The sequence below is a fragment of the Pseudoalteromonas sp. RB2-MNA-CIBAN-0110 genome, assembly GCF_040309305.1.
GTDB classification, from domain to species: domain Bacteria; phylum Pseudomonadota; class Gammaproteobacteria; order Enterobacterales; family Alteromonadaceae; genus Pseudoalteromonas; species Pseudoalteromonas arctica.
This window is the reverse complement of the sequence record NZ_JBEOOQ010000035.1, coordinates 1-54,498: the sequence shown is the minus strand read 5'-3', so window position 1 is coordinate 54,498 and position 54,498 is coordinate 1. Positions and strand designations below refer to the sequence as shown.

Genomic DNA, 54,498 nt, shown 5'->3' with positions numbered 1-54,498 from the left:
AGGGTATTTATCCTCATCAACATGACTTATATAGGGTACAAACCCCATTACACCCGGGCGTGTTGCAACCATATCTAGATGGCATACAATATCAGCCCATTTAAAACAGTAATTACCCAGCTCATCACGCTCCTCACAGCCTGGTATCTCATAGGTAAAGCCTACTAGCTGCTTTTTTCTGTCAAAGTATATTTGTTTTTTGGGGATATAACTGTCTGTTAGTGGCAGTAAATTAAGAAAAAACAAATTCCAAGAAAAAGTAAGTGCAGGTATCCACCATTGATAAGGTTCCTCGGAGTAAGTCATCACAATACAAGAGAATAAAAATAACAAACTTAAAACAAAACCGATTATGATTGGGCCAAATAATATAACTCTAATTGGGCTATTCCCGCACATTTCTATTTTATATCGCTCTGGATGTTTTTGTATTGCTTTTTGCTTTCTTGCAGGTAAATCATATAAATAGCATAAACCTTTGAATTTTTTCTTGAGGCTATTTAATCGCTCAGGGTAAAAAAAACGATTAAATCTTGTCTTTTTACCCATTGTATTAACAGCTAGGTAGTCATTACTTTGCATTAGAGCCCTTTACTTTGCTTACCTAGGGAATTTAGAACACCTAGATTTGAAATCCTTTTCTATCTGTTAACTTACCATAAATGGTGAAGGGTTAGTAACCTCAAGGAAAGCCGATAAAAAGCTGAAGCGCAAGATGCTTTGCTTTATATTTCCACGTTAATTGCTCTATGCGCTCTGGCTCTCCTTTCCAATGCAGCCAAGGTTTAATTACGTCTTCACGCTCTCTACCTTTAAGCCAATCAAAAGGAAATGCTTCACTCAGGATTTCTTCATCTATTTCTAATTGCTGCGAAAACGAAAATGAAGACCAAAACTCATCAGGCCGATTATTCCTCTTATCAAATTCAGCTGTGATAGAGTCTAGATGTCGGTGCTTTTCGTATTCTGGTACATCAGGCAAGGGCTTACTTAAATCCATAAAGCGTACATAGCGTTCCCACAATAAATAACAATGCACAGGATTAGCTGAAAGCTCAACAACAGAACCGGTTACTATTGTTTCAGGGTACTTTTCTTGATCAATGTGGCTAATTTCCGGAAAGTAATTCATTACACCCGGCGCACCCATTTTCGAGGTTAACCTGCAAACAATCTCCTCCCATTTAAAGCAACAATTACCTAAGTCATCTCGTTGTTCACAATCTGGTATATTAAAACTAAACCCAACTGCTTGGCTTTGTCTGTCCAAGTACATCACTCTATCAGGTATGTATCTTGAAGTGATTGGTAATAAATTTACGAAGAATAAATTCCAAGAAAAAGTAAAGATTACAAGCCACCAAGGGAATGGTTCTTCAGAATATGTTGCTACAACACAAGCTATTAGTAATAATAAACTTAATACAGCGCCAATGGCCATTGGTCCAAATAATATGGCTTTTATAGGGTTGTTGCCACAGGGCACTATTTTATATTGCTCTTTTTTAATCGCGTAAATACGCCTATCTTGATTTAGCCAACGTCGAAAAAAGCATACCCCTCTAAATTCGCTTCCCTTATTTATTATTCGGTGAGCTTCAAAAAAGCGATTAAACTTCGTTTTCTTTGGCATTATTCCAACACCGAAGTAATTATTTTGCATCAGGTTCCTTTGCTTTAATAAACCTAGACAGCACCTGTGCCACCTAGGTTTGAATTCCATTTTTAATTATTATCAGAATCCTAGTTGCATTCTATAAATATAATCATCTTTAAGGTATCCCCATAAACAGCTGTAGCGCTAAACGCTTTGCTTTGTATTTCCATGTCAGTTTTTCGATACGCTCAGCCTCACCTTTAAAATGCAGCCAAGGTTTGGTTATTTCTTCGTTAGGCTTTCCCTTCAGCCAATCAAAATCATAAGCTTCATCTTTTAATTTTCGCCAAATTTCTTGTTGTTGCGAAAATGAAAAGTCGAGCCAAAAACCTACAGGTCTATTATTTTGAATATCAAACTCAGCTGTCCGTGGGTCTAAATGCCGGTGTTCTTCATATTCAGGTACATCAGGTAAAGGTTTAGTTAAATCCATGAAACGTACATTACTTTCCCAATACAGGTAACAATATGCTGGTGTTTCTCCATTATCCGCCACCGTACCTAGCATTTTAGTCTTTGGATACTTTTCTAAATCAATATGGCTAATACTCGGGAAGTAACTTAAAACTCCCGGACGCGTAGATGCAATATCAAGTCGACAAACTATTTCATCCCAACTAAAGCAGCAATTACCTAATTCATCACGCTGTTCACAGTCTGGTATATTGAAAGTAAAACCCACTGTCTGCTTTAATCTATCAAAGTATATTATTTTTTTAGATGTAAACCTAAATGTAACTGGTAATACATTCAAGAAAAATAAATTCCAACTAAATGTAAGTAACGGTACCCACCATTGATAAGGTTCGTCCGAGTAGGTAGCAACAACACAAGAAATGACAAATAGCAAACTTAAAGTAAACCCGATTGCCATTGGTCCAAAGAAGAGCGTTTTTATAGGATCGTTGCCACACTTAAAAGACCGATATCTTTGCGGTTGGGTTTCAACTAAATGCATGTCAGTATCTATCCAATTATACAAATAGCACAAGCCTTTAAACTTTTTATATCGTTCTTTGATTTTATGAGGGTAAAAAAAACGATTAAATCGCGTTTTTTTAGGCATGATATCAACGGCTAGGTAGTCATTATTTTGCATTACTTTCCTTATGCAATTGCTAATTCAAGTGAGGCATTTTCAATTGGCTTTTCAAACGCATCAAAATCTACAGGTAAGGTTAAATCTTCGTTGTATATAAGTGTTGATGTTATTTCAACATCAAACACACTAATGTTCGGTGATTCAACTTCAAACTCATAGGTGGCTGTATTTAAGCTCAGGCTATTTTTATCAAATTCAGCTAAATACTCTTTAGTGCCTTCAACCCAAGTCGCTTTTTTATAAACATTCAACGTTGTTGGATGCCGCCATGAGTATTTTACATCTAAAAGCAACTCAGATTTACCCACTATGAACATTGGCAATTCAACTTTCACTGTATAATATGATGTGGATTGAAAGAAGCTAGGTTCATTAATAGTCACTTTAGGCGAAAACAATACGCTTTGGATATATTTAAAATATTGGTTTGGATCTGAGAAAGTATTGTAAATGGCCCCCTCTTCACCAGCAAATACACCTCGCTTATTTTTGGCAAACGGACCAAACTTTGCCCATATTTCCAGCTTACTATCCGTTAACCATACTGATAATAGATAAAAGGCAATTGAACCTATAAATAACGCCCAGCCCCAAGGACCTAACGTGGCAAAGTAAATTGTGTGTATCCCTAATCCTATACTGAAGCCGGCGGCTGCAAACATAGCAACACCTGCATCTGTATCTGTTTTACTTATCAATTGTATTCCGTCGTATAATTGTATTAACCCCATTAAAGAACCCATTGCACCAGAAAAGCTTCTCAAAATACTTAATTCAGCTGCAAACCCTAATAAACGTGTATTGTTAGACCCTGTTATAATTTTTTTTATATTTGTCTGTTTACCAAAGGTTTCCCAAACAGTACCAACTGCTGCTAAAGTTCCCCCTATTAATGCTAAATGCTTAGCTCCTTCATAAAGATCGCCTTTTTTAAACTCTTTTTCATAATCACCATAAGCAACATAACTGCTATAGCCGGTCAAAAATAGTAAAGGGATTGACACAAACCGCCCTACTGAAAGTGTTATGCGTTTAAGCATATTTGAGTCTAAACCTCGATAATGAAACTCTTCGCCAAGACTTCTCGCGGGGCTGTCGAATAATACTTTGGCGGGAATATCATTTTCAGGCAATGTGAGTACATAAGATTGACTGCCAGACATGAGTGCCGCTAAGTTTTTTTGCTCTAAAACCATTTTTGCCATTTGCGTAACTAAAGCGATGGTTTGCTTAAATAGCTTGCGATTACTTTCATTAATCCCATTTGAAAAAAGGGGCTGCTTTAATGCTTTTGCAACTGTAATTACTTGATTAGTATTAGTGGAAGTGATTTTTCCTTTTTCTTCAATGGCTTTAATAATATTATTAAATGCACTTCGTTGCTTACTCGTTTTTAAGTCATTTAATAAAGGGTGGCTAACAATATCCATATTCAAAGCAAAGCGCCCTTCAGGCACTGCATTCGCTGGGTATATTTTTAAGTTTTTAAACTCTGCTATGTTACGTGATTTGCTAAAGCCGCCAATTAAGTGATGGTACTTAATTCCCTTTTCTGTTAACTCTTTAGTAAAAGTAGCAAAGATTCGTTCTTGCATACCTAACCACTCATTAAGCCCCTTAGAGACAACATCAAGTACACCTTTATTCAATAAATAGGCAGGTATAAACGGTAATGATAGCTCTTCTTTAATTTTGTCATGATCAAACTTTTTAGGATTAAACCCTTCTACTGTGTCTGCAATTAATTCCTCATCATAATTAGTGTTTGCTAGGTTTTCTCCAAATGCCTCTGGGTGTACACAAAATTGCTTACTAAACCAATTATTGCTTGTTTGAGTTATTTCAAATACTAATGTTTTACTCTTTTCAAATTGCTCATCTAATCGATTAATTAACTTGTCTTTTTTTTCTTTATCGCATAGCCCTGGTAAATACGCAGACAGTGTTGTTTTAGGTAAGATTAGTGTTATTAATTGCTCACATATAAATTCAAACGCCAGTCCGTAAGTTAGAACGCCGCCCGTTGTTAAATCCTTGGCTAGGCACTCCCACTCTGCCGGTGGTTGAACATTAATTTGGTCGCTAATCTCACTTAAAGTTAGCTCTAAATCTTGGCAATCTAAATAATATAAATCGTAGAGCTTTTCTCGAGCAACTAAATAACCTTCAACTGCATCAATTACTGAAGATGGATTGGTTCCTAGCAAATACTTTTCTAGTTCTTGCTCTGAGACTTCATCCGCTGCTTTTCGTGTATTACTGCTTTGTGGGTCTTCTTTTACAAAAGGTTTATGCGACGTTTTAGGTGTGCTGAGTGCCTGTTTTTGCCACAAACTTTCATTAAAATACAGCTGATGAGCCAGCATTGCCGACTTATAATACCCATTCGATTCAAGTTCTGATTGTTGGTCTTTCAGTATTTGAGAATAGAAGTCAGCTGTTATTTTTTGAGCCTGAGCTATACCTAAAATATCATGAACGAGCACGCTTACTTTACCACCAAGAACGTCCATGTTTTTAATCGAACCCCAATTAGGAGCATCATTAAAGTCTAAAGATTGCATTCGCTCATTACGATACCTATTTGCAATTTGAGTATCATCACACTTACTTAATAATGGTTTTTTACTAAGGCGTAAGTCGCTTTCATACATCCCTCCTAATGCAGTGATATATTCCCACGACCACTGTACTCGCGAAAAAGCAATTTGAATATTAGGCACTTGGGCTGTACTTGACGAACCAAACAGTTCAATTATTTTACGCGGTAGTAAAATATCTTGATTAAAAACACTACTATGCGGTCTAAGGTCTTGGCTATGATGTAGGGATAAATCCACATCACTCAATTGCTTATCAGCTAACGCTGCAATTTCTCTCCATAAAAAACCATTAATATATATGTAATAATAACCATATGCAGCATCATCCTCTGGTGTTGGTCTAAATTTATCCATAGGGATGAATTCGGGTGCGCCCGCTTTAGTTTTATCAAGTGTATAGTCTTTAAATACTAGCGGCGTAACGGTTATAAATGTCGGTTTTTGATCTTCAGCTAAATCTTGCGACTTTAACTTTTTCGCGGCTTTACCAAAAGGTATACAAAGCTCCGGTCCAGAAAAACTATGTAAAATAAGATTTAAACTACAGTCTTTCGCTTCATCAACAATCCTAGGGGCGTATATATATTGTGTAGTCATTTAAACTCCCTCATCAAAAACTTGGTTATTCTTGAATGCACCTTGAGTGACGGTAAACTTCCCTTGACCAATTAAATTATTATTAGCGTCTGTCTCTACGATAAAAGCGGCCTCTGCTGGGTCTTCACTTTGTGTATCTGAATCCCTCATTTCAACACTTAACCCCCTTGGTGATGCGCCACCTGATTGCGCTAGCGGCATAGGCGGGGTGTTTTTTGAGTTTGATATCATTGGGTCGCCTTGGCGCACTGCGGGTTTGCCTTCAATGAGTACGTTAAATGAGCCCATAATAAATTCAGCTTTACCATCGTTAGTGCCACTCATTAGGCCTCTTTTATCTCCGGGTTTATCGCCTTTACTTTTTGAAAAGTTACTTTTTATGTTAGCCGCACCGTTACCATTTATTTTTACTGACCCCGCCACACTTGCTACATCGCTTGCTGCGGCCATATTTGGATAAGGAATTGGGATAACACTTGGGCCTACCGTTGTTAAACATATATCAATAGTGCTTAGCTTGCCGCCACTACTTTGGTGCACTGCGGTGCGGCCATTAATTAATACATTTTGCCCTGATACTGTGGCTACTTGCGCTGCTTGCGATTGCGTATCTTTAGTTAATTGCTCTTGACTGCCGGCTTCCCACCCTAAATGACTCGACACTAAATCTAAAAATGCTTGGGCATTAGTGATAGGTTTATTAACATCCATATTGGTTTGAGACTCATTCCACGGCAAAATAGGTTCGTTTTTTTCATCATCCCATTGTGGTGGTGGAATTATGTAGTCTGGAATAAATACATTAACCATTTCGCCAAGTGTTTTTTCACGGTATTTGGGGCGGCCTATTTCAGCTAAAAATGCCGCATCTCCACTGGCTCGGTCTTCAAAAATAGCGACATTGCTGGCTTTACCTAATGCGCCGTTACTTCGAGCACTATTATTAAGCCCTAATAGTATTGGGTTGTTGTGTCGCCATGTTAACGATCCACCTGAGCGAACATCGGCGGTTAGCGCGTCGATGTCGTACTGAACACTGCCTGTTTGTTTACCTGCGGCTGCATTAATGTATGTCATGAATTTTCACTCCTTGAAATTTTTATTAATTGCTCGTTAGGTGAATTAAATAATAAAAATACATGCTGTAACCCTTCATTTAGTGGGTTATTTAAATAGCTATTTGCAAGCACTAAGCCAGCAAAGTCGTTTGCAACGCCTTGATGGCCAATAGTATTATTTAAGTTGGCGAGCTCTATTAATTCGTCTTCTGGGCTATACAATGCTTGTGTATTAGCAAACCATTTTTTTTGCCATGCTAACGACTGTTTACCTGCAAAGAGGTAAGTATCATTAACACACGCTTTTGCTTGGTTAAGCTGTTCGTTTAACTCGCCATTAAAAAGCTGTGCACTAAGGGTGCCTTGCAAATGGGTAAGTAATACATATCCACCTTCACCATTAATAATGCCTGGCGGGCCGTTTAACACTTGCACCACGTTATTTTTTGCTTGATGGCTTACGTATTGGTAGCTAACGCAAGAGTCGAGTGCAATTATAAGTGTATCGGGCGCTATGCTTTTTAAATCAAGCGTTGTAGTTTGTTCAAAATCAGGGATTTGCTGCGAAATCACCTCAGCTAAAAGCTCACTGAGTGTATCGTCACTTATTATTGGTTTATTTAACTCATCCTGTGGTAATACAAACACTATTTGACTTATACGGGATGTTTTTCTAAGTGTTGTAATATCAATATTTTCGAGCAACTGGCTTAATAACAATAAGCACTTGGTTTGCCTATCAAGCTGAGCAAGCTCTTCTATTTCTACCATTATGTAGGGGGCATCTAAGCTTATATCACACCGTATTAATGCTTTACTCGGTTTAGAAAACAACATTTGGTTTGCAACAGCTGTATATAGGCTGCTTGTTGTACACCCTGTAGCATTTATATGGCAAAGTACATCAAACTTCATCAGTTAGCTTCCCTTTTTGCCACGACTAACTGGCTATTTGCGCCTACGTGTATTGCGTCAATATAACCGCGCCATAACAAAGAAAAACTTTGCGCGTCAGAATCAATAACCAACGTATCGCAGCGCAAGTTAATTGTATGTCTGTTTAATGTGTTAACTAGCTGAACAATAGGCTCTTCAAATGGGAGCTCAACTCGTTGATGTTGCCCATATTCTTGTAACGGGTACAATCCTGAAAGTGAAAACGCCCACCCTTTTGTAAACTCTTTTTTTACTCGCTGATCTAAAGGTGCCATATTATTAAAATGTTCATCAAGCATTGTTTTAAATGGGTAATTACCTGCCATTAGTGCTTTTTGATCAATTTCGGGCATCAGCTCTATACGTGGTGACCAATGTGATGGTATTGCAGAAAAACCAGCTACTGGCGTAGTATGGCTCGGCTTTCGTAGAAGCTCGTTTGCATATTCAATGCAAGGTAATTGCTGCCCTTTTGCTTGTTTGTTTTTAAGCTTAAATCCTCTCCCTATCGGATTTTCAAGCAGATAATTAGACTCATCGTTAAAGTCTTTTCCACCAAAAGCATTGCTGTAATTAATGGGTGTAGGCTCAATAATATTCGGATCAGTTGCAACAGGCCCAAGTAAAGAGCGCTTCCAAAAGCGTGCGCCAGTTACACGTAAACGTTTTTTAAATAGTGGCTGCGCTTTATCATGAAGGCCAAGCTCTACTTCAATTACTCGCGCTTGTTTGGCTTTAGGCGGGTAAGCTGTAAAGTCGCCATACACTTCAAATCCATGCTTAAAGGCGACTTGTTCGTTTACTTCTCTAAGTGGTGTATATGCGGGGTCGCCATCGTAGTCATCGGCTACAACAATATCGGGTCCGGGCTCGTTTGGTGTTACATTGCCTTTTTCGTCAAATTCAAAGTTTTGTTTTACAAGGACAACTTTAGCCAGCGTACGGTCACTCAACCAACCATCAAAAAAACTAGCCTGCCAAGGAGAAAAATTATTCAGCACTTGGGCTCTCCGCTATAACACTTTGCCATTGTTTGGCGCTCAGTAATACATGGTACAAACCACAGGCCTTTTGCAGAGGATAATGTGGTGCTACAACACGTTGCACAACTTCACCTGCAAGTATTTTTAATTTTTGTTTTGCATTACTGCACACAAAGCTAATGCCGTTTAATAATTGATCCCCTGGGACAAGTGCAAACGCTTGCCTTGCATGCTCTGCATCGTCAAGGTTTATGCCGCTGTGTACGTTTTTTTCGTTATTTGATTCTACTACAGTTACTTTTTTTGCTTGGGCAAGCGCTCTGTTAGTAATAATTAGCCATGCTGCGTAAGCTGGTTTTTGAGTTACCCCATGCGCCATTAAATTTATAAATAAAGGCAATGCGCGCTTATATACAAAGTGGCTTAGTACATGTTGGCAAAGCCCGGGGTTCGCTTTACAAAAAAGTAGGCAAGGTTCATCCCAGCGCGGATCGTTAGTAAGCCCTGCTAGGGCAAGTAATTTTGCTTTTTTGTCGTCATCATTTGTTTTGGCAAATACTTTAAACAGCATGTCAGATACGTTACTTGTTTTATTACAATAGGCATTCACGAGTGCTGCATAAGCAATATCAAAGTTAGCATGTAGCATGGCACTATTTAGCTCTGTTTCACTCAATTGCTGTGAAAAAAGTAAAGTAATCGCGGTACTATCAAGCTCTTCTTTTTCGTTGAGTACACTATTGCGCAGTGCTTTATTATCATCTAACTGCCAATAATCAAGTAAGTGCTGTAATACACTGTAATAACTTAAATGTTTGTTCGACTTTAAAGCTAAAAAAGTTTCGCCGCTGTTAAGTTCACTTTTTAAATTAAGACTTTGTAGCAATAGCGCGTAGATACTGTGGTGCTCTGGGCTTTCTAACGCAAGGGTAATAAATTTATCAAGCGCTAAATGGCTTACTTGTGTTAAATTTTTACCTGCAAAGTAATCTGTGGGTGCATCACTTTTTAAATCGCTGAGTGTGTATAAATGATTTAGTAATTGGCTTTCAATTACATTGAGTCGAGCAAGCGGGTAAACACCTTGCGCTTGCAGCTTTTGTTTGTGTTTTAATAAAGTAGTTAAGCGCTGCTGATGCTGCTTAACCTTAGCGACTTGAGCAAACATAGTATTAATTAAGCCTAATTGGCCAGCCAGCCAAGGTAAGATCTTGCTCGCTATTGGCTGTTATATCTCGCCCTTCGAGCACTATGGTGCCATCAGCAAATACTTCTATCGTCCCTTTAGCGGTTTGGAGGCTAATACTTTGCTGAGCTTCAATAACAATATGGCCTTTGCTATTTTTAATGAGTGCAGCGGGCGCTTGATCTTCATTTGCAAGTAGCCCTGTTACTATAAAACCTTGTGCAGTGTGGGTAAGTAGTACTGTGTCGCCCACTTGGCATGGTGTTATGTGCGCCGCTTGTGCTACAACACTCTGTTCGTCGTTATTTACTGTAACACCTTTAACTCGGCCAAATTCATCGACTTTACTTACAGGTGCAAGTTGCTGATCGTGATTAAATATACTTTTTACTTTAGCGTTCATTAAATTACTCCTTTAACTTAGTTATTACTAATTGCACTGCCTTTGATTGCTATATTAGTGGCACTTAACGTTATATTAGTGGCGTCAATTGTAAGGTTACCCGCAGCATCAATTTCTATACTTGCGCCACCTTGGCTTAACTGAATTGAACCCTGTCCATTTGCTTTTATAGTAATATTTTTACCACTGTTTAATTCTAAATCACCTTGAGGTGCTTGTAGCTCAAGGTTGCCGTCTACCGAGTAAACGCTAATATCTTGTCGTGCTTGCATTTTAAGCTCATCAGTTGCTGTGAGCTCTAAGTTACCGTCAGTCGCTTGAATACGACTATTTGAGGCTGAGTTTAGAGTTAAATCCGCAGCCGAGGTAACTGTAATATCTCCCTCGCGGGTTTGAATTTGCAGATTGTTTTCTACTCGGGTTGTAAAATTATTAGCGACTGTAAAATTTGCGTCGTTCTCGGCAACAAACTGTAGGTTTTCTTTCGCTGAAATTTTAACATCACCATCAACAGACTTTAACATTGCCTGGTGCGCACCATTTGTTGCATCGAGTATTAATTGGTTTTTATTGTTTTTATTGGCAAGGCTTATCTTCTCTTCGCCTTTTTTGTCATCCATTACAAAGCTGTGCCCAGCTTTAGTTACTAATTTGTTTTCAGTTGGGTTTTCGCTTGTAACAGGATTTGGTGCATTTTCATTATAAAGCGCGCCTAAAATTATAGGCCTGTCTAAATCACCATTTTCACCACAAACGAGCACTTCTGTACCTTGAGTTAGTGGAAAATGCATACCGTGCCCGCTGCCGCCGTAAGGTTGCATTAAACGTGTAGGACGGCTTTCTTGGCCTTCTCCATCTTGATTAAACGGTAGTTTTACTACGTAGTTACCTTTGTCATCAATTTCTTGCTCAATTAATGCATTAAACGTTGCAAACACACGTCTCGCTGGGCGTAATGGAGCTTTATAAGGCTGGTTAACACTAATTAAATAAGCTTGGTTTTTATACGTTAAGCCCTTTACATTAGAGCCGTATTCAACCGAAGCACTTTGGCTACCTTTGTGCTCTACACGCGTCACTAAATACTGACCATCATGCTCTGGGTGGTCATAAATATTTAAACGCATACCAGGGCGAAGCGCCCTGCAGTCTGTGTCTATTATTATTTGCTCACGTTGGCAATCAAACGCTTGCTGTCTGATAGTTGCTAAGTCTTGCCCTTCGTTTGATTGCCCGTAATTATCACCGTAATGACTATCTTCACCAAAACCAATAACTGACGCACTGTTATTTTTTGAAACTTGCAAATTACCCGGAGCTTGGTAGTTGTAATCATCTAAGTGTGTACTTTGCGGAAATAATTGGGCCTGCCTGCTTATAGCAAAAATTGACTCACTCGTTCTTACTTGACCAGAAGGTGGTACATAGCTTAGGTTTATTTCATCAAACTCTTGCGCTATACCATTAGAATCATTGCAAATATACAATGTACATTCACCACTAGTTTGCTCTACAAAGCTGTACACAAAACCGTGCTTACGCATTAAGCGTGTTACAAATTCGTAATCAGTTTCGTTGTATTGCACGGTCATATCGAGCATGGTTGAGCTTGCTTGTACATTTAACTTTTGCGCAGGGAAACCTGCTTTTTCAAACACACTCGAAATAATTTTACCTGCATCCATAGCAGTAAATACACGGTTAGAATGCTGATGCTTAAGTAATGTTAAATGAGAACTCATGATCAAAGTATAGTGATACCCCTGATGACTTTGACCATGCGCTATAAAACCACTAATTAACCCTGAAATAGTACGATCTAACATTGACCACACTAGTGATAACGATACATCTTTGCCTATTAGCATTTCAGATGTTAAATGTTCAGGGCTCAATACTTGGATTTTAAATTCATAGTCTTCACATAAACGATCGTCCCTAGACTCAAAGTCAGTTACATAGACCATTCCGTCAGGCATGCCCTGTATAGCAACACTAAAGTGACTCTTATTTGCCTTGAGCTCGTTAAATATGTCCATGAATCCCATTTTTACATCCTTTTATTTAAGCGTTATCTGCAAATGTCGCCGTAATTTCGTCTTGTTCGTCAACGGCCAGCGTTAAAATATCAGGCATGTCTTCTTCTGCCATAAACTCTAAAATTGATTTAGCGATACCAGGAAGTATTTGCTGCTCTATAACCGCGTTCACCATACGTGCACCACTATCTGAAAGCGTACATTGAGTAGTCAGTTTTTCTAAAACACTAGCATCTACTCGTAGCTGCATTTTGTGGTTTTCGTGCAAACGTGTGGCAATGGCTTCAAGTTTCAAGCTGACGATAGACTGTAGAGCTTCAGAATCAAGCGCTAAGTAAGGTATAACTTGCATACGGGCAAGTAAAGCAGGCGCAAAAAAAGCAAGTAACTGCGGCTTAATTAAATCAGTAAGTGCACCGATTGATGGTACTTTCCAAGGCGTTCCGTCTTCATTAATAGGTGCTTGCGTTGGATTTAGCGCTTCGTTAATAGCTGCTTCTTGATCGCTTTGCTGTACCTGTTCTTCCTCGTCATCTTGAGGACTTAGGTCTATAACTGTAGGCGGTGTACATGCATCGATTAACTCTGCCGATCCTAAATTAGATGTCATGATAATTACAGTATTTTTAAAGTCTATTTCACGTCCTTCACCGTCACGCATGGTGCCGCGCTCAAACACTTGGTAAAACATGTTCATTACATCTTTGTGCGCTTTTTCAACTTCATCAAGTAAAATTACTGAATATGGACGCTGTCTTACCGCTTCGGTTAACACACCACCTTCACCATAGCCAACGTACCCTGGTGGTGAACCTTTAAGTTGCGATACGGTGTGCGACTCTTGATATTCGCTCATGTTAATTGTCGTTAAGAACTTATCGCCACCAAATAACTGTTTTGCTAAACAACGCGCCGTTTCTGTTTTACCCACGCCCGATGGACCAGCTAGTAAAAATACGCCTAGCGGGCCTTCATCGTTGCTTACGCCGGCTTTACTCACTCTTAGTGTTTGCGCTATTTTAGCTAATCCTGCCTGCTGCCCTATAACTTCTTGGCTAATTGTGGCTTCAAGATTAATTAAATTACTAATCTGATCTTTTACCATTGCCCCTACAGGCACACCGGTCCACTGTGAAATAATTTGCGCAACAGCATCGGCGTCTACTTCACTAAATAAGCCGTTGTCTTGTGTATTTTGCTCTTTTAGTGATTGGCGAAGTGTCAGCAATGATTCGCTATCAAGCTCTTGATCAGTTGCCTGCTTTATCTCGTTAATTTGACTCAAAGTCGAAATTTGAGATTCACGCGAGTGAGTAAGTTGCGCCAATTTATTTTGTGCAATAACCAGCTCTTCAACTAAATGGGTAAGCTTATCTTTATCAACAACTAAACCTTGCCCTAGCTCTACATTGAGGCTATTGATTCTGGTTTCTAAATAATTAATGTGCTCGCGCTCAGACTCAATGGCAGCGGGGTCTGTAGCAAACGACATACGTACTCTTGCCGCTGCGGTGTCTAATACATCAATAGCTTTGTCTGGTAATTGGCGGCCTGTTATATAGCGCGACGATAAAACAACAGCAGCTTCTATAGCATCATCCGTAATTTGAATATTGTGATGCTCTTGATATTTATCTTTTAAGCCTGCAAGCATTAATTGAGCCGCTTGCTCTGTTGGCTCATCCACTTTAATAAGCTGAAAACGACGCTCTAGAGCGGCATCACGTTCAAAATACTTTTTATACTCGCTCCATGTTGTTGCCGCAACGGTTCTTAATTCTCCGCGTGCTAATGCTGGCTTTAATAAATTTGCCGCATCACTCATGCCCGCATCGCCACCGGCACCAATTAAAGTGTGCGCTTCATCGATAAACATAATTATTGGCGTTGTTGAATTTTTAACTTCATCGATTACTGTTTTTAAGCGGCGCTCAAACTCACCTTTAACGCCGGCACCTGCTTGCAATAACCCCATATCAAGCACCAATAAGCGTACGCCTTGCAGGTCACTTGGTACTTGGCCATCAATTATACGCTGGGCAAAACCTTCAACGACGGCTGTTTTACCTACACCTGGGTCACCCACTAAAATAGGGTTATTTTTTCTTCGACGGCATAACACATCGACCATCATACGAATTTCGTCATTACGACCGAGAACCGGGTCGATTTTACCCTGTTTTGCTTTTTCAGTTAAATCTTCACAGTACTCATCAAGCGCAGCTGTACCGTGCGATGAATCTGTTTGATTTGCAGACTTTGATTTAGCTACTGGGTTTAAACGCTCTGAAGATTGCTGACAAATTTTATCTAAATTTTCAGCTAAAAAGCGTGAATCTATTTTATCCAGTAAAGCAGGTAGTTGAAGTACAGGGCTGTAAGGTAATAACTCTGTTAATGAATCAATAAGCGCAGCACCTGTTATAAAATCACTTTTATGCTGAACATTAGCACTTAACCATGCACGCTCTAGCCATTCGTATAAACGACGAGAAAATGTAGGCTTACTTTGATTACCGGCAGGCTGTCTATTTAAAAAGTCTAATAGCTCATGCCATACTTTGTCTTGATTAATATTAAAGAAATGAAAAATGTGCTCAAGGTCACCATTACTTCCTTCTTCCATTAACTTAATAAGTAAATGCTCAGGAAGCACTTCAAAATGACTACGACTACTCGCAAACCCAGCTGCTGATTCAAGTGCTGTTGCGGTGTGGCCATTTAATTTATCTATGAGTTGTTTTATGCCTTTAGCATCCATTTTTTTATCCTTAATTCCTTAGTGTTTATACTGTTGATGGCTGTAGCTATGTGTTGTTGTATTTGCAGCTGCGGCCCCTAAATATGAATTATGTCCAAGTACTAGCGGTTGCTGACCTAAAGCTTGTTCGGCAACAGCCTCATTAGCTACTTTTATTTGGCAAACCCACTCTACATTACTTGGTAAATGCGCAGTCAGAAGTGCAGCCATTTTTATACCTTCTTCGCTTCTTGGCGTTAAACTCATGGCTGTATCACTATTAACTGGACCTATATCTATTGTTAAAATACTTCCGCTAACTAATACCTTCGTACCAAGTACTGCAGAGCTGCCTAAAACCATTTGGTTTTCTTCGCCGATTGAACTTGGTGTATCTATTTTTTGCCAATTTGCTCGTGTGTCGTCAACTTTTAGCGTGTCTATATTTAAACTATGTTTAAGAAGCTGCGCTAAGCCAGCAGCGCTAGTTTGCTTTAAACTTGCAATACCACACTGAATTTTTTGATCAGTTTTTCCCAGTAAAATAGATTCAACTAACCCATCAAATTGGCTCGCGCCTCTGCCTGCTATATTAATTTGCGACTTTTTCCAGGCCTGAAAAAGTTGGCAATAAAGTACATGATTAAATATATCTAAAAACTGACGAACGCGGTCACCGCTTTGCTCATCACTTGCTGCTTGCTCTAATACATAGTGTGGCATGGGTGCATCCACACCATACAAACCTAAAAAAGAGGTCGATAAGCTTAATCTTCCTCTGCCATCATTCTCTAATACACATTCGCGTACATCAGTAGCCGGAAAACCAAGCTCTTTAAAAGGTTTAAAAACAACTCTGTTACTAATCCCTTGCTCTAGCTCTTGAGGTGCGGCCCAATGTTTTTCTATTAAGCTCATCGCTTTAAATAAGTTAAACCGCCAAGGCTGCTCAATAAGTAGTTCTATTGGCGCGGGTAACTTAGACCAAACTGGGTGCGCATGATTTTTATCAGCGTAACTCATAGCTGATAACTCTTACCCGGTTCAATATCCCAACTCCACGATTTATAACTAGGAATTGCATTAACACGCGTTTGTACGCTTTCATTTATAGGGGCATACATTAAAAAGAATTCATGTAATACATTACAAAAATGATATAAATCAGCATCACCAACAAATTTACTTTCATCAATATCAATAAGTACATCAACACCTTTGATAAATATTCCGCGTTTAATTTGGCTGATCGGCGTTGCTGTTATTTTTAAAATGCTTTCAATTCGTAATCGATTCTCAGCTTTATTAGACCAATCAAATAACACTAGTAATCTTTTTAGTTCTGTAACTTGCGTAATTTGTGAAAACTTTACATTTAATAAGCTAATAAGCTGCCAGTGTTTTGGCTGACTTGGACATGCTAAATAATTAGTTGGCCGTATAACATTTTTAACCTCAACGATGCTCGGCATGTCTTTTCCGCCTTCGTTCAAGTCTCCCTCTTGCAAAAGCTGACGAGGCCAACCTGCATTAAAAGAAGTTAAATCAACTGATAGAGTTTCTTTTTCATCTTCTAAATTAAAAGGAAGTTGTAAATAATGAGTCGGGGCTGCTGCACCTACGTCTTTTGTGAGCACAGTAAATAGCTTTTTTTCGTCTTCAAATACGCTTTGATAACGGGGAGTGTAATCATACGATTGCCCGGTTATAGAGTTTCGACCTGCAACTGCATCTACCGTATAACTAAAAACGTGGTCAAAACGTGCCTGATCTGCACTTATCATATAGTCAGTTCTGTTTGGCTCTATTTTAATTGGCTCTGCAGCTTGACTAAATAAATTAACTGCTGGCACGCAATTGATTAAAATGTTCTCTTTACTTAACTGATGACCCGGCGGTAATTTATTATCACCCCTAAATACGATTTCAAAACGGTCAATATGCTCAGGAAACTCTTCGTCTTTTAAACCATCAAATGTTAAAAAATAAAACCTATCTTTTGCATTAAAATAATCAAGTAAAAGTGCATATCCAGGATGACTTTTAGCCGCGCTAGGCAGTAAAGCGCCATCTATATCTAAATAAGTAGCGCTGCAACCTTTTGCTTTTAACTTTTTATTGAACTCAAAATGATTAGCACCAAAATCAAGTTCTGCTTGTTTATTAGGTGTTTTTAATAATTGAAATAAAGCACTGCATAATGGTGTATCGCCACGTAAATAAAAGTTTAGTTTAGATAAATCAAAATTACTGCGTTCACCTTGGCATACAAACTTAAGCCCTATTCGTAGCTCTGCACCTAAGTGCGACTCTTGGTATCGAACATGCTCAACATCTAATGGGACAACGTCTAAACCGTGAGTTGTGCTAAAAATTATTTTTTTATTATCGGCCTTTGCTTTAGGCGGATTAAGCTGTAAACCTTTTGAAATAGAATGTGTTTTTTGCATAGCCAATTTAGGCTTAAATTGCACCACAGTACTAGAAGGATAATAACTTAGGAGTATTGGACACAGTTGACGCAGTACTTGCTCTGAAACTTCAGGTACTGACTCATCTAAACGCTTTTGAGTATGGGCAGTTAAATACGCTACGCCTTCTAATAAGCGCTCAATATGAGGGTCTCTATCTTTTAATGCATCAATGTTAAGCATTCCTGCATGCTCAGGATAAAACCGAGCAAACTGCTTACCAGCTTGGGTTAACAAGCGCATTTGTGCATCAAAATATTGCTGCATTCATCAATCCTTTAAATAACATTAGTTAGTGTTTTTTGCATGTTGTATAACGTCTGCTTTACCGCCAGATTCAAAACGGGTATTTAACTTGATACTTTGCCCGCTCGTTAAAAAAGCTTGAATATCTAGCCTTATTACACAATTATCTTCTTTAATTTCAACAGGTGTTACATTTGCATATCGTACGCGTGGTTCGTACTTTTCTATCAATTTTTTAACCTCAAACGCTAACGTGTGTTGTGAGTATGGTAACCCCTCGTAAATATCCTCTACATCGGGCAAACCATAGTCAGACAAGTGCTTCAGCACTCCTCTTCTTGCATTTAAAAGCTCATTTAAATGCTTGCACACACTGACTTGCTCATCAGTTTGAAAACCATGATGACCATTGCGTGTAACTGGTTGAGTTAAAAAATCGAATAACGCCATATTTAGATCTCAATAAAAGGATATGCTTGCGCATATCCTTCAAAATTACTGACTAATTAACGACCTTCAGTCCAAGAGTCAGAGAACTCGATGTTGCCATCTAAGTAAGTCCAAGTAATGCGTTTGTAACGTAGACAAACTGTTTCAAGGTGCGGGTAACGCTCCTTGTCTAAGTCTTTAACGTTATGCATTGTTGGTGAGATCGAAGTGATCTTTACATCTTCCAACTTGTGGCAGAAATATTCACGCTCAGTCCCTGTGTCATCAATACGGTACCATTTAAGCTCTAATTGCTTAAGTGTTTGACCGTTTGAACACGCTTTGTACAAGTACGGCGTAGCCGCATCAACAGCTTTTGTAATTACAAAAGGTTCATGCTTACGAGTACCTGTAAGTTCACCTGTATCGTTATCCGTAGGAATACGAAGTTCATGATCAAAGTGTAGGATCTCAATTGAACCTTCACGCTCTGCAACAGTTACAGAACCTTTGATGTCATTACCTTGGTCATCCTTTAACCACATGTACGCTGGAATTGCCATTTCATTATTCTCCTTTTAGAATGAAGTGTTTCCTGTTAGTTGGCATTGGCATAAACAGTAATATTTATGCCCCCCAAAAAGCCCTCTGCTTCATGCCACTGGGGAATATGTCCCAAGTTGGATGCAACCAACTTGGGGCAATTTTTTAGACTATAAGTCTTAATCCTTTATGTACACCTGCCAACTACTCACCAAATAGACGCATTTGATAGTACTTAAATCCGTTTCATTGGCGGCGTAGCAGTTCATTTTTCGCCAGGCATTTGCCCTACTAGCGCTAAACGAACATCAATCCCTTCAACTTGGAAATGAGGTACAATGTACGTACTTACTCTGTAATAACCAGGGTTACCTGGAATCTCTGCTACAGTTACTTTTGCATCTTTTAGTGGATGCGTAGCAATAAGAGATTCATCTGGGTTGTTCATTTTAGTTACTAATGCGCCAAGCCAATCATTAAGCTGCTGCTCTAATTCATGACGAGGTTTGCTTGAACCAATATTTTCACGTTGTAAAACCTTTAAGTAATGCGCAATACGCGATACTAAGAAAATATATGGTAAGCGTGAGTTAATTCTTGCATTAGCTGTTGCTTCATTTGTTTCAAAAACCTGCGGTTTTTGGGCACTATTAGCTGAAAAGAAACATGCAAAATCTGAATTTTTATAATAACTAAGCGGTATAAAACCTTGATTAGCAAATTCAAGTTCTTTAGTTTCAGAAATCAGTACTTCAGTCGGTATTTTAGTTTCTACACCTTTACCAGCTTCAAATGAATGCAGCGGAAGATTATCAACTTTACCACCTGATTGCGGCCCACGAATATTTACAGCCCAACCATTATCATGGAAACTACGGATGATATTTGCAGCAAATGCAAATGTTGCATTACCCCACAAATAACGTTCATGATGCTGCGCACTTACATCTTCTTGGTAATTAAAGTTACGAAGAGGATTTGTCTCACCGTAAGGCAGACGTAGTAAAAAGCGTGGGAATGCTAAACCAATGTAACGAGAGTCTTCTGATTCACGGAAGTTTTTCCAACGAAGGAACTCAGCGCGTTCCATGTAAGAACCCAAATCTTGGATTTTAGACACTTCTTCCAATGAGTCTTTAAGAAAAAACTTAGGACCAACACTGCCCATAAACGGACAATGCGCAGCTGCAGATACACGAGATATTTCTTGCAGTAACGATACATCGGGTGCCGAACAATCAAATTCAAAGTTCGAAACCATTGTAGATACTGGCTCACCACCTGGCGTATCGTAATCTGAAGTATATACATGCTTGTATAGTGCAGATTGCGTTGTATCAGGCGCCTCTTCAAAATCATCTCTTAGAGTTTCTTTATCTACATCAAGCATTTCTATTTTAATATTAGCGTTGTTAGGCGTACGGCTAATTAAGTAGCGTAACGAGCGCCATGCTGATTCCATTTTTTGAAAATTTGGGTGATGTAAAATTTGGTCTAACTGCTGAGAAATAATAATGTCTACTTTTGCGATGTAATCGTCTAAAAGTAATTTATCAATTCGCGTTACTTCTTGACCGCTACTGCTAGCCATATCTAAAAATACATTTATAGCTGCTGTTAAGCGCTCATTTGCACGAGTTTCAGCTAGGTTGCTTGCATCTCTAAATGAATCAAGTTTGATTTCATCTGAAACTGGAGAAATATCAACCATTCCACATATATTTTCATAAGTAGATAAAGAAGCTTGCTCCGTGGTATGCGCGGCAACATTTAATTGTTCTTGCATTGACATGGTAATCTCCTTATTCAGTTATTGGTTGTTTTTCATCTTCAGACGCTAGCGGCGCAATTTCATCCAGTTTAGCTTTTAACTCATCTAGCTCTGGCTGATTTTGTAATACACGCTCTAATTCTTTACGAAGTGATGAATTATCTAATAAATTAGATTTAAGGTCGCGAAGTAAATTACGCATAGCCATCATTTTATTAAGCTCTGGCACTTGAGAAGCAACTGATTCTGGGTCAAACGATTTAAAAGAATCAAACTCAAGGTTTACGTTAATTTCGCCGTCACCTTTAATTTTGTTCGCTACCTGAAAGTTCGCTTTAGGCGCCATATCTTTAAGCACTTGCTCAATATTATTTTTATTAATTGTTACGCGCTCACGCTCAGATAGTTCTTGGCTATTTTGACCATTTGAGTAGTCACCAATTACTAGCATCTTTAATGGCAATTCACTTTTTTGTGAAGCGCCATCTGTATCAAGCTCTAACGAAATATTGATCCGAGCTCTGGGGATCTCTTTTTGAAATGTATCACTCATGTTTTTTCCTTTGCAGTTTGGTTATCTACCGACTCAATTCCAATTAAACCTCGACATATTAGTCAAGCCCTTGTAACTAAACCCACGCTAATGCTTGTGCAGGGTTAGTTACCATCATTTGCTGACTAATATGTTTAGCAGCTAAACTCATTTCATCTTCTGGCGTTTGTGACAAACTTGCATAACACTGCTTGGAAAATCGCCATACTTCCATGCAAAAACATTGTTGCCATTGCGCTAAGTCATGCGCTTTTATTTGTTTTAGTAACACGTTTAATAATGCTAAAGCATGTTCGTAATGCTCAGCTTTTATTAATAATTTTGCCTTTAATAATTGCGCTTGAGCTTTATCAAAATCGTTTAAAATATTTATTTGATCGACTTTAATTAATGCCGTCGATAACTGCCCTTTTTCGACGTCTTGTATTAACTCGCTATACTGCTCATCAAACGCACTACTTTGAGAGCTAACAGACTCTGTTTTTGCAGAATGTGATAACTCTTTTAAAAACTCTTTATTTACAGATGAACACAACGGACTTTCATCGTCATACTGTAGGGAAACTAAAGCAGGAAACTGCTCATTTAAATTAACTAATTGTTGCTCAAGCCAATAAACAAGCGGCAATTTATTTAATTTTTTTAATGCATTTAAACTAAGCACTTGGAGATTTAAATTAAATTGCATAGCCCCTTCCATAAACAACCCTTCGGCTAAATTTAAAGCTTGTTCAGGTTGCTCACTTGCCAATGCATTTTCAATTGGAGCAAATGCTGCAGCTCTAGGAGCGGGTAAACGCGTTTTTCCATTTTCGTTAGCCGGTAATGCCAATCTTGTCCAACGTGCAGCTCGCGATAACTTTATTACTCGTTCAATGTTATTTTGTTCTTTATCAAAGTTAAGTAGCTGCCTAACCGCACTTAAATACGCTGTATCTGAGGCAATATCAGCATTACCAATACTAACCTGGCTAGCAACTGCGGCTGGTGCCGAATTATTAGTTTCTGATTTTGGAGCCGTTACAGCTGAATTCTCAGCTAATTTTTGCTCTGTGCTAATCGCTTTTTCTTCTTGCACTGGTTCAGCTACAGGCACTGGGTTTCGTTTTTCTTGTTCTTTAGCCCACTCATTCAAAGTCGATAGAGGGCCAGATTCGTTGTCTAATAACGCAACACACTGCTCGTTGTATTGAGTCAAGGCAGCTATAAGTTCAGGCCATTGTTCAGCGTTTGTATTATGCCCTTGGGCTACACCCTTTAAACGTTCTTGCTGTTGTAAAAACCATGTATTAACTGCAGCGCGCATTCTGGCTTTTAGTGGGTGCATCTCATCCGTATAAGTAGTCAACAAACGATTAAATAACAATAACGTATGCGTTAAACCTGTAACCCCAAACTCACTTGTTGCAGCTAGTGCTAAATAACTTACTATGCGTAAATCTTTACTTTGAGTGTTGAGTAAATCGGATGCTTGTATAAACATCACTTTAAAGTCAACTTCCCCCACTCCTGATGAAGATGCTTTTAATGCTTTAAATGTTTCTTCATATTTTAAATCTTCTCCACACTTGTTCCCCGGCAGAGGAGCACTTAATGCTTCAAGCCATTCAATCCAGGTGGTATGTGTATGCGGCGCTTTATTACTCATGATTTACACCAACGACGAAGTGCATCGTAAACACTCACGTTATCCATATCAGCAAAATTAAGTGTTTGTGAAGACGGCTGTTTTTCTACTTTTAAATTACATAGATCAACAATATCGTTTGTTTTTTTATCGTATTCCCACACACTATTAAAGTATGACGCTGGAATAGGCCTACAAAAAATAGTTAAACTAGGCGCTTGATTCTCATCACCTAACTGATAAAAAAACCAAGGCTGCCAATTATGATCTGCCACCATAGATGCAACTAAGTGCAACCAAAACCCGGCAACTAAGGCACTTTCATGACTAAAACTAGGCATTGGTAGACGAATACCAAACTGACTTCTTAAACACCCTCTATTAGCGATAGATTTAAGCACAGCTGATAGCTCTTCAATTAAAATTGCTCTTTTAGCAATATCGTTCAAGCCTAAATGCTGCCAAAAAACGCTCATCGGAATAGTTCTAAGTTTATCAAGCTCTAGAGTTAAATTTGGTTGCTGTTTAAGTGCATCAGCTACACGGTTATAATCTTGTGCTTTTTGCTCCATTTCATTAATACTGGCAGCTTGTTTAATATTTTCATTCACACCTAAAAGGTGCTCTATAACTTGGCTTGCAAATAAAAATAGAAAAGCAGGATGTCGCTTATATGTATCAAGCCCACTATGTACAAAAGAGCTAAATGGGTAAAAACGACCACTGCTATCTTTACTTGGCTGCAAAACGCCAAGTAAACCACCATCATCCGCATTGCCAGATATAAAGAACAACGACTTAGTTCCATTCAGGTGGCTTGTATCCGTTGTTTTTCTACCACGGTTTAAATGTGCAAAGCCCTCTTGCAACCAATGATCAAATCCAACCGATTCTCTAGATGAAATATTAAGCTTTACAAAGTCTGGTCTTATTGGTGTTTTACCCATAAAACCAAAGCTGTGTTGCTTAACCAGTGTCGGTGTTTTCTTTTTAGTAAATAAATTAAACATTGCTAGCGGCCTATTGCATTGTTCGCGACTGCGATTGAGCCAAGCTAGGGCTTTGTGAAAACAAAGAACTTGGCAATGCAAACGATGTAAGCATGTATTTTGAAAATATACCGCTGTTGCGTCCTGATTTAAGAGAAAACTGGACTGTTAACACCTCATCAGATTTATCTTTTAATTCCCATGTTGCTAAAAATTCTGTGCCTTTAATCCACTTAACACTGGCTGAGTTAAGCACTTTTAGTAGTGCCCAAGGTCCGTCTTGCTCGATAGAAATACGACGCCCTTTATTATCTAAACCATACAGAACCGCTTTTTCTGCAGCCCCTCGACCAGGCCACGAAAAATTACGCCATTCTTCAGGCTCATTGCGATAGCGATAACCTTGCTCACTAAAGCCTAAGTATGTTTCACGAATACCTCGGTGTGGAACAGGCATCATCTGAAAAGTAAAACCAGCACTGTCGGCACCACTAGAAAACAACGAACGAGTTACTTTATTTGCTTTAGTTAAACCATCAAGTAATTGCGCGCTAAAACCAATACCTACACCATTCCATTGTTTTTCTTCCCACACACCGCGGCGTACTTTCATAAATGGTTTGAGCTGGGTGTTAATAAAGCTCCATAAAATTCCTGATTCAGAATTTAAAAATTCAGAAACATCTGCTATCGCAGCATCAGGGCCAGTTAAGTTAAATGGATATTTACCAGCTAAACTGCTGTTATACATAGTATAAACCTGGTTTTCCCATTCTTGGTTAAGCTGAGTACGTGCTTTTGCCATGATAGTCGCTATACCACCATGAAGCGGAGCCTTAAATAGCTTATCTAGCGTTTCTTTGGTTTGAGGGTCTAGTGCTCGAGTTTGGCTCTCAATAATAATCCACGAAGACTGTAATGCATTACTTTGGCTATTACCTGAAAGTAAGTCCTGCGCAAATATCATTGCTTGAGCATCATCTTCATTACTCGCTGCCATTGCTTTAATGTCTGAATGAATACTACTTAATGAACTGATGTATTGTCTTAAGTAATCAGAAGAGTTTTTATCTTCATTAGGCTGTGCAAAACGTCTTAAGTCAGCAAACCGACTTTCAAGCTCTGGCGCTCTAACCGTACTCATTTGAGTAATTGTTGGCGTGTTTAAAGCTAATTTATTTGCAACATCTGCAGCCGTCTTACCTATTGAAGCTTGGCTTTTTGAAGGCGCGTCAGCGAGCGTAATATTGTCGTTAATCAGTTTCATTAAATCGTTAAAGGGGCCATCCATCGATGAAAGGCGTGCAAAATCAATACTTGCATCGTTTAGATCTCTAAATGCAGGCACTTTTATGCTATCTATAAAAGCAAACCAAGTATTGCCGTAGTCTTTAAAGTAATATGCTCGCATAGCCTTTGCCAAAGTTTCAGCTTGTGCTTCGTCAACAACATTTTGACCATTTTCATCACTAGAACCCATAACCCAGTCACCTGAGAACACCAAACGTGAAATACGTTTAATCTCTGGGAATACATATTCCTGCCAACCTAAGTTTGTATAAACATACGGGATTTTATACTTACTTTTAAATACATCACGATTTTTAGAAATCATAAAATCGTTTAATAACAATGGCTTTTTACGTTCAGCAAAGCTTGTAATTACTTGTTGATATAACGGGAAAGCCTCTGGCTGGGTATTTAAATTGTCTCTCGCTAGCGCTATCGATGTTTCGTTAGCCTGCCAAAATGCAATTTTACCAGGCTGCTCTATATCGTTACCCATATTTTCTAGGTACATATCAACTAAGCTACTTAGTCGTGTATAAATGGGTGCTTGCTCTTGTGCATTTATGTCTATATGAAAATGCTCAGCTATAAAATTAAGTAATTGCTCTTTAGCAAACTCAGTTGAAATATGCTCAGGGTTCGTACTCATCATTAAATGCATTTTTAGTGCATCGTAATACTGCTGACGAATCGTTGCTTTCGCTTCACCTTCATTGTCAAACCATTGTGTTTCGTACTGTTTTATTTGCGCAAGTAAATGCTCTTCACCTGGGTAAGTAATAAGCTGATTCATCTGATTAAATAGCACATTTGCAACACTACTTAAGGTTTCATCACCTTCATAAATACCAAATATAAAGTACCACGGTAATGAATCTTCGTAAGTTTTAAGCTGACCATAGTGCTCAAACAGCGCTAGCGTAGCAGCAAGCTTCTGCTCATCTTTTGCCTTACTTACGTTAGCTTCAACAACTGCTTTTACGCGTGACTCACCTTGATTAAGTAATAATTGATTACTTGTGTACGACGTAATAAGGAGTGCTGTGATTGCTGCAATAGATGCCAAACCTGAAGTGACTGTTAAACCTTTTAACCAGCGTCCTACTAACCGTTTTTTTCTATTTCCTCGCGTTAAATCTTGTAGTTTAAAAATAACATCATTAAATACGCGGTTAATAAAATAACTTTGAGTAATGCTTTCTTGTTTTTGGTCAACAACAACCGCACCAAATTGATCTCGTACACCATTAGTAATACGCTCAATAGGCGTGCCTTCTTGCGTGCCCGATGTAAAATAAACACCAGCAAACCAAGGAACTTCTTGATATGGATTAGACTTAAACAGTAAGTTAACAAACTCAGTTAACTTAGTTGAAGCTGATTGAAATTGATTAGGAAAATCAAGTATTAGCTGTTTACGATGCTCGTTGCGCTCTCGTGCAACTTTGCTTAAACGTTGCTCGCACAGTCGCTCATATAGCTCCTGCATACGAACTTCAAACATTTCTGCAGGATCATTTTTTTGATCTTCACTAATATCGAGTAAGTACGCACCAAATACTTGCTCACGCTCTTTTTCAGATAAGTCACTAAAAAAAGGTTCAAAACCACTGATTAAGTCAGTTTTGGTAAAAGTGATATATACAGGAAAAATAACGCCAAGCTGGGTAATTAGCTCTTCTATACGCTCACGCACTAATTTTACATGTTGTCGAATTTCTTCACTGTCGGAAGTTAAAACATCTGCAACACTAATGGCCACCATTACGCCATTTATAGGCAGTTTTGGTCTATATTTTTTAAGGAGCGCTAAAAATGACAACCACTCTTTATTTTCTGACTGCTCAGTTGTGTAACGCCCAGCGGTGTCAATTAAAATAGCTTGATCTGAGAACCACCAGTCACAATTGCGCGTTCCACCAAAACCTTGGATATGCAATTCACTCGAATTAGAGTAAGGAAAATGTAAGCCCGAATTTGCAAATAAAGTACTTTTCCCTGTAGCCGAAGGGCCAATAATCATATACCAAGGCAAAGCGTATAAAGCAGTATTACCACGATAACCCGCACCTAAATGAGATGCTTTTAAAGATCCCAATGCTTCTTGCATCTTTTCTTTAATTTCGCTTAATTCAGCACTCGAACCGGCATTATGACTTGCTAATTCAGAAGCTAACTTATCGCCTGAGCGCTTAGTCCATAACCAACGAATAAAAATAAATAAAACAAAAACAGCGGTTACAGCACCCATCGCAATTAATTTTTTATCGGTAGTATCTAAACCCACCATGCGACCGGCAAACCACACAATACTCAAAACGGCTATAAAGCCAATAAGTTGACCCGTTGCACGCGATGATACCAAGCCCAATAAAAAATGAACTAAACCGCTTTTATTAACTCTTCCCTGCATTGTGTTACCTATCGTGTTTCGTTGGTTTTATTGAGCTGAGTCAGCACTTCAATTTGGTTGTCTATTACCTGAGTACTCTGCGTTGCTTGCTTATTAATTACATAATGAAATCCAGCAAATAATGAGGCAATAGAACCCAAGCAAATAGCCAAAATCACCCAGTAAGGAATATTACGCCCTACCTTCATCGCAAACCCTTCTGCAGGTATACCGTTATCAGATAATTGAGAACTCGGTGTTCCTTTTATATCTTCAATTTGAGCTCTAACATCAACAATTAACGCTTTTAATTGCTCAATGCCTTTAACTTTGTAAATGCCTTCAAAGCCAAGCTGCAGACAAATATAATAAACCTCTAATGCAGCTAGCTTTTGCTCTCCGCCGGTACGCAACTTACCTAAACGTTCAAAAAATTCTTCACCAGCTCGGTTGTTACCAAAAAATTCAAGCTGTAGCGGTCGAGACATCCAATCCATTCTAAAATGAGCACCTGAACTCATAACAAATTCATCACACATAGCCGTAAGAGCAAACTTAACTTCTTGCATTAAACTTGTTGTTACCTGTTGCGAGTAACAATTACGCTCATAGTCATCAAAACTAGTAAGTAAATTTTCTCTAAACTCTTCAAGCTCTAAGTTAGTAGATTGCTTTAGTTTTAATGGTGTTAGCGCATTAATTACAGGCGAAATACACGCGACTAAATCTTGTTCTTTTTGTGCTTCTTGCATAATTTCAACTCAACGTTAATTACGTGCTACGGTAACAATTTCAATTTGTGCACTTTGCAATCCAAATGGTACAAATAGGCTTAATGATTGCTCTTCAATTATTTGCTGCCAAATGAAACCATGCGACTCAAGCCTGAAGTATTCATAACCACTTTTTATGGCCAGCTTATTTGGAGGTCGCTGACAATGTGTTAGTTGCACACCCGCTAAAGCAGATGAAATCATGATATCGAGCTTTTCGCTTGCTCCAACTTTTACTTGATCACTAAATGTTTCAATCCATTTTGTGTCTTCAGATTCAAAATACACAGCTAAATAAAAGTCGTTGTTAGTAAACGTTGCAGAATCAATAGTGGCAACTTGATAAATAGCGTTAGAGGTTTTCTCAAGTTTTAAGCCCACCATTTTCTTAGGTACAACCCCTTCAAGTAAACGAGTTAATAGGCCGTCAAGCTGACCAAATACATTGCTTAAATTTTTATGCTGGTATGGTGGTACTTGGTTAACTAAGTCACTGTGCTCAAACATTGAAACTGAACTAATTAAATCAACAAGCTCACAATACAAACGTTCAGGATGAACCAATGACAAATTTTTAAGATGATCTAAACGCTTGGCGGATGGAGCCATTGCATTAAGTAACAAAAATGTATTCATTTCATTCGGCCCAAAGTCAGTAACTGAGCCATAATTTTTACGTCTGCTAAGCAGCACATTAACTTTTGCATTAACTAAATTAGCCGTTCTATTTAACAGCTCAGTTAAATAAGCAGATGCACTTATATTTAATAAAGGAGGCACAAACTGTTTATTTAAAACAAATGATCCATCTTCCGAGCGACTTATTTTTAAACATGCAATGGTGTCAAAATAGGTTTTTACATCTGAGTCAGACAGTAATATAAATTTAGGCTTTGCAACTAATACCTCACGACTACGCGACGCATCATGATTATCTTCTAAATCAATATAATCCGCTTCATATGCGCTTAATTGCCCGCTGGCCGCATAACCTTCAATATTGCTAACTGTTTTATTAGCAGCAATAGCAATATAAATAACACTCTCTTGATGGTTACTATCAAGCTCAAGCTTTAAATCATCTTGATGCTGTCGATCAAAATCAAGCAAGCGACCATTTTCTAAAAGTAATTTAAAACTGGTCACTTTTAATATACCGCGAGCAAGTGCTGATTCATCAATAGCAAAATGCTGTAAACCAAATGCCAATGGTGATATTAGCGCTTGACGTACAACCTGATTTTGATCGTGATAATCGTCAAATAGTTGAAAGTGTTGCTGGGCAAGCAAAACACCTTCAGCCCAAACGGGCTTTGCGGGAGCTTTTAAATTCATTACTCAGCCTTATCCACGCCAGGTAATTGAACTTCATTATTGGTAACCAAAACATCTAATGATGTAGACAACTTAACAGGGCCATCTGCAAGCGGATAATACGCTTTCCAGTTATCGCCACTGCGATCTCTAAATAAAGCAACAATAGCTACAAACTTTGCATTTTCAGCTTGTTCAAACTTAATTTTAGATTGTTCAGAAGGGTGAATTGTTCGCTCTTCTAATGTAATTAAACTATTAGCTAAAACTGACTTATCTGACTTCCATAACTCTTCAAATGTGGCTGTTTTAAATGTTTGTATATCAGACAGTTGATATACCTTTAAAACCACTGGTAACGCTTCATCAAATTGGTTTAAATTTAAATTATCGGTTGCCTTAACATCTAAACTTACGTTAGTACTCATACAACCAGTTAATATTATAGAAAGTGACAAACCTATAATTGCATTTAAAATAAAGCGCATTTTTTTACCTCAATAAATATTTTTATTTAAAATTAAAATTAGTTTTGCAAAGAGTAGCTTCATAAACTGGGCAAATAACTTTATTGAATCTTACATTCGCACAATCAGACCATTTATTAGTTTTAAAAAAGCCTAAAAGAGTCTTAGTCCTGCTTTTCTCTTGAGAATCAACTAACAAAGACTGCGTAACAACATCATCTATAGACGTAATTAACTTAGTATTTATTAATGAAAGCTCTTTTATATAAACAGATACATCACCGTTAATTAAAGTAACTTTTCCATTGCTTTTAGGGGGATTATTTAAAAAAAAGAAAAAGTGTTCTATAGAATTTTCAGAAAAAACGCGATGGGCAGGAATACCTACCTGGTCTAGTAGCGAAGAAACGCTGGCAGTAAGTGACCAAGCTAAGGAGTACAAGCTATTTATTTGATTTATAAACTCTTTTTTATTCACAACATGCTCCTTGTCATCAGTTAAACTAAAAAAATCTTAGTCTAAGGCTAGTAATAAATCCATTTATTTGGCGCATAATACAAACACCTAACCGCTATTGTCAACCTATATAAGGTTTAAAATATTAGAATATTAATGCGATTTACTAATTAGAATAAACACTCTAAAAAACAGTTATAAATGAATAATACGCAATAAAACAAAACAATCCCCATTTATGAAACAATCAAAAAGATAATTCAATTTATTTTTAGAGTTACAATTATCCTGTTGATCATTAACACACAAAAAGGTATGTTTACGCCACTAATTTTACCGAGCAGGGATTGCAACGTTTTGACTAAATCTAATTTTTTTTTGAAGGTTAATGACAAAGACTTTAATGTTACTTACCTACATGGCTACGAAAAAATTAATAAAGGCTTTAGTTATTCACTCACCGTTGAATCTTCAGTAAAAATTAATACAGATATACTACTTGCTAATGCCAGTGTGATTTTTGTTAATAAAAATAAAAGATATAGAGAACAATGCGGCCTGATTACATCTGTAACCAATATGGGTGTATTCAACAATCTACATCGCTTTAAAATAAACATCCAAGATCGATTATCCACCTTAAAAGACACCTCAAACAGTAAAGTCTTTATTACCGTAAACGTACAAGATGTATTAAATTACTTAGCACAAAAAGCAGGTTATTCATCAGGACAAATCGTTTTTAGGACAAGCTCCGCCTTACCGCATTTAAAACAATGTGTGCAAGCAATGGAAAGTGACTGGGCCTTTTTTAATCGCTTGATGTCTCAGCATGGTCTTTTTTACTGGATTGAAAGTGAATCAAACACCGAAACGCTTGTTATAAGTGACAGCAACCTTAACAGCCCCTATTTAAGTACGGGTGTATTAGAAGTTAAAGCAAACGCGGGGATGAACGCCCAGTACTGGGGTAACTTTGTCGGCTTTATGCACAGTGAAGTAACACAAACCTTATATAATAATGCAGCGCAAAGTAATGCCCATGGACAATTCCAAAAAGTAGCCAGTAACAGTCAATCTTTTTTCGAGCCTGCTGCAAACTCAGACGCCGAAGCATCAGCACAAACACAAAGCTTTAGTAATGCATTAGCCACACACAATAAACTGGTTACGCTTACGGGTAATGTATCTGATGTATTTGCAGGCTGCTCAATTTCGCTTGACGATAATATGGGGTTTGCCAGTGGTGATTTGCTATGCATTGCAATAGAGCACACCCTTAATCAAGCAAATGACGAAAGCAGCCATGAAGGTGAAACGCACTATCACTGCGTAGCGCAATTTATAGAGCGCGGTACACCTTACAAAGCAATGCCTGAGCCCCACACGCCTAAGCCCATGGTATTCCCCGCAACCGTAGAATCTCTCACAAGTAATGCATTTGTAGATGAACATGGCCAATACCGTATTCGTACCGAGTTTGATAAAACAGCTCGCCCAGTAATTCAATCAAGCCCTGCACTAAAAAAACTAGCGCTATATGCTTGTGAAAATCAACCTCAAGCCACTGGCTGGCACTTCCCACTCGTTGGTGGCTCTGAGGTACTTATTGGGTGTATTAATAACGACCCAAATAATACATTTATAATGGGTTTTGCACTAAACGCCGACCAGCCAAGCGTAGTTACAGCCGCTAACCCAACACATAATCGCTTATTAAGCGCAGCGCAAAATGAACTTATGTTCGATGACGATAAAGATGTACCCAAAGTCATCTTACAAACACTCGCCAGTGAGCACTATATTGAATTAAATGCTATAAAATCAGGCCGCCAATTTATTCAATGGATAAGCCAACTCGGTACTATAAATTTACACGCAGGGCGCGACCTGTGCCTTGAAACAGAACAAAACAATGTTCAGTTTGTTATTAAAAACAATCAATTTATTGATGTTAAAAATACTGTGTCGCAAACCACAACTAACAGCCATGTAAATTATCAAAGTGGTGGCAGCCAAGCCTTCAGTGGTAAAAATGCAACCCTTACGAGCGAGAATGAAATATCACTCCTCACCGGACGTGCAGTAAAAGTGCATGCACAGAGCGACATACTCCTTAAAACCAATAACAGCGACTTAAAGCTTAATGTGCCTAATGGCTCTACGTTTTTACAAACAAACAATAATATAAGCATTACGGGCTCTGGCAATGGCGATTTAATTATTCACAACGCGGGCGGCGAGATAAAACTCGACAGCCAAGGCAATGTTGATATTACCGCCACGAACGTACTCACACTCGATGGCACATTTATAACCTTTGATGGCCCAGTTGATTACGACATAACCAGCCCACAAACAGCGCGGACACCGAGCAGTGCAAGCCCTGCCAATATTAGCCGCATTAGTGATATAACCATTAATGACTCCGGTATTGCTGCAACAACGTCAAGCGTAGTGGATTTACTTTATGTTTATCAAGATGGCAGCCCTGTAAAAAACGCACCTTATACAATTAAATTTGATGATGGAACACAAAGCACAGGCCAGCTAGATGAAGACGGTATAGCGCAATTAACCGATGTACCAAATGGTCAGTTTACTATTCAATACGGGGAAGATACGCGCGAGTATGAGCCTCAAGATAACACAACGCCAAACCCACTTTATAAAAGAATAACCCCCGCCTCTGCCATACAAATGAGCAGAGCTGGGCAAGCAGCAACACTTGATGAAGCAAGCAACATAGCCAGCCAAGCAGGTGATTGGTTATGGGGAGCACTGCAAGGTGACTTTAATAAAGACCCTACAACGGCGCAGATTGTGGTAGGCAGTATTATTTCAATGATACCTGTTATTGACCAAGTCATGGACGTGCGGGATATTTTAGCCAATGTAATGCTGCTTACTGATGACGATAAAGCCAACGACAGTGATGGTTGGATTGCCTTTACGCTCACCGCGATAGGTTTAGTGCCTGTGCTCGGCTCCGCGGTAAAAGGCGTCGGTAAAGTGGTGATTAAAAACAGCGGCGACACAATAGAAGCCGCAATTGCAGTGTTACGCAAGTTGGGCAAAGGCGACCCCGTTCAGTATTTACGCAAAATAAACTGGCAAGACCTAGGTAAACAAGCAGCCAGCGAAGTAAAAACCTTTATAAAAGGCCTGCGCGATACACTTCACGAAATATCAACAAGTTGGCAATACGACCTACTGCTGCCACAGCTAGCCATAGACGGCATGCAAGCCACGATTAAACAGCTTGATAAAATAGCGCCCAAAATAGACCAAGGTGTTAAAGGCGCAGCCAGTGAGATTGGTAATCGCGTAAACAAAGCCCTTGATGAATTCGAACCGCCGAAAAGCACCGGTATTGTGGGCAAACCTAAAAAGAGCGTTGCGAATGAATTAGATGCGCCTAAAGGAAATGATTTAAAAGGGGCTAAAGCAGGTGAGTATGAATTAGATGCAGGTAAAAAAGGCGATTGGAACAAGCAGCTTAATGGTAAACTAGAGCCACATAGTAAATATAAAGTTGGCAATTATACTTATCAAACTGATGAGTTTGGTCGCATTAAGTCTGTAAAAGGAAAATTAGACCTATCAGAAGCAGATAGAAATAAGTATCAACAAACTAAAGCTGGTAAAACCGATGGTATCAAAGATGGTTTACCTAATGATGAAGGTGGGCACTTAATCGCTGCGATATTTAAAGGTCCTGGTGAGCAAATTAACTACGCTGCAATGGATGGTAATTTAAACAAAGGCGCTTGGAAGCGTATGGAAAACAAATGGGCAAATGCTTTAAATGGTAATCCACCTAAAGAAGTTAATGTTGAGATTAAAGCCATATATGAAGGCAGTACAAAAAGAGCGACGGCCTTTGATGTATCATATTTTATTGATGGAAAGAAGAAAACAGTTACACTAATGAATCAAGCAGGGGGTTAATTATAATGAATAATGTTGATAATATTTACAAGAATATTGCAGAATATCTAGTACAGCAAATCACTGATGATTGGAAAGAGTGCAAGGTTGAGGTTGAGTTTTTTGGTAATGCTGCTGAGTTTGATGCAACATATACAAATTTTGAGGATAAAAGCTTTGATTTAGAATCAGGGTATTACTTATTTAAAGAGTTCCAAAGTCTCTCTACGATAATGTCAGAAAACCCAGAAAACAAATGGAATAAGGCTACTTTTTCACTTAAACCATCAGGCGACTTCAATATTGATTTTGAGTGGGATCAAGAGCTGGCTGATGAAATTGAAAGTTATGATGACTAATAGGTTCAATTTTTCTACGACTAAGGACAGCGCATGCAACCAGACATTAAAAACATCCCCCAACAACTTGGTCAGTACCTTTATCAACAAATAGATGAGCCATGGCTTGAAGCTCAGCTTATTTTAGATTGCGAAAATAGCAATGTACTTGAGCGCAAAGCTCACTTTATAAAAACAGATGACGAAACACAGCATGCAATTGCTGTATCTGAGAATATAACAGCGTTGTTTAAAACGTTATTTGACCACGCCATTAAAAATGAAGTTGAAGATTGGCAACGCGCTATTTTTACTATCACTCGACAAGGTCAGTTCAACTTAAACTTTGAGCGCGATAATAATGATGAAGAAGTAATCGCCGCTGTTCCAACACGTTAAGTATTAATTTAACCCGCTCTTTAACAACATGGATGTTGTGAAGTTAGGCGCTAAAAATTAGCGCCTAACCTTTCACATAATGACTGTTTTTTATGGTTAACGCCCTCATTTACTTCTCATTCTTTTCTCTTTGTGCAAAAAATATTTTAAATGAATTATTCACAAAGAGGTTAAGAGGCGCTGCGCTTAAAGAGTAAAAGCTTATTACGGCAACTAATTTGAAAAACTCCAAACTAATGGCCCTACGTTTTTACAAACAAAAATATAAGTATAACGGGCTCAGGTAATGGCGATTTAATTATTCACAACGCGGGCGGCGAGATAAAACTCGACAGTCAAGGCAATGTTGATATTACCGCCACTAACGTACTTACCCTCAATGGCACATTTATTACCTTTGATGGCTCAATTGATTACGACATAACTAGTCCACAAGCAGCGTGGGCACCGAGCAATGCAAGCCCTGCCCGAGTGTCCATAAAAGTATTAGAGCTAAAATTGAAGGTAGTTGGTCAAACCTTAATTTAATGAAAATGGTAATACCCCTATAGGCAAAAACGGTGAGCAAATAAACTTACATTACATTTTGGGACAAGAGCCTAGCCCAATGGTTGAGCTTTTGTCTTCGACCAATAAAAAACACCATAAAGCTTTACACGGTCTAATTGAAGGTGATAAAAGTTTAAAAAAAGAGTACTGGAAACTTAGAGCAAAAGATTTCAAATAGGTACGTTTGTATGAATAAATATAGAGAGTTAATCAAACAACTTGATTTAAGTGAACACGAAACCTTTTGGCAAGGTTCGGCTGACTTGAAAGAAATTGCACTTCTTGAACAGCTAATTTCGATAAAACTCCCATCTTCATTAGTTAATTTTTTAAAAGAATGTGGTGGTGGAGGAACAATCGATGCCGAGGTATCTGGTATTGAAGATAATAATGCTACTTTGAAGCTTGGAGGAACGATATTAGGTGACACACTTGATTGCAGGGAAACATTTGAATTACCCCTCCATTTAATTGTGATTTTTTACAAAGAAAATGAAATTTGTTGGTGCTTAGATTCTAGTACTCAAGAAAAAGAATACCCACTAGTTAATTATAATTTATTTAAAAAACAAGTTGACGGAGTAATAGCTGACTCCTTCCTCTCATTCTTTTGTGAGTATGTTGAGCTTAGAACCTCGTAGAATCTATATAGGCTAATTAAATACGCTAAGGACAGCCAATGCAACCCGACATTAAAAACATCCCGCAACACCTAGGTCAGTACCTTTATCAGCAAATAAAAGAGCTGTGGCTTGAAGCTCAGCTTATTTTAGATTGCGATAATAATAGTGTGATTGAGTGCAAAGCTCACTTTTATAAAAGTAGATGATGAAACACAGCATGAAGTTGCAGTATCTGACGCAATAACTGCATTATTCAAAACGTTATTTGACCACGCCATTAAAAATGAGACTGAAAATTGGCAACGAGCTATTTTTACCATTACTCGACAAGGTCAGTTTAACTTAAACTTTGAGCGCGATAATAATGATGAAGAAGTAATAGCCACTGTTTAAATACATCAATAAATATGATAAATCACAATCAAACTTCACCACCTTTCTTTTGAGATATTTATGACTACTTTAACTAAGCAACTTATATTTATATCGCTCGCTTTAACGCTAGCTGGGTGCGATAAAGTGACAGTGAGCACCGTTACTGCATTATTAGCGCCCGCTGAAAAAATACAAGCGGCCTCCCCTGAAGCAAGTGACTTTCAGGTTCATGGCTGTAATTTAACCTATAAAGGCCAATCACTTATTTTTGATGCCAATATTGATGAATGGGTTAAAATACTTGGCCCATACGATAGAGTCACTCACTTAGCAAACGATGTGTATTATTGGGATGAAATTGGTATTGGTCTCTATTCTAAAACCAATAAGCACACAGCTCAAACATTGACCTTTGAATTTAATGAAACTATTGCCTTTAGTGAAGATGATATTAGAGTTACTTACGGTGAAGAAATGAAAAAAATTAAGAGAGAGGCTAACGAATCTCGCTCTAAAATGCCATTTACTCAAACGCTTTGGGTTAATGGGGCTGCAATTAAAGACAACTGGGATATGAGTAAAGTAAATAATCAACTGTACGCATTTAATCCAAAAAATCACCATTATTTTGATGAGGCATACATGCCCACTATTTTTGGCTCACGTTTTGCGTGCGATAAAGAGGCTCCCCCCTACTTTAATGAGGGCGAAATTGGCATTAGAGTTGATGTAAACCCACAAAATAAAAATGAAATAAAAGTGCTCAGCTTAGGCGTCACCCTCTTTTCTGAAGAATACCTAAAAGATAGAAAAGCCACACCGTCTTTTTCATCTCGCTATTTTAAAAATGTCGCTGAGCGAGTCGTTGTTCAATAACTAAACGCTAAGGAAAGCCAATGCAACCCGACATTAAAAACATCCCGCAACACCTTGGTCAGTACCTTTATCAGCAAATAGACGAGCCATGGCTTGAAGCTCAGCTTATTTTAGACTGCGAAAATAATGCTGTGATTACCTGTAAAGCCCACTTTATAAAAGTAGATGATGAAACACAGCATGAAGTTGCAGTATCTGACGCAATAACTGCATTATTCAAAACGTTATTTGACCACGCCATTAAAAATGAGACTGAAAATTGGCAACGAGCTATTTTTACTATCACTCGTCAAGGTCAGTTTAATTTAAACTTTGAGCGCGATAATAGCGATGAAGCCACTTTATTACTTTAAATGAGCAGCATAAGCATAGCGTTAAATTTATTTAAAACTTTATAAATTAATAACAATAATTGAACCTGAGCTGGATACATATTAAACTGTACGCCAATTTGTTTTTTAAACAAACGAAAGTCAAGGAAGACGAGTTAGGTACCCCAACTTATTAATACTCCTCCATGATATTTCGTGACATTTAACATTTATTATTTAAAATAATTTTACGGAGTACCTATGAAAAAATTAAGCGCACTTTTGGGTTTACTGTTATTAAGCGGTTGTTCTACACCTCCTCCAGCCCAAGAAACTGAGCAAGTAGTTTTAGAACCTATTGCAGAGATTAACGAAGTAGCTGCACCAATTTCATTAACAGTTATTACTAACCCTGCTGATGCTCGCGTTCGTATTATGAATATCAACCCTGTTTACAAAGCTGGTATTGAGCTTAAAGAAGGTAAATACGATATTGAAGTAAGCAAAGCAGGATACCTTACTTACAGAAAATGGGTTTCAGTTGATAAAAAAACAATACTAACTGTTGAACTCGATACAATGGAAGCAAGCCAATCGGCTCAATAAGCTTCTCAGTACGTTTTAGTTTATATGCCTTAGCCTGGTTAATTTAATAACTGGCCTAAGGCATATTAAATCCTTCATAAAGCCACTAATATCCTACTGCGAAATAACTACCAACATTCACTAAAATACATAACCACAACACAATAATAAAACGTCGCTTTTGCGATTTATGACGAAGTAATTGTTGAGCAAGTAATGCCCCCGGCCATCCTCCAAATAATGCAAGTAGTTGCAGTGTACGCTCTGGCGTGCGGTTTACTTTTGTATGTGAAGAACGCTTAGCTTGTCGCTTATCCCACGCGTACATTAAAAAAGTTATAGCACTTAATACACTTATATAACCAGGTACATATATTGGTATATAAACAGGTAAGTATTGCAGCGGGTAAGCTAACCAAATGGCAGCTAAATAAAGCAATGAGAACGTGATTAATATTTTCTTTATCAATTAATTATCACCTATACTGGGCTTATAAGAGCCTAACAACGAGAGCCAAATTATGACATATTTTAAATCGCTATTCTTAGCATTATGTTTATGCACATTTAGTAGCTTTGCTAATGAAACTGCCAGTAACCTTGATAAAGAGCTAGAAGTGTTTAAACCTTACTTAGGAACGTGGCAAGCAGACTTTAAAGTACCAGAAGGCGCTAAAAAAATACAAGATGTTGGCCGTTGGGAACGCGCTTTAAACGGTAAAGCTATTCGTACCATGCACTCGATTAACGAGGGTGAGTATGGCGGTGAGTCGATGATTTTTTATGATAGCAAAAAGAAGTCACTCGTATTTTATTATTTCACTACGGCAGGATTTTACACTAAAGGCACAATAACGGTATTAAGCCCTACTCAGTTTGTAGCCTATGAGGAAGTAACAGGCAGTAAAGAGGGAGTGACTAAGGTTAAATCTACTAGTGATTTAAAAGACGATAAGTTTATTGTATCGACCTCTTATCTTAAAAAGGGTGAATGGACTAAGCCCGAAAGCAGAAGTTATACACGCAGTACAAAAACGGTTAAATTTAAATAGCCGCGATTTATAAACACAAAAAAGGCAGCCTAGGCTGCCTTTTGTCATTTATAAAATCGTATTTATTTTACATATTTTTTAAATGCAGCGTCTACTGGTGTATCAGCAAGGTGATTAGTGTAGTTGCTCATTACTTTTTGAGACAAGCCTACAATAATTTCAAGTAGTTGTTGCTTACCGTAACCTGCTGCAAAGAATTTTTCGATTTGCTCATCGCTGATCACGCCACGTTCACGTGTCATTGCGAGTGTAGTTTCACGAAGAGTTTCTAGCTTAGGGTTTTCAAGTGGTGTTTTGTTTACAAGTGCATCAACAACACCTTGATCAACTTTCATTGCCGCTGCAATACCACTGTGAGCAGGAACACAGTAATGACATGCGTGCTCAACGTTAATTGATTGCCATACTACTGTTAGCTCTTCTGCATTGAATGATGTTTTTTGAAACAGCTCATGCAGTACTTGGTAACCTTTAAGTAATGTTGGTGCTTCAGCCATTACTGCATGTAAGTTAGGAAGCATACCAAATGCTGCTACTGAATCAGCTAGTAACGGTTTTGCTTCTTCTGGTGCGTTTTCTTGAGTGTATAAAGTAAATTCGGCCATGGTTAGCTCCTAATAATTAATAGTTTTAAGTAACTTCGAGACACATAGTATTTGATTTTGAGCGACTGTTCAAGTTAAAATTGAGCAAATGTTCAAATTGATTGAGAATGATATGGCTAATAAGGTTAAATTTGAACGCGATAATGTAGTTCGCGTTGCAAGCCAGCTATTTTGGCAAAAAGGTTTTCATGCAACCTCAACGCGTGACTTACAAGAAGCCGTTAATATGCGCCCGGGTAGTATTTACTCTGCGTTTGGCTCTAAAGAAGGGCTATACTGCGAATCGCTGAAAGATTACACAGTACAAATGAAAACCCAAATAGAGGGGTTTCTATCAAGTGCAGATACAGTACTTGGTGGGTTACGTGCATTTGTTGAAAACGTGGTAATTAAAACAAAAGATTGCAGCCCAAGCGCTATTTGTATGCTGGTTAAAGCAAACAGCGAGTTTGCAGAAAAAGACTCAAACCTATACGAGTTAAGCTTAGATTTAACAGCTCAATTTGAAGCTTATTTAACGCAGTTGTTTACACAAGCAATAAACAAAGGTGAGTTAAGTAATACGTTGACCGCTGTTGAATATGCGCGCTTTTTTCAGGTGCAATTTACAGGTTTACGCGGTTATTTTAATCGTCCTAATGTAGAGCAATTTGCTGAGCCAATGATCAACCAAATGTTTATGTTGATTAAAAAGTTATAAATAGCAGTTATCGCGCATTCTCAATAAGTTATACTTATTTTACTAAATAAAAATGGCCAGTATTTACTGGCCATTTTTTTGTGCTTAAAACTTAATTTATAAGTTACGTTTTAAGCTTATTTAGCTCATTATCTTGCTGGGCAACAAGTGCATTAAGCGCTTCGCTGCTATCCCCTGCTTGTGTAGATAAGTCAGCAAGTTGCGATGCGGCATCAGATATAAGCGTTAAATTACGATTTATTTCTTCAGTCACTAAGCTTTGCTCTTCAGCAGCGGTGGCAATATGTGTAATTTGATTGGTTATTTCATCAACTTTAACGACAACACTGTGCAGAGCATCAAAAGCTACAGATGTTTCATCAACGGCATTTTGTGCACGTACTACGCCTTTTTCAATAACGGTAGATGCGTTACCCACTTCAGATAATAAACTATCAATTAACTGGCTTATGTCATCTGTTGATGAACGCGTTTTAGAAGCAAGTGCACGTACTTCATCAGCAACAACGGCAAAGCCTCGCCCATGCTCACCAGCGCGCGCAGCTTCAATGGCTGCGTTAAGTGCAAGTAAGTTTGTTTGTTCTGAAATAGTACGAATTACATCTAATATTTGCGTAATGTCTTTACTACGCGAAGCGACTTTTTCAACTGCTTGGTTGGCTTCTTTAATTTCTTCAGACATCGTTTTAACTTGTGTCATCGCTGACGATAAGCTCGACTCACTACTTACTACCAAGCTATTTATTTCATCGGCTTGTTGGGCTGATTGCTCTGATGCTCTGGCGACTTCGAGTGCTGTTGCGCTCATTTCGTTCATAGCCGTTACCACACTTTCAATTTCTTGAAATTGAGATTGCACATTATGCTTAGTATCAATAGCGATGTGTTGTGCTATTTCGCCTTGCTGTTTAGTTTGCTCAGACACCGCTTTTAGTTCAGAAATTAAATCACGTAGTTTTGCTAAAAATCGATTAAACCCACCAGCTAATGCAATAAGTTCTGCGTGGCTATCAACATGCAATGTATGCGTTAAATCACCCTCAGAACTTGCGAGGTTATCAACCCGCTGTTGAATTTGTTGTAGCGGCGCTATTACACCTGCAATTACTAATTTCATAATAACAAAAGCAACCACAGCAATTATTAAGCCTGTAATTAAAATAATAAACCCGAGTGATGCTGCTGTTTCCTGCATGTTTTTTTCTAGCGCTTCAGGCCCTGCAAGTGCTAGGTCTGTAGGTACTTCTATGATTAATGACCACTGAGTATTTGCTAGTTTTATATCAATTGGATAATTTACTAAATATTCATTGTTTGTTTTAAAAATACCGCTTTGCCCTTTAGACTTTTCAATATCATTAAATATAGTAGAACTAACAGCCTCTTTAATTGGGCGCCCTAATTTAGATTTATAATGACTGCTGCCTACAACTAAACCTAAATCACTTAATAAGGTTACTTTAGCTTGACCATTGTAAAGCTGCTTAGAAAGCTGCTCAGTCATTACTTGAAAGGTTGGTAGAGTTAAATCAACGCCTGCTAAACCAATAAACTGGCCTGACTTTAAAATAGGCACGGTTAACGAAGTTAGCATTACCGAATCGCCCGATGGGATTTCGTATAAATACGGTTCCATAATACAAGGCTTAAGCGTGTCTTTTGCGCACAAATACCACTGCGCTTCGCGAATACCAAACTCATTAAGCGTTGTTATGTATTTATCGGCGGCATTCGCTACTTTTTGTTGTTCAATTATGCCTTTTTGATCGCGAGTTATGTATACCTCTAACGTACCAGCACTATCTACTGAATGCTTATACCCTTGTTGATATTGAGAATCTTGCCCATCAAAAGCGTTCGGTTCAAATTGAGAATAAATAGATGATAAAAGAGTGTTTTGTTCTAAAACCGCTTTATTTATACTGACAACTGTATCTCGGTCTAAAGTGTTTTGTTTTGCTGCATCGCCAAGTAGTGCCGCTAATGAATAAGGAACACGGTAAGCTTCATTAATAAAGCCAGCAATTTTTTCTCCGTATCCAGCCGCATGAGCATTAAGCTTTTCTTCTACTTCTACAATAATGTACTCTTCGGATTTGGTCGCTAACTGCTTATTACTTGATGATAACTGCCACCACAAAATGCCTGATAGCACTAGTACAGTTATAAATATACTACCGACACTTAGCCAGAGTAACTTTTTTGCTAACGATATTTCTCGCATTCATCACACCCTTTAAATTAAAACTACTGATACAGTTTAGTAGATCTAATCAATGAAGCTATGAATATCGTTAAACAAATTGAATTTAATACAATACGTTGAGTTTTTTAAAGTTTAGCCAAACGTGCCGTTGTAATTGAGGCTGCAATTAATAAACATACACTTACCCATAAACACGCACTAAGCCCATATACTTGAAAAACCCAGCCAGAAAGCACCGTACCAAGCAAACGCCCTATCGCATTGGCCATATAATAAAAGCCAACGTCGAGCGACACCCCATCGTTTTTAGCAAAACTTACTATTAAGTAACTATGCAGCGATGAATTTACAGCAAATACACCACCAAAAATAAGTAAGCCGATTACAAGCGTAAAATGTACCGCTACATCAAATTGCATCAACAACGCTAAAATGCCAGTTACGCCACTTAATAGAGCAACCCACCAATACGCTTTTTTGACTGAATGTGAGTTTGAATCACCTTGCCCAGTTATTCGCGGTGCTTGCGATTGCACCAATCCATAAGCAATTACCCACAAAGCCATAAAGCCGCTTACCCACCAGTGATCCCAGTTAAACTGAGCGGCTAAGTAAACCGGCAATGCAACCACAAACCATACATCGCGTGCCGCAAACAAGCATAAACGCGCTGCACTAAGTAAATTGATTGCCCGCGATTTAGAAAATAATTCTTTAAACTTAGGTTTGTTTTTAGCTTTACCAATATCGCCTTTTAAAAAAATTAAACTAATAACCCACGCAACACTAAGTAAAGCAATTAGGCTTATTAATGCCCCCACAAAACCAAATACGGTAAGTAGCAAGCCACCTAAAAAAAAGCCCACTCCTTTTAACGCATTTTTAGAGCCTGTAAGTATGGCAATCCATTTATATAATTGGCTTTGCCCTGCATCGTCTTGTGGTACTAAATACTTAATGGCGCTCTTTGCGCTCATTTTATTTAAGTCTTTAGCTATGCCACTCAGTGCTTGCGCTGCCATAACATAGGCAACGGTTAGCCAATCTCCAGGAACGCAAAGCATGGCCAAAGCTACAAGCTGTAGCCCAAGCCCTACATTCATGGTTTTGTTTAACCCTAAATGTGCCCCAAGCCAACCACCTACTAAATTGGTGATCACCCCAAAAATTTCATAAAACAAAAACAACATGGCTATCGCAAATGCGCCATATCCCAACTGATGAAAGTACAGCACCACCAGCATGCGCAGTGCACCATCAGTTAAAGTAAATGCCCAGTAATTACCGGTAATTATTAAATATTGTTTTATAGAGCTTGGTAAATTAGCTAACTGCGCAAGCATAGCGTTAAACCTTTTTAAACGAGATTAAGCCAAATCACTTTGTGCAACTTTAAGCATTAGCTCAGCGGTACGGTTTGCATAACCCCACTCATTGTCATACCAAGCGTATAATTTAAGCTGAGTGTTGTTAATTACCATAGTTGAAAGCGCATCTATGGTGCAACTACGTGGATCTGTTTTGTAATCTATAGATACAAGCGGTCTTTCTTCGTAACCTAAAATGTCTTTTAGCTCGTTATTTGCAGCATTTTTAAACCAAGTGTTTACTTCATCTTGTGTAACACCGCGCTCAAGCTCAAAAACACAATCAGTAATGGATGCGTTAGTAAGAGGTACACGCACAGCATGGCCGTTTAATTTACCCTTAAGCTCAGGAAAAATATGCGTAATAGCCGTTGCACTACCTGTTGTGGTTGGTATTAAACTAGTACCGCACGAACGTGCACGGCGTAGGTCTTTGTGGGGTGCATCTATAATAGTTTGAGTATTAGTAATGTCGTGAATAGTGGTCATTGAGCCGTGTTTAATGCCCACTTTTTCTTGGAGTACTTTTACTATTGGCGCTAAACAGTTAGTTGTGCAAGAAGCGGCAGTAACAATTTTATGCTCACTTGGGTTATATAGGTCATCGTTTACACCCATTACTATATTTAAAATACCGTCTTCTTTCACAGGAGCCGTTACTACAACGCGCTTAACACCTTGCGCTAAATATTGATTTAACAGCTCAGTGGTTTTCATTTTACCGCTGGCCTCTATTACTACATCGCAATCTGACCAATCAGTTTCGTTTATGGTTTTGTTGTTAGTAACTGCAATCGTGTGTTTACCCACACTAAAGCTATTATCATCACTAGTAACCTGCTGCGCTAAGCGTCCGTGTACTGAGTCAAACTCAATTAAATGTGCGTGTGTTTTAGCATCGCCCGCTACATCATTTACTTTAATAAACTCTATTTCTGGCCAATCAACTGCTGCACGCAGAGTTAAACGTCCCATACGGCCAAAACCGTTAATACCTACTTTAATAGTCATAATTAATACCTTTAATAAGTTAATTTATTAGTTAGTTACAACAGCTAGCTGCACGTTCAGGGCGATTACCCATAGCGTTTAAGCGCGTTAAATCGTTTTTGTAAAATAAAGGGTTAGCATTGAGCGTTTGCGTTAATACATTTTTAGCCCACTCTGGCAGTGCTTTATTAATACTGTAGTACACCCATTGATTTTGTTTACGGTCGCTTAATAATCCGCATTGTCTTAACTGCGCTAAATGGCGAGATACCTTAGGTTGGCTTAATTTAAGTGCAGCAACAAGCTCGCATACACACAGCTCTTCTTCGTGGCTAATTAGCAGCATTGCTTTTAAACGTGTATCGTCCGCTAGGCATTTATAAAATTGAAGTGGGTTGAATTGTTCCATACTGTCCTCACTGTGCTTATGCATACACAATAAAACAAAATAACAACATATGGAATAGTGAATATACGTTTTATCGTATATTTAATTTTTATGCCTTAAACGCAAAAAAGCACACAACGACTAATTGTCGTTGTGTGCTTTTATAACTTTTCTTTATTTAGTTATTAAATAACTGAAAGCTCTACTTCAATATTGCCACGTGTTGCGTTTGAATATGGGCATACTTGGTGTGCTTTATCTACAAGCGTTTGCGCTGCAGCTTTATCCATATCACCTAGTGATACAGCAAGTTTTACTGCAATACCAAAACCGCCTTCAATAGCACCAATAGACACTTGTGAATTAATATGTGTGTCGCTTGGTAAATCTATTTTTTCGCTACCTGCTACAAATTTAAGTGCGCCAATAAAACACGCGGCATAACCTGCGGCAAATAATTGCTCTGGGTTAGTGCCTTGTCCGTCGTCTCCGCCTAAACCTTTAGGTGTTGATAAATTTACATCTAAACGACCATCATCAGATTTAGCTACGCCTTCACGGCCGCCAGTTGCAGTTGCTTTTGCTGTGTAAGCTACGTTTTGTAATACATTCATAATGAACTCCAAAGTTTTAAAATATCAATCAATTTAGTTTGTGTGCAAAATAATAGATCAAGTAATTAGAGATTGCAAATACTTTGCATGCAAATTAAAATAGCATGTATTGAAATAAAGGATAACGTTATGCCGTTTGAGCAATTAAAGTTAAAAAATCAGTTATGCCACCGGTTATATATGGCATCTAACAGCATTGCGCGTGCGTATCGCGAGCCTTTAAACGAGCTAAATTTAACTTACCCGCAATACGTAGTAATGATGGCGCTGTGGGAGCAAGACGAAATAACAATTGCAGGGCTAATAGATAAAACCGCGATAGATGGCGGTGCTATGACCCAAATACTCAAAAAAATGAGCGACAAATCATTACTGGCTGTTATTAAAGATGAGCACGACAAACGCAAACGCCTAGTGCAGCTAACCCAGTATGGCCAATCACTTAAGTTAAAAGCAGCCGATATTCCTAAAAATATTTTATGTAAATTTGATAGTGTAGATGCAGCGCAAGCGAAGCAGTTGATGCAGCTGCTCGATTTAGTAGTAAACGACTTAGCCGATTAGGCTCTTAATTTTTAAAAAATAAACGTGTTTTAAAAGGTTTTTAAAATGACTCATATTAAAAAATTACTATTAGCTGCGGCGTGTAGCACGGCACTTTTAGGTAGTAACGCAGTAACTGCTAATACTGCTAATCAAAATGCTGATTTAAAAACAGTCGCGACTTTTGATGCGCAGCACCCACCGGGCAACATTGCTATTACCCCATCGGGCAGAAAGTTTTTATCTGTGCATGGTTTTTTTGGCCAAAAGCAAAAAATTATGGAGCTTTTAAGCGATGGTACAACTAAGCCCTACCCTAATGAAGAATGGGCATACGCGTACAAAAACGGTAAAGGTTTTTACGACGTACTTGGCATAAACGTATCAAGCGATGGCGTTTTATGGATGCTTGACACTTCAGGGCCCGATCACGCTGGGCGCTTAGTAGGTTGGGATACAAACAAAGAGCAACTGCACAAAATTATTTATCTGGCTAAACCGACCATTACCGACACCTCGTTTTTAAACGATTTAGTCATCGATAATAAGCATGGCGTTGTATACATTGCCGACACAGCCCAAGGCAGCCAAGCTGCTATTATTACGGTAAACCTTAAAACAGGTGTCGCACGCAGAGTATTACAAAATAGCCATTACACCACAGCCGAAAATATCGATATGGTTATTGATGGGCGTACAATGAGCCTTGGCGGACAACCTGCCCGTTTAGGTGTTAACCCTATTACGCTTGACCCTAACGAAGACTGGCTTTACTTTGGCTCTATGTCGGGCACGTCGGTTTATCGCATTGCCACCAGCGATATAAATAACGAGAGCCTCTAGGCTAAAGCACTTGAAGACAAAGTTACGCGTTACGGCACTAAGCCAATTTCAGACGGTATTATTGTTGATGGCGGCGGTAACGTATATGTAACCGACATAACCAATGGCGCAATTGGCGTAGTTAAACCCACTGGCGACTACGAAGTATTATTTAAAGACAAACGCTTAAGCTGGCCTGATGGGTTTAGCTACGGAGCGGATCATAAAATATACTTTACCGTTGACGATTTACATAACTCGCCTGTACTTAATAATGGCAAAAATCAAAGCCACGGTAAGTTTAAAGTAATGTCGTTCGAGCCTTTAGTAAAAGGAAAAGTAGGCCGCTAATTTACTTTTTAAGTGACTACATTTTTTAAAAAGCCTTGCACATTTAAGTGACCTAATAGTTGCAGGGCTTTTTGTTAAAACACACCATACTGGTGCATATTTTAGTAATACTTCACCTCTTTGGTGCTAATCCTTAAGTATGTATTTACACTTAAATACTAAATACCTGATTTCTATTCATAAAATATTCAAGTTAATGTTGGCATACTTCTTCCTATAAACTGATGTGTTCAGTGAAAATACCAAGGAAAAACCATGTTCAATTTATACCATACCCTTTACCTTTTATGGCGTTTAGACATTAGCGTTTGGCAAGTTAATGATCCAACAAATACCCGCACTACCGCTGACAAAGAGCGCGCCTATGTTAAGTAGCATCGTATTGTGTAAAGGCTTGGCATAAAGCTTAAATGTATAAACCTACTTTATGCTAAGCTTTTGCACACTATGAAATTTATGAATAAACCTTATTTAATTACTTATTAGCCGACTGATATAAAAACGAAGCTCCCTACAAAAAATCACACATTTAAAAACATCGAAAAAATTAGTAAAAACACTGCGTTTATAACTTTGCAAGCAACCCTATTGCGTTGTATTGTTGCACCCTATTGAAAAATTTTAGTTGGAACGTGTATGCACGCTTTGGAAGTTAATTTTGATGGCTTAGTTGGCCCTACTCACAACTACGCTGGTTTATCGTATGGTAATGTTGCCTCGTTAAATAACGCAGCAAGCTTTTCAAATCCTCAAGAGGCTGTGCTTCAAGGCCTTGAAAAAATGAAAGCCATGCACGACAAAGGCCTAACTCAAGGTGTATTTGCCCCTCATGCGCGCCCCGACTTAAACGTACTGCGCCGCTTAGGCTTTACCGGTAACGATGCACAAGTAATTCATAAAGCATTTAAAGCAGATCCTATTTTATTACGCGCGTGTTATTCAGCGTCAGCAATGTGGACAGCCAATGCCGCTACGGTATCGCCATCTCCTGATACAACCGACGGCAAAGTACATTTTACTTCAGCTAATTTAAATAATAAGTTTCATCGTTCATTAGAGCCTGCAACCACTACACGCTTATTAAAAGCGATGTTTAACAACGACAAATACTTTGCGCATCATACCCATTTGCCAGACCAAGGCTTTTTTGGCGACGAAGGTGCAGCAAACCATACTCGTTTTTGTGACAGCCACGGCGAGCAAGGCCTTGAAATGTTTGTATTTGGTGCCAGTGCGTTTAACAGCCAATTACCAAAACCAGCTAAGTTTCCTGCAAGGCAAACGCTTGAAGCCTCAGAAGCAATTTGTCGTTTGCATAACTTAAAAGATTCAAGCCAAATTTTACTACAGCAAAATCCAGACGTAATAGATCAAGGTGTTTTTCATAACGATGTAATTGCAGTAGGTAACGCCAACGTATTATTGTGCCACCAGCAAGCATTTTTAAACCAAGCACTGGCACTGCAAGATATTCGCGAAGCGTATGTGGGCAATAAAGAATTTTATATTATTGAAGTACCTACCGATAAAGTAAGCATTACCGACGCTGTAAGTAGCTACTTATTTAATAGCCAGCTAGTGAGCCTTGAAGATGGTTCAATGCTGTTAGTGGCACCACAAGAGTGCAAACGCAACAGCGCAGTTAACGCCTACATTGAAGAAATGATCATGGCTGATAACCCAGTAAACCAAGTACAGTTTTTTGATTTACGCCAAAGTATGCAAAATGGCGGCGGCCCAGCTTGCTTGCGTTTACGTGTAGCCCTTAACGAGCAAGAACTTGCTGCAGTAAACCCAGAGGTTATTTTAACTGATACTAAATACACACAACTGTGTGACTGGGCAAAACGTAACTACCGCGACAAATTAGGCGCAAGTGACTTTGCAGACTCAGCGCTGCTCACCGAAAGCTACCAAGCACTTGATGAGCTTACCCAACTACTTAATTTAGGTTCAGTGTACGACTTTCAATTAGATGGTTAATACCTCAATTAGCACAAAGGCTAATACAAAAATAGCGAGCCAAGGCTCGCTATTTTTATTTGTGTTTGTGCTACTAGAATTTAAACGTCTTTATTAACCGTTATTGCTGAGGCCATAGACTCAGATATATGCAGCGTACGCTGCGGAAACGGAATACTCAGCCCAGCACCTTCAATTGCTTCTTTAACGCGTTTATTTAAATCCCACACGGTTTGCCAATAATCACCATTAACAGCCCACGCACGTAATTGAATGTTCACTGCGCTTTCGCCTATTGATGTCACCATTACTTTAGGTGCAGGCTCTGCGAGTAATCGGCTCTCTGATGCGGCTAATTCTTTAAGTACATTTAAGCCAACGTCAATAGAATCTGCATACGAAATACCCACCACTATATCCATTCGTCTTTTGCCATTACGGGTAAAGTTTTTAATATTGCCACCCCACACTTTGCCGTTAGGCGATGCTATATAAAGGCCGTCGGTGGTTTTAAAAATAGTGGTAAATAGGTTTATTTCACTCACAGTACCAAGCGTGCCACTGGCATCAACAAAGTCGCCTATTTTAAAAGGTCTGAGTATTAGCAGCATAATACCCGCAGCAATATTGCTCAGCGTATTTTTAAGAGCTAAACCAATCGCTAAACCAGCAGCGCCCATTAGCGCAATTAAGCTTGCCGTATTAACGCCAAAAATATCTAAAATAAATAGCCCGCCAATTATATAAACTAAATAACCAGCAATACTCGATAAAAGAGGAAGCAGCGTACTATCCACTTTTTTTAATGGCGATTTAGAGTTTTTAATCGCTTTTTTAACCGAGCGTGCAATTAAGGCACTCGCGACTAAAATCACCAACGCTAAAATCACTTTGTATCCTAAAGTGATGATTGTTTCTGAATGGCTTTGCCAAAACGCTAAGAGTTTATCTTTCATGTTTGTTCCGATAAATGTGGCTGAAACTCAGCAAAATAATGGTTAAATCTAATAAAAACCGACTTCAAAAGAAGTGGCGCGAGTATATAGTAAAAAACGATTAAATCTATGAAATTAAAAACGTTTTAAAACAGTATGTTAAAGTTCTAACTCCTCATATTTTTAATTCAATTTAGGTTAAGGGTTAAATACATACACTTAACAAATCAAATAAGAGGAAACAACCATGAACTTTAAATCAACAATATTAAGTAGCGCTATTATTTTTGCCTTAGCAGGCTGCGGCTCATCAAATGACGATGCTGAAACAACCCCACAAACAAGTGATAAAGCAACTTTTAGCTTGGGTATTTCCGACGCTCCAGTCACTGGTTTAAAACAAGTTAATGTTGTATTTGATTCAATAACAATTAAAGCCCAAGAAGGTGAAGAAGTTAGCTTTGAAACTCGCTCTAAAAACGATTCCACCTTAGCCCAAATGGTCAATTTGCTAGACTATACGGGCGACGATATTTTTCAATTACTTGACGATCAAGAAGTACCTGCAGGTGATTATTCGTGGATCCGCGCGCAAGTAATAAACGGCGACACAAACAACCTTAGCTTAACATCTCACGTAGTTTATGAAGACGGCAGCATTGCACCGCTTATCGTAAAAAGAAAAGGTAATGATGGCGTGGGCGAAATTCAGCTCGATGGCTTTACACTCAATCAAACCGACAACGAGTTTGTATTAGAGTTTGATTTAAAAAAATCATTGGTTGATCCACAAAATAATAACGAAGTATTTTTAAAACCTCGCGGTGTGCGTTTACAAAACCTCTCTGAATCACAAGATATTGAAGGCACTGTAAGCCAAACACTTATAAACAATTGCGAGACTGATAACATTGATCTTGCTGCTGATGATTCATCATTTGGCCATGCTGTTTACCTTTACTCTGCGCAAGCACAAACCCCAACAGATATTCATGAAATAGATGACCAAACGCCTGATGACGCTCCGTTAGCTACCGCCAATGTTGTATTTGATGCAGACGATAACGAATACGAATTTGAACTCGCATTCATAACACCAGGCGACTATCAACTTGCTTATACATGTAGCGCACACCTAGACGATGCAGAGCAAGTAGATGCTGATTTTAATATTTATCAACTAAAACAAATTAGCCTAACGCAAGCTAACGATTTATCAGTCAATTTTGACATAGCGCAATAACTGCATGGCGCACATTGAGCTGCGCCTTTATTCATTTGTTAATAAGGAAAAAACCATGGCAAAAGAGAAAATAGTACTCATAACCGGCGCTTCTAGTGGCATTGGTGAAGCAACGGCAAAAACCTTAGTAAACAACGGTCATAAAGTTATTTTAACCGCCCGTAGAGAAGAGCAACTTAACCAACTTGTTGCCGAACTAGGCTCAGATAACGCACTGAGCGTAGCCGCAGATGCAACCAACTTTACCGCACTTGAAAACGTAGTTACTAAAGGCATTGAAAAGTTTGGCCGATTAGATGTAGCCTTTGCTAACGCGGGCATGGGTGTTTCAACCGCTGGCACCGAAAAAGGTGATCCCGATGAGTGGTCAACTATGATTGACATAAACATTAAAGCCCTACTGTGGACTGCTAAATTAACCCTGCCGCATTTACGCCAAAATAAAGGTCACTTTATATTAACCAGCTCTGCCGCTGGCCGTAAGCCAATTGGCGGCTCTATTTACGGTGCAACTAAATGGTTTGCTTATGGCTTTGGACAAAACTTAGCAGAGGAAATGAGCGAGTGGAACGGCCGCTGCACAACCATAGCCCCAGGCATGGTAAACACCCCATTTTTTGATGAAGCTAAACCCGACAAACTCGACCCACAAGATGTCGCTAACGCAGTACTGTTTGCTATTGAAGCAAACCAGCGCAACAGCGTACGCGAAATTTATTTAATGCCGACTAATTAAAACGTTAATTGGTAGAGTTTGACTGTCAGGTTTAATGCCAATGGTGTTAAACCTGATGGTTATTAGTACTTAGTTTGGGTTAGGTGTTAGTAGGTAAGAATGAATTAAAGGTATTACGCATTTAAAGTCTTATTAATTGCCAATGCTGCCCTTAAACCATATGTAAGCAAAATATAAGACAACGGCAATATATCCAAAAGAAATAATTAGGTTTACTTTCCAAAGGTTTAGCCAAAAATTGCCTCTGAAATAAGTGCGTTCTCTTACTTCATGGTTGAACAATGCTACTGAAGAGGGCACTAATATTAACGCAGACCAACCAAGTATAGGTAACACCATAAACATAATGCCTATGCCTGTACCTCCTGCTGAAGCGTCGGATGCTTCACCATCAATTGGGGCTAGCATCACGTAGCCTAAAATAAACCCAACAATCGCAAGTATAAAACCTAAAAGCTGAAATGTTCTCATTATTATCCTAGGCAACTAACGAGACTGTAAAATAACTCCAACAGCCAAATTCAATTAAAAAATGAGCTCCTTTAATTAACTCTAAGCGTTTTTAAAGCATTGCAAGATTTAGGTTGGGTGTCACTGTAATTCACGCTGGAGCAAAACTAACTGTTTTTTGTCCTTATTGGATCGTCTTGTTAGCAATTTTTATAGACAAAACGCTTCATTGCGCCAAATTTCATCACTAACTGGTCCATGTATAGTTCCAAAATAATTCTTACATGACACATGTCTTTCTAAACCCGTTGTTACCCAATCTATATATACGATTCCTTCAGAAGCATCTTTTACAATCCCGATAGCCTTTATTGAAATAGTATTAGCACCTTTACCATCTCGTTTCTTTACGGCAATTCGATCACCTTTTTTAATTCGATTTATTTTTTCAGCATACCCTGGTTGGTCTTTATCGTCGTAACCCATCTGCCAAGATCCACGAAGGTAAAAACGGTCAGCTAGGTTATCATCACCCCAAGTTGCTCCAACTATCCAATAATTCATAATACTCCTTGATTGCTAACGCCGCATTAAGCGGACTAAAATAGTGGGTTAAAATGTGTAGCGAAGCGAAACCTAACCCACTGTTTTAGTTCCGTTTTAAATGCCTTGTTATAGGTTCTTATCTGATTTTATGGTAAGCATGAGTGTTTTGACTGCATGTTTGATAAACATAAATAGAGCTAAAAATATTCTGAGTATTTAATTCGGCTTTAAATGCATCAGAGAAATTACTTTCAACCTCGAAGATATCAAAGAATGGCCCATATTGTAGTGGTACAGTGATTTTGGCCACCCATTAAGAAAGAAATGTTATGCTAATAAGCATACAAATTTGGGTGAAAAAATGACGAAATTAAAA

The 54,498-nt window shown here is 38.5% G+C and carries 46 protein-coding genes and 4 pseudogenes; 16 read left to right on the top strand and 34 right to left on the bottom strand.

Translation table 11 applies throughout. The features are described 5' to 3' along the window. The 24 genes and pseudogenes from AAEY68_RS15870 to AAEY68_RS15755 form a co-directional block, all read right to left on the bottom strand. Nucleotides 1–582 (bottom strand): annotated as a pseudogene (locus AAEY68_RS15870) (hypothetical protein); the annotation flags it as partial. 100 nt (nucleotides 583–682) lie between these two features. Next, complete coding sequence (locus AAEY68_RS15865) at nucleotides 683–1,663, bottom strand: hypothetical protein (protein WP_024594506.1); 981 nt, start codon at nucleotides 1,661–1,663, stop codon at nucleotides 683–685. Between the two features lie 109 nt (nucleotides 1,664–1,772). Then, entirely contained in the window at nucleotides 1,773–2,756 is a 984-nt protein-coding gene (locus AAEY68_RS15860) for a hypothetical protein (RefSeq protein ID WP_024594505.1), read from the bottom strand. An 8-nt stretch (nucleotides 2,757–2,764) separates the two neighbouring features. After that, nucleotides 2,765–5,959 (bottom strand): hypothetical protein, encoded by a 3,195-nt coding sequence (locus tag AAEY68_RS15855; RefSeq protein WP_024594504.1) that lies wholly within the window; start codon nucleotides 5,957–5,959, stop codon nucleotides 2,765–2,767. After that, nucleotides 5,960–7,036 (bottom strand): DUF4150 domain-containing protein, encoded by a 1,077-nt coding sequence (locus tag AAEY68_RS15850; protein ID WP_350586342.1) that lies wholly within the window; start codon nucleotides 7,034–7,036, stop codon nucleotides 5,960–5,962. After that, entirely contained in the window at nucleotides 7,033–7,932 is a 900-nt protein-coding gene (locus AAEY68_RS15845; RefSeq protein WP_024594503.1) for a hypothetical protein, read from the bottom strand. Before AAEY68_RS15845 ends, AAEY68_RS15850 begins: the two co-directional genes overlap by 4 nt. Then, nucleotides 7,932–8,954 carry a DUF2169 family type VI secretion system accessory protein gene (locus AAEY68_RS15840; protein WP_024594502.1) on the bottom strand — a complete coding sequence of 341 codons (1,023 nt, stop codon included), beginning with the start codon at nucleotides 8,952–8,954 and terminating at the stop codon, nucleotides 7,932–7,934. Before AAEY68_RS15840 ends, AAEY68_RS15845 begins: the two co-directional genes overlap by 1 nt. Continuing rightward, entirely contained in the window at nucleotides 8,944–10,104 is a 1,161-nt protein-coding gene (locus tag AAEY68_RS15835) for a hypothetical protein (RefSeq protein ID WP_024594501.1), read from the bottom strand. The genes AAEY68_RS15840 and AAEY68_RS15835 overlap by 11 nt, the downstream gene beginning before the upstream one ends. Before the next feature lie 4 nt (nucleotides 10,105–10,108). Further along, a complete protein-coding gene (locus tag AAEY68_RS15830) occupies nucleotides 10,109–10,525 on the bottom strand; it encodes a hypothetical protein (protein WP_024594500.1) in 417 nt (138 codons plus the stop codon). Between the two features lie 17 nt (nucleotides 10,526–10,542). Continuing rightward, nucleotides 10,543–12,564 (bottom strand): type VI secretion system Vgr family protein, encoded by a 2,022-nt coding sequence (locus tag AAEY68_RS15825; RefSeq protein ID WP_024594499.1) that lies wholly within the window; start codon nucleotides 12,562–12,564, stop codon nucleotides 10,543–10,545. 25 nt (nucleotides 12,565–12,589) lie between these two features. Beyond that, nucleotides 12,590–15,325: a type VI secretion system ATPase TssH gene (gene tssH / locus AAEY68_RS15820; RefSeq protein WP_007584473.1), complete on the bottom strand. Its 2,736-nt coding sequence runs from the start codon at nucleotides 15,323–15,325 to the stop codon at nucleotides 12,590–12,592. An 18-nt stretch (nucleotides 15,326–15,343) separates the two neighbouring features. Then, nucleotides 15,344–16,327: a type VI secretion system baseplate subunit TssG gene (gene tssG, locus AAEY68_RS15815; RefSeq protein ID WP_007584475.1), complete on the bottom strand. Its 984-nt coding sequence runs from the start codon at nucleotides 16,325–16,327 to the stop codon at nucleotides 15,344–15,346. Continuing rightward, nucleotides 16,324–18,042 (bottom strand): type VI secretion system baseplate subunit TssF, encoded by a 1,719-nt coding sequence (gene tssF, locus AAEY68_RS15810; protein WP_024594498.1) that lies wholly within the window; start codon nucleotides 18,040–18,042, stop codon nucleotides 16,324–16,326. The genes tssG and tssF overlap by 4 nt, the downstream gene beginning before the upstream one ends. A gap of 21 nt (nucleotides 18,043–18,063) precedes the next feature. Beyond that, nucleotides 18,064–18,471 carry a type VI secretion system baseplate subunit TssE gene (gene tssE / locus AAEY68_RS15805; protein ID WP_007584478.1) on the bottom strand — a complete coding sequence of 136 codons (408 nt, stop codon included), beginning with the start codon at nucleotides 18,469–18,471 and terminating at the stop codon, nucleotides 18,064–18,066. A 56-nt stretch (nucleotides 18,472–18,527) separates the two neighbouring features. Then, nucleotides 18,528–19,013, bottom strand: a complete 486-nt coding sequence (locus tag AAEY68_RS15800; protein ID WP_007584479.1) for an Hcp family type VI secretion system effector — start codon at nucleotides 19,011–19,013, stop codon at nucleotides 18,528–18,530. A 245-nt stretch (nucleotides 19,014–19,258) separates the two neighbouring features. Then, entirely contained in the window at nucleotides 19,259–20,785 is a 1,527-nt protein-coding gene (tssC, locus tag AAEY68_RS15795) for a type VI secretion system contractile sheath large subunit (protein WP_350586338.1), read from the bottom strand. Between the two features lie 10 nt (nucleotides 20,786–20,795). Further along, entirely contained in the window at nucleotides 20,796–21,317 is a 522-nt protein-coding gene (gene tssB, locus AAEY68_RS15790) for a type VI secretion system contractile sheath small subunit (RefSeq protein ID WP_007584482.1), read from the bottom strand. 76 nt (nucleotides 21,318–21,393) lie between these two features. Next, on the bottom strand, nucleotides 21,394–22,965 hold the full coding sequence (locus tag AAEY68_RS15785; RefSeq protein ID WP_350586336.1) for a TssA family type VI secretion system protein: 1,572 nt from the start codon (nucleotides 22,963–22,965) through the stop codon (nucleotides 21,394–21,396). After that, entirely contained in the window at nucleotides 22,962–23,954 is a 993-nt protein-coding gene (tagF, locus tag AAEY68_RS15780) for a type VI secretion system-associated protein TagF (protein ID WP_007584486.1), read from the bottom strand. The genes AAEY68_RS15785 and tagF overlap by 4 nt, the downstream gene beginning before the upstream one ends. 10 nt (nucleotides 23,955–23,964) lie before the next feature. Continuing rightward, entirely contained in the window at nucleotides 23,965–27,636 is a 3,672-nt protein-coding gene (tssM, locus tag AAEY68_RS15775) for a type VI secretion system membrane subunit TssM (RefSeq protein ID WP_024594495.1), read from the bottom strand. Nucleotides 27,637–27,644: 8 nt separating this feature from the next. After that, complete coding sequence (gene icmH, locus AAEY68_RS15770; protein ID WP_007584493.1) at nucleotides 27,645–28,367, bottom strand: type IVB secretion system protein IcmH/DotU; 723 nt, start codon at nucleotides 28,365–28,367, stop codon at nucleotides 27,645–27,647. Between the two features lie 15 nt (nucleotides 28,368–28,382). Then, on the bottom strand, nucleotides 28,383–29,723 hold the full coding sequence (tssK, locus tag AAEY68_RS15765; RefSeq protein WP_007584500.1) for a type VI secretion system baseplate subunit TssK: 1,341 nt from the start codon (nucleotides 29,721–29,723) through the stop codon (nucleotides 28,383–28,385). Continuing rightward, a complete protein-coding gene (gene tssJ / locus AAEY68_RS15760) occupies nucleotides 29,723–30,190 on the bottom strand; it encodes a type VI secretion system lipoprotein TssJ (RefSeq protein WP_007584502.1) in 468 nt (155 codons plus the stop codon). Before tssJ ends, tssK begins: the two co-directional genes overlap by 1 nt. Nucleotides 30,191–30,212: 22 nt before the next feature. Further along, nucleotides 30,213–30,647 (bottom strand): hypothetical protein, encoded by a 435-nt coding sequence (locus AAEY68_RS15755; protein WP_007584504.1) that lies wholly within the window; start codon nucleotides 30,645–30,647, stop codon nucleotides 30,213–30,215. A gap of 336 nt (nucleotides 30,648–30,983) precedes the next feature. Between AAEY68_RS15755 and AAEY68_RS15750 the strand changes: the two genes are divergently transcribed. From AAEY68_RS15750 to AAEY68_RS15710, 9 genes and pseudogenes are all read left to right on the top strand, one after another. After that, complete coding sequence (locus AAEY68_RS15750) at nucleotides 30,984–34,577, top strand: DNA/RNA non-specific endonuclease (RefSeq protein ID WP_350586333.1); 3,594 nt, start codon at nucleotides 30,984–30,986, stop codon at nucleotides 34,575–34,577. 5 nt (nucleotides 34,578–34,582) lie between these two features. Further along, on the top strand, nucleotides 34,583–34,915 hold the full coding sequence (locus AAEY68_RS15745) for an immunity protein YezG family protein (RefSeq protein ID WP_024594492.1): 333 nt from the start codon (nucleotides 34,583–34,585) through the stop codon (nucleotides 34,913–34,915). 33 nt (nucleotides 34,916–34,948) lie between these two features. After that, nucleotides 34,949–35,293, top strand: a complete 345-nt coding sequence (locus AAEY68_RS15740) for a hypothetical protein (RefSeq protein WP_024594491.1) — start codon at nucleotides 34,949–34,951, stop codon at nucleotides 35,291–35,293. Nucleotides 35,294–35,834: 541 nt separating this feature from the next. Beyond that, a pseudogene (locus AAEY68_RS15735) lies at nucleotides 35,835–36,020 on the top strand (HNH/ENDO VII family nuclease); the annotation flags it as partial. Nucleotides 36,021–36,030: 10 nt separating this feature from the next. Continuing rightward, nucleotides 36,031–36,483 (top strand): SMI1/KNR4 family protein, encoded by a 453-nt coding sequence (locus tag AAEY68_RS15730; protein WP_024594490.1) that lies wholly within the window; start codon nucleotides 36,031–36,033, stop codon nucleotides 36,481–36,483. A gap of 38 nt (nucleotides 36,484–36,521) precedes the next feature. Further along, nucleotides 36,522–36,858: pseudogene (locus tag AAEY68_RS15725) on the top strand (immunity protein YezG family protein). A 60-nt stretch (nucleotides 36,859–36,918) separates the two neighbouring features. Beyond that, nucleotides 36,919–37,716, top strand: coding sequence for a DUF7738 domain-containing protein (locus AAEY68_RS15720; RefSeq protein WP_024594489.1), 798 nt, complete (start codon nucleotides 36,919–36,921; stop codon nucleotides 37,714–37,716). A 20-nt stretch (nucleotides 37,717–37,736) separates the two neighbouring features. Next, nucleotides 37,737–38,069, top strand: a complete 333-nt coding sequence (locus tag AAEY68_RS15715) for an immunity protein YezG family protein (RefSeq protein WP_024594488.1) — start codon at nucleotides 37,737–37,739, stop codon at nucleotides 38,067–38,069. A gap of 219 nt (nucleotides 38,070–38,288) precedes the next feature. After that, nucleotides 38,289–38,633 carry a PEGA domain-containing protein gene (locus AAEY68_RS15710; RefSeq protein WP_007586203.1) on the top strand — a complete coding sequence of 115 codons (345 nt, stop codon included), beginning with the start codon at nucleotides 38,289–38,291 and terminating at the stop codon, nucleotides 38,631–38,633. Nucleotides 38,634–38,718: 85 nt separating this feature from the next. Here the strand turns inward: AAEY68_RS15710 and AAEY68_RS15705 are convergent, their stop codons facing one another. Further along, complete coding sequence (locus AAEY68_RS15705; RefSeq protein ID WP_029751466.1) at nucleotides 38,719–39,081, bottom strand: DUF1294 domain-containing protein; 363 nt, start codon at nucleotides 39,079–39,081, stop codon at nucleotides 38,719–38,721. A 52-nt stretch (nucleotides 39,082–39,133) separates the two neighbouring features. On the opposite strand from AAEY68_RS15705, the gene AAEY68_RS15700 reads away from it, so the two are divergent. Then, the gene (locus AAEY68_RS15700; protein WP_024591507.1) at nucleotides 39,134–39,664 is read left to right on the top strand and encodes a hypothetical protein; all 531 of its coding nucleotides are present in this window, start codon (nucleotides 39,134–39,136) and stop codon (nucleotides 39,662–39,664) included. A 62-nt stretch (nucleotides 39,665–39,726) separates the two neighbouring features. Here AAEY68_RS15700 and AAEY68_RS15695 read toward each other — a convergent pair whose 3' ends face one another. Beyond that, nucleotides 39,727–40,269 (bottom strand): carboxymuconolactone decarboxylase family protein, encoded by a 543-nt coding sequence (locus tag AAEY68_RS15695; protein WP_007586212.1) that lies wholly within the window; start codon nucleotides 40,267–40,269, stop codon nucleotides 39,727–39,729. A gap of 112 nt (nucleotides 40,270–40,381) precedes the next feature. On the opposite strand from AAEY68_RS15695, the gene AAEY68_RS15690 reads away from it, so the two are divergent. Continuing rightward, nucleotides 40,382–40,969, top strand: a complete 588-nt coding sequence (locus AAEY68_RS15690; RefSeq protein WP_010553549.1) for a TetR/AcrR family transcriptional regulator — start codon at nucleotides 40,382–40,384, stop codon at nucleotides 40,967–40,969. Nucleotides 40,970–41,072: 103 nt separating this feature from the next. On the opposite strand, the gene AAEY68_RS15685 is transcribed toward AAEY68_RS15690, so the two are convergent. The 5 genes from AAEY68_RS15685 to AAEY68_RS15665 all read right to left on the bottom strand — a co-directional run bounded on the left by AAEY68_RS15685 (nucleotide 41,073) and on the right by AAEY68_RS15665 (nucleotide 46,534). Further along, the gene (locus tag AAEY68_RS15685) at nucleotides 41,073–43,193 is read right to left on the bottom strand and encodes a methyl-accepting chemotaxis protein (protein ID WP_024594487.1); all 2,121 of its coding nucleotides are present in this window, start codon (nucleotides 43,191–43,193) and stop codon (nucleotides 41,073–41,075) included. A 107-nt stretch (nucleotides 43,194–43,300) separates the two neighbouring features. Beyond that, nucleotides 43,301–44,518, bottom strand: coding sequence for an organoarsenical effux MFS transporter ArsJ (gene arsJ / locus AAEY68_RS15680; protein WP_024594486.1), 1,218 nt, complete (start codon nucleotides 44,516–44,518; stop codon nucleotides 43,301–43,303). A 24-nt stretch (nucleotides 44,519–44,542) separates the two neighbouring features. Beyond that, on the bottom strand, nucleotides 44,543–45,553 hold the full coding sequence (locus AAEY68_RS15675; protein ID WP_024594485.1) for an ArsJ-associated glyceraldehyde-3-phosphate dehydrogenase: 1,011 nt from the start codon (nucleotides 45,551–45,553) through the stop codon (nucleotides 44,543–44,545). A gap of 31 nt (nucleotides 45,554–45,584) precedes the next feature. Next, the gene (locus AAEY68_RS15670; protein ID WP_024594484.1) at nucleotides 45,585–45,941 is read right to left on the bottom strand and encodes a metalloregulator ArsR/SmtB family transcription factor; all 357 of its coding nucleotides are present in this window, start codon (nucleotides 45,939–45,941) and stop codon (nucleotides 45,585–45,587) included. A 164-nt stretch (nucleotides 45,942–46,105) separates the two neighbouring features. After that, complete coding sequence (locus AAEY68_RS15665; RefSeq protein WP_024594483.1) at nucleotides 46,106–46,534, bottom strand: organic hydroperoxide resistance protein; 429 nt, start codon at nucleotides 46,532–46,534, stop codon at nucleotides 46,106–46,108. Nucleotides 46,535–46,663: 129 nt separating this feature from the next. Here AAEY68_RS15665 and AAEY68_RS15660 point away from each other — a divergent pair, with 129 nt between their 5' ends. The 3 genes and pseudogenes from AAEY68_RS15660 to astB all read left to right on the top strand — a co-directional run bounded on the left by AAEY68_RS15660 (nucleotide 46,664) and on the right by astB (nucleotide 50,233). Then, nucleotides 46,664–47,098, top strand: a complete 435-nt coding sequence (locus tag AAEY68_RS15660) for a MarR family winged helix-turn-helix transcriptional regulator (RefSeq protein WP_024594482.1) — start codon at nucleotides 46,664–46,666, stop codon at nucleotides 47,096–47,098. Between the two features lie 45 nt (nucleotides 47,099–47,143). Next, nucleotides 47,144–48,250, top strand: a pseudogene (locus tag AAEY68_RS15655) (L-dopachrome tautomerase-related protein). Between the two features lie 636 nt (nucleotides 48,251–48,886). Continuing rightward, nucleotides 48,887–50,233, top strand: a complete 1,347-nt coding sequence (gene astB / locus AAEY68_RS15650; RefSeq protein ID WP_024594481.1) for an N-succinylarginine dihydrolase — start codon at nucleotides 48,887–48,889, stop codon at nucleotides 50,231–50,233. Between the two features lie 80 nt (nucleotides 50,234–50,313). Here the strand turns inward: astB and AAEY68_RS15645 are convergent, their stop codons facing one another. Continuing rightward, entirely contained in the window at nucleotides 50,314–51,168 is an 855-nt protein-coding gene (locus AAEY68_RS15645) for a mechanosensitive ion channel family protein (RefSeq protein WP_024594480.1), read from the bottom strand. Nucleotides 51,169–51,394: 226 nt separating this feature from the next. Between AAEY68_RS15645 and AAEY68_RS15640 the strand changes: the two genes are divergently transcribed. Beyond that, complete coding sequence (locus AAEY68_RS15640) at nucleotides 51,395–52,390, top strand: DUF4382 domain-containing protein (RefSeq protein WP_024594479.1); 996 nt, start codon at nucleotides 51,395–51,397, stop codon at nucleotides 52,388–52,390. A gap of 55 nt (nucleotides 52,391–52,445) precedes the next feature. Further along, nucleotides 52,446–53,126 (top strand): SDR family oxidoreductase, encoded by a 681-nt coding sequence (locus tag AAEY68_RS15635; RefSeq protein WP_350586325.1) that lies wholly within the window; start codon nucleotides 52,446–52,448, stop codon nucleotides 53,124–53,126. Nucleotides 53,127–53,258: 132 nt separating this feature from the next. Here AAEY68_RS15635 and AAEY68_RS15630 read toward each other — a convergent pair whose 3' ends face one another. Beyond that, nucleotides 53,259–53,597 carry a hypothetical protein gene (locus tag AAEY68_RS15630; protein ID WP_007586232.1) on the bottom strand — a complete coding sequence of 113 codons (339 nt, stop codon included), beginning with the start codon at nucleotides 53,595–53,597 and terminating at the stop codon, nucleotides 53,259–53,261. A 189-nt stretch (nucleotides 53,598–53,786) separates the two neighbouring features. Further along, nucleotides 53,787–54,140: a hypothetical protein gene (locus tag AAEY68_RS15625; RefSeq protein WP_024594478.1), complete on the bottom strand. Its 354-nt coding sequence runs from the start codon at nucleotides 54,138–54,140 to the stop codon at nucleotides 53,787–53,789. Between the last annotated feature and the right edge of the window lie 358 nt (nucleotides 54,141–54,498).

Excerpts from the sequence above, each read along its gene's own strand:
- AAEY68_RS15865 (WP_024594506.1), bottom strand. The coding sequence starts at position 1,663 with ATGCAAAATAATTACTTCGGTGTTGGAATAATGCCAAAGAAAACGAAG.
- AAEY68_RS15860 (WP_024594505.1), bottom strand. The coding sequence starts at position 2,756 with ATGCAAAATAATGACTACCTAGCCGTTGATATCATGCCTAAAAAAACG.
- AAEY68_RS15855 (WP_024594504.1), bottom strand. The coding sequence starts at position 5,959 with ATGACTACACAATATATATACGCCCCTAGGATTGTTGATGAAGCGAAA.
- AAEY68_RS15850 (WP_350586342.1), bottom strand. The coding sequence starts at position 7,036 with ATGACATACATTAATGCAGCCGCAGGTAAACAAACAGGCAGTGTTCAG.
- AAEY68_RS15845 (WP_024594503.1), bottom strand. The coding sequence starts at position 7,932 with ATGAAGTTTGATGTACTTTGCCATATAAATGCTACAGGGTGTACAACA.
- AAEY68_RS15835 (WP_024594501.1), bottom strand. The coding sequence starts at position 10,104 with ATGTTTGCTCAAGTCGCTAAGGTTAAGCAGCATCAGCAGCGCTTAACT.
- AAEY68_RS15830 (WP_024594500.1), bottom strand. The coding sequence starts at position 10,525 with ATGAACGCTAAAGTAAAAAGTATATTTAATCACGATCAGCAACTTGCA.
- AAEY68_RS15825 (WP_024594499.1), bottom strand. The coding sequence starts at position 12,564 with ATGGACATATTTAACGAGCTCAAGGCAAATAAGAGTCACTTTAGTGTT.
- tssH (WP_007584473.1), bottom strand. The coding sequence starts at position 15,325 with ATGGATGCTAAAGGCATAAAACAACTCATAGATAAATTAAATGGCCAC.
- tssG (WP_007584475.1), bottom strand. The coding sequence starts at position 16,327 with ATGAGTTACGCTGATAAAAATCATGCGCACCCAGTTTGGTCTAAGTTA.
- tssF (WP_024594498.1), bottom strand. The coding sequence starts at position 18,042 with ATGCAGCAATATTTTGATGCACAAATGCGCTTGTTAACCCAAGCTGGT.
- tssE (WP_007584478.1), bottom strand. The coding sequence starts at position 18,471 with ATGGCGTTATTCGATTTTTTAACTCAACCAGTTACACGCAATGGTCAT.
- AAEY68_RS15800 (WP_007584479.1), bottom strand. The coding sequence starts at position 19,013 with ATGGCAATTCCAGCGTACATGTGGTTAAAGGATGACCAAGGTAATGAC.
- tssC (WP_350586338.1), bottom strand. The coding sequence starts at position 20,785 with ATGTCAATGCAAGAACAATTAAATGTTGCCGCGCATACCACGGAGCAA.
- tssB (WP_007584482.1), bottom strand. The coding sequence starts at position 21,317 with ATGAGTGATACATTTCAAAAAGAGATCCCCAGAGCTCGGATCAATATT.
- AAEY68_RS15785 (WP_350586336.1), bottom strand. The coding sequence starts at position 22,965 with ATGAGTAATAAAGCGCCGCATACACATACCACCTGGATTGAATGGCTT.
- tagF (WP_007584486.1), bottom strand. The coding sequence starts at position 23,954 with ATGTTTAATTTATTTACTAAAAAGAAAACACCGACACTGGTTAAGCAA.
- tssM (WP_024594495.1), bottom strand. The coding sequence starts at position 27,636 with ATGCAGGGAAGAGTTAATAAAAGCGGTTTAGTTCATTTTTTATTGGGC.
- icmH (WP_007584493.1), bottom strand. The coding sequence starts at position 28,367 with ATGCAAGAAGCACAAAAAGAACAAGATTTAGTCGCGTGTATTTCGCCT.
- tssK (WP_007584500.1), bottom strand. The coding sequence starts at position 29,723 with ATGAATTTAAAAGCTCCCGCAAAGCCCGTTTGGGCTGAAGGTGTTTTG.
- tssJ (WP_007584502.1), bottom strand. The coding sequence starts at position 30,190 with ATGCGCTTTATTTTAAATGCAATTATAGGTTTGTCACTTTCTATAATA.
- AAEY68_RS15745 (WP_024594492.1), top strand. The coding sequence starts at position 34,583 with ATGAATAATGTTGATAATATTTACAAGAATATTGCAGAATATCTAGTA.
- AAEY68_RS15740 (WP_024594491.1), top strand. The coding sequence starts at position 34,949 with ATGCAACCAGACATTAAAAACATCCCCCAACAACTTGGTCAGTACCTT.
- AAEY68_RS15730 (WP_024594490.1), top strand. The coding sequence starts at position 36,031 with ATGAATAAATATAGAGAGTTAATCAAACAACTTGATTTAAGTGAACAC.
- AAEY68_RS15720 (WP_024594489.1), top strand. The coding sequence starts at position 36,919 with ATGACTACTTTAACTAAGCAACTTATATTTATATCGCTCGCTTTAACG.
- AAEY68_RS15715 (WP_024594488.1), top strand. The coding sequence starts at position 37,737 with ATGCAACCCGACATTAAAAACATCCCGCAACACCTTGGTCAGTACCTT.
- AAEY68_RS15710 (WP_007586203.1), top strand. The coding sequence starts at position 38,289 with ATGAAAAAATTAAGCGCACTTTTGGGTTTACTGTTATTAAGCGGTTGT.
- AAEY68_RS15700 (WP_024591507.1), top strand. The coding sequence starts at position 39,134 with ATGACATATTTTAAATCGCTATTCTTAGCATTATGTTTATGCACATTT.
- AAEY68_RS15695 (WP_007586212.1), bottom strand. The coding sequence starts at position 40,269 with ATGGCCGAATTTACTTTATACACTCAAGAAAACGCACCAGAAGAAGCA.
- AAEY68_RS15690 (WP_010553549.1), top strand. The coding sequence starts at position 40,382 with ATGGCTAATAAGGTTAAATTTGAACGCGATAATGTAGTTCGCGTTGCA.
- AAEY68_RS15685 (WP_024594487.1), bottom strand. The coding sequence starts at position 43,193 with ATGCGAGAAATATCGTTAGCAAAAAAGTTACTCTGGCTAAGTGTCGGT.
- arsJ (WP_024594486.1), bottom strand. The coding sequence starts at position 44,518 with ATGCTTGCGCAGTTAGCTAATTTACCAAGCTCTATAAAACAATATTTA.
- AAEY68_RS15675 (WP_024594485.1), bottom strand. The coding sequence starts at position 45,553 with ATGACTATTAAAGTAGGTATTAACGGTTTTGGCCGTATGGGACGTTTA.
- AAEY68_RS15670 (WP_024594484.1), bottom strand. The coding sequence starts at position 45,941 with ATGGAACAATTCAACCCACTTCAATTTTATAAATGCCTAGCGGACGAT.
- AAEY68_RS15665 (WP_024594483.1), bottom strand. The coding sequence starts at position 46,534 with ATGAATGTATTACAAAACGTAGCTTACACAGCAAAAGCAACTGCAACT.
- AAEY68_RS15660 (WP_024594482.1), top strand. The coding sequence starts at position 46,664 with ATGCCGTTTGAGCAATTAAAGTTAAAAAATCAGTTATGCCACCGGTTA.
- astB (WP_024594481.1), top strand. The coding sequence starts at position 48,887 with ATGCACGCTTTGGAAGTTAATTTTGATGGCTTAGTTGGCCCTACTCAC.
- AAEY68_RS15645 (WP_024594480.1), bottom strand. The coding sequence starts at position 51,168 with ATGAAAGATAAACTCTTAGCGTTTTGGCAAAGCCATTCAGAAACAATC.
- AAEY68_RS15640 (WP_024594479.1), top strand. The coding sequence starts at position 51,395 with ATGAACTTTAAATCAACAATATTAAGTAGCGCTATTATTTTTGCCTTA.
- AAEY68_RS15635 (WP_350586325.1), top strand. The coding sequence starts at position 52,446 with ATGGCAAAAGAGAAAATAGTACTCATAACCGGCGCTTCTAGTGGCATT.
- AAEY68_RS15630 (WP_007586232.1), bottom strand. The coding sequence starts at position 53,597 with ATGAGAACATTTCAGCTTTTAGGTTTTATACTTGCGATTGTTGGGTTT.
- AAEY68_RS15625 (WP_024594478.1), bottom strand. The coding sequence starts at position 54,140 with ATGAATTATTGGATAGTTGGAGCAACTTGGGGTGATGATAACCTAGCT.